The 42,429-nt window shown below is 67.1% G+C and carries 38 protein-coding genes and 1 pseudogene; 20 read left to right on the top strand and 19 right to left on the bottom strand.

Annotated features, from left to right (window positions below):
• Positions 1–482 precede the first annotated feature (482 nt).
• Entirely contained in the window at positions 483–1,220 is a 738-nt protein-coding gene (locus NA10_RS30310) for a DUF6928 family protein (protein ID WP_067574045.1), read from the top strand.
• Positions 1,221–1,223: 3 nt separating this feature from the next.
• Here NA10_RS30310 and NA10_RS30305 read toward each other — a convergent pair whose 3' ends face one another.
• Positions 1,224–1,514 (bottom strand): DUF2537 domain-containing protein, encoded by a 291-nt coding sequence (locus NA10_RS30305; protein ID WP_067574043.1) that lies wholly within the window; start codon positions 1,512–1,514, stop codon positions 1,224–1,226.
• Between the two features lie 46 nt (positions 1,515–1,560).
• Positions 1,561–2,364 carry a TrmH family RNA methyltransferase gene (locus tag NA10_RS30300; RefSeq protein WP_067574041.1) on the bottom strand — a complete coding sequence of 268 codons (804 nt, stop codon included), beginning with the start codon at positions 2,362–2,364 and terminating at the stop codon, positions 1,561–1,563.
• A 91-nt stretch (positions 2,365–2,455) separates the two neighbouring features.
• Between NA10_RS30300 and NA10_RS30295 the strand changes: the two genes are divergently transcribed.
• Complete coding sequence (locus NA10_RS30295) at positions 2,456–2,818, top strand: FKBP-type peptidyl-prolyl cis-trans isomerase (RefSeq protein WP_067574039.1); 363 nt, start codon at positions 2,456–2,458, stop codon at positions 2,816–2,818.
• A gap of 450 nt (positions 2,819–3,268) precedes the next feature.
• Here the strand turns inward: NA10_RS30295 and NA10_RS30290 are convergent, their stop codons facing one another.
• The 6 genes from NA10_RS30290 to NA10_RS30265 all read right to left on the bottom strand — a co-directional run bounded on the left by NA10_RS30290 (position 3,269) and on the right by NA10_RS30265 (position 9,708).
• Positions 3,269–3,553, bottom strand: a complete 285-nt coding sequence (locus tag NA10_RS30290) for a hypothetical protein (protein ID WP_174562576.1) — start codon at positions 3,551–3,553, stop codon at positions 3,269–3,271.
• A gap of 153 nt (positions 3,554–3,706) precedes the next feature.
• Positions 3,707–4,864 (bottom strand): YhgE/Pip domain-containing protein, encoded by a 1,158-nt coding sequence (locus tag NA10_RS30285; protein WP_067574037.1) that lies wholly within the window; start codon positions 4,862–4,864, stop codon positions 3,707–3,709.
• Between the two features lie 29 nt (positions 4,865–4,893).
• Complete coding sequence (locus NA10_RS30280) at positions 4,894–6,264, bottom strand: sensor histidine kinase (RefSeq protein ID WP_245678032.1); 1,371 nt, start codon at positions 6,262–6,264, stop codon at positions 4,894–4,896.
• A 4-nt stretch (positions 6,265–6,268) separates the two neighbouring features.
• Positions 6,269–6,961 (bottom strand): response regulator transcription factor, encoded by a 693-nt coding sequence (locus tag NA10_RS30275; RefSeq protein WP_157556841.1) that lies wholly within the window; start codon positions 6,959–6,961, stop codon positions 6,269–6,271.
• Positions 6,962–7,123: 162 nt separating this feature from the next.
• Entirely contained in the window at positions 7,124–7,510 is a 387-nt protein-coding gene (locus NA10_RS30270) for a hemophore-related protein (RefSeq protein ID WP_067574034.1), read from the bottom strand.
• An 80-nt stretch (positions 7,511–7,590) separates the two neighbouring features.
• Entirely contained in the window at positions 7,591–9,708 is a 2,118-nt protein-coding gene (locus NA10_RS30265; RefSeq protein WP_084515467.1) for an AMP-binding protein, read from the bottom strand.
• A gap of 337 nt (positions 9,709–10,045) precedes the next feature.
• Here NA10_RS30265 and NA10_RS30260 point away from each other — a divergent pair, with 337 nt between their 5' ends.
• The 7 genes from NA10_RS30260 (at position 10,046) to NA10_RS30230 (ending at position 18,829) form a co-directional block, all read left to right on the top strand.
• On the top strand, positions 10,046–14,323 hold the full coding sequence (locus NA10_RS30260; protein WP_084515465.1) for a HAMP domain-containing sensor histidine kinase: 4,278 nt from the start codon (positions 10,046–10,048) through the stop codon (positions 14,321–14,323).
• Entirely contained in the window at positions 14,320–14,733 is a 414-nt protein-coding gene (locus NA10_RS30255) for a roadblock/LC7 domain-containing protein (RefSeq protein ID WP_029930951.1), read from the top strand. The genes NA10_RS30260 and NA10_RS30255 overlap by 4 nt, the downstream gene beginning before the upstream one ends.
• A 7-nt stretch (positions 14,734–14,740) precedes the next feature.
• Positions 14,741–15,115 (top strand): DUF742 domain-containing protein, encoded by a 375-nt coding sequence (locus NA10_RS30250; protein ID WP_067531005.1) that lies wholly within the window; start codon positions 14,741–14,743, stop codon positions 15,113–15,115.
• Positions 15,096–15,698 carry a GTP-binding protein gene (locus NA10_RS30245; RefSeq protein ID WP_174562575.1) on the top strand — a complete coding sequence of 201 codons (603 nt, stop codon included), beginning with the start codon at positions 15,096–15,098 and terminating at the stop codon, positions 15,696–15,698. The genes NA10_RS30250 and NA10_RS30245 overlap by 20 nt, the downstream gene beginning before the upstream one ends.
• Before the next feature lie 140 nt (positions 15,699–15,838).
• A complete protein-coding gene (locus tag NA10_RS30240) occupies positions 15,839–17,386 on the top strand; it encodes a carboxyl transferase domain-containing protein (RefSeq protein ID WP_373862453.1) in 1,548 nt (515 codons plus the stop codon).
• Between the two features lie 137 nt (positions 17,387–17,523).
• Complete coding sequence (locus NA10_RS30235; RefSeq protein WP_157556840.1) at positions 17,524–17,847, top strand: hypothetical protein; 324 nt, start codon at positions 17,524–17,526, stop codon at positions 17,845–17,847.
• A 121-nt stretch (positions 17,848–17,968) separates the two neighbouring features.
• Positions 17,969–18,829: an aldo/keto reductase gene (locus tag NA10_RS30230; protein ID WP_067574027.1), complete on the top strand. Its 861-nt coding sequence runs from the start codon at positions 17,969–17,971 to the stop codon at positions 18,827–18,829.
• Positions 18,830–18,890: 61 nt separating this feature from the next.
• Here the strand turns inward: NA10_RS30230 and NA10_RS30225 are convergent, their stop codons facing one another.
• A complete protein-coding gene (locus tag NA10_RS30225; protein WP_067574055.1) occupies positions 18,891–20,090 on the bottom strand; it encodes an FAD-dependent oxidoreductase in 1,200 nt (399 codons plus the stop codon).
• A 34-nt stretch (positions 20,091–20,124) separates the two neighbouring features.
• On the opposite strand from NA10_RS30225, the gene NA10_RS30220 reads away from it, so the two are divergent.
• The 4 genes from NA10_RS30220 (at position 20,125) to NA10_RS30205 (ending at position 24,782) form a co-directional block, all read left to right on the top strand.
• Positions 20,125–20,850, top strand: coding sequence for an enoyl-CoA hydratase (locus NA10_RS30220; protein ID WP_067574024.1), 726 nt, complete (start codon positions 20,125–20,127; stop codon positions 20,848–20,850).
• Between the two features lie 41 nt (positions 20,851–20,891).
• Complete coding sequence (locus NA10_RS30215) at positions 20,892–22,013, top strand: MBL fold metallo-hydrolase (RefSeq protein ID WP_245678030.1); 1,122 nt, start codon at positions 20,892–20,894, stop codon at positions 22,011–22,013.
• Positions 22,014–22,052: 39 nt separating this feature from the next.
• On the top strand, positions 22,053–22,367 hold the full coding sequence (locus NA10_RS39650) for an antitoxin (RefSeq protein WP_067574022.1): 315 nt from the start codon (positions 22,053–22,055) through the stop codon (positions 22,365–22,367).
• 129 nt (positions 22,368–22,496) lie between these two features.
• Positions 22,497–24,782 carry an ATP-dependent DNA ligase gene (locus NA10_RS30205; RefSeq protein ID WP_067574020.1) on the top strand — a complete coding sequence of 762 codons (2,286 nt, stop codon included), beginning with the start codon at positions 22,497–22,499 and terminating at the stop codon, positions 24,780–24,782.
• On the opposite strand, the gene yczE is transcribed toward NA10_RS30205, so the two are convergent.
• Entirely contained in the window at positions 24,721–25,392 is a 672-nt protein-coding gene (gene yczE, locus NA10_RS30200; protein ID WP_084515464.1) for a membrane protein YczE, read from the bottom strand. The genes NA10_RS30205 and yczE overlap by 62 nt on opposite strands.
• A 77-nt stretch (positions 25,393–25,469) precedes the next feature.
• Entirely contained in the window at positions 25,470–26,384 is a 915-nt protein-coding gene (locus NA10_RS30195) for a cation diffusion facilitator family transporter (RefSeq protein WP_067574019.1), read from the bottom strand.
• Positions 26,385–26,514: 130 nt separating this feature from the next.
• Here NA10_RS30195 and NA10_RS30190 point away from each other — a divergent pair, with 130 nt between their 5' ends.
• The 3 genes from NA10_RS30190 (at position 26,515) to NA10_RS30180 (ending at position 30,152) form a co-directional block, all read left to right on the top strand.
• Positions 26,515–28,590: an ATP-binding cassette domain-containing protein gene (locus tag NA10_RS30190; RefSeq protein WP_067574017.1), complete on the top strand. Its 2,076-nt coding sequence runs from the start codon at positions 26,515–26,517 to the stop codon at positions 28,588–28,590.
• Positions 28,587–29,351, top strand: a complete 765-nt coding sequence (locus tag NA10_RS30185; RefSeq protein WP_067574015.1) for a CbiQ family ECF transporter T component — start codon at positions 28,587–28,589, stop codon at positions 29,349–29,351. Before NA10_RS30190 ends, NA10_RS30185 begins: the two co-directional genes overlap by 4 nt.
• A gap of 168 nt (positions 29,352–29,519) precedes the next feature.
• Positions 29,520–30,152 (top strand): DUF8020 domain-containing protein, encoded by a 633-nt coding sequence (locus NA10_RS30180; protein ID WP_067574013.1) that lies wholly within the window; start codon positions 29,520–29,522, stop codon positions 30,150–30,152.
• A 45-nt stretch (positions 30,153–30,197) separates the two neighbouring features.
• Here NA10_RS30180 and NA10_RS30175 read toward each other — a convergent pair whose 3' ends face one another.
• From NA10_RS30175 to NA10_RS30165, 3 genes are all read right to left on the bottom strand, one after another.
• Positions 30,198–31,475 carry a lipase family protein gene (locus NA10_RS30175; RefSeq protein WP_169812674.1) on the bottom strand — a complete coding sequence of 426 codons (1,278 nt, stop codon included), beginning with the start codon at positions 31,473–31,475 and terminating at the stop codon, positions 30,198–30,200.
• A gap of 403 nt (positions 31,476–31,878) precedes the next feature.
• Positions 31,879–33,330, bottom strand: a complete 1,452-nt coding sequence (locus NA10_RS30170) for a flavin-containing monooxygenase (protein WP_067574011.1) — start codon at positions 33,328–33,330, stop codon at positions 31,879–31,881.
• 98 nt (positions 33,331–33,428) lie between these two features.
• Positions 33,429–34,127, bottom strand: coding sequence for a Uma2 family endonuclease (locus tag NA10_RS30165; RefSeq protein WP_245678028.1), 699 nt, complete (start codon positions 34,125–34,127; stop codon positions 33,429–33,431).
• Positions 34,128–34,153: 26 nt separating this feature from the next.
• Between NA10_RS30165 and NA10_RS30160 the strand changes: the two genes are divergently transcribed.
• A complete protein-coding gene (locus tag NA10_RS30160; RefSeq protein WP_067574006.1) occupies positions 34,154–35,221 on the top strand; it encodes an AraC family transcriptional regulator in 1,068 nt (355 codons plus the stop codon).
• On the opposite strand, the gene NA10_RS30155 is transcribed toward NA10_RS30160, so the two are convergent.
• The 4 genes from NA10_RS30155 to NA10_RS30140 all read right to left on the bottom strand — a co-directional run bounded on the left by NA10_RS30155 (position 35,202) and on the right by NA10_RS30140 (position 39,156).
• Complete coding sequence (locus NA10_RS30155; RefSeq protein ID WP_067574005.1) at positions 35,202–35,981, bottom strand: metallophosphoesterase; 780 nt, start codon at positions 35,979–35,981, stop codon at positions 35,202–35,204. The genes NA10_RS30160 and NA10_RS30155 overlap by 20 nt on opposite strands.
• A 132-nt stretch (positions 35,982–36,113) precedes the next feature.
• Complete coding sequence (locus NA10_RS30150; RefSeq protein ID WP_067574049.1) at positions 36,114–36,902, bottom strand: RluA family pseudouridine synthase; 789 nt, start codon at positions 36,900–36,902, stop codon at positions 36,114–36,116.
• Between the two features lie 39 nt (positions 36,903–36,941).
• A complete protein-coding gene (locus tag NA10_RS30145; protein WP_067574003.1) occupies positions 36,942–38,297 on the bottom strand; it encodes a WS/DGAT/MGAT family O-acyltransferase in 1,356 nt (451 codons plus the stop codon).
• Between the two features lie 112 nt (positions 38,298–38,409).
• Complete coding sequence (locus NA10_RS30140) at positions 38,410–39,156, bottom strand: HalD/BesD family halogenase (protein WP_067574001.1); 747 nt, start codon at positions 39,154–39,156, stop codon at positions 38,410–38,412.
• A 151-nt stretch (positions 39,157–39,307) separates the two neighbouring features.
• Here NA10_RS30140 and NA10_RS30135 point away from each other — a divergent pair, with 151 nt between their 5' ends.
• Complete coding sequence (locus tag NA10_RS30135) at positions 39,308–40,159, top strand: LLM class flavin-dependent oxidoreductase (RefSeq protein WP_067573999.1); 852 nt, start codon at positions 39,308–39,310, stop codon at positions 40,157–40,159.
• Here the strand turns inward: NA10_RS30135 and NA10_RS30130 are convergent, their stop codons facing one another.
• The gene (locus NA10_RS30130; protein WP_157556838.1) at positions 40,160–40,558 is read right to left on the bottom strand and encodes a hypothetical protein; all 399 of its coding nucleotides are present in this window, start codon (positions 40,556–40,558) and stop codon (positions 40,160–40,162) included.
• Between the two features lie 115 nt (positions 40,559–40,673).
• Here NA10_RS30130 and NA10_RS30125 point away from each other — a divergent pair, with 115 nt between their 5' ends.
• Both NA10_RS30125 and NA10_RS36130 read left to right on the top strand, forming a co-directional pair.
• Positions 40,674–42,080 carry a DUF1254 domain-containing protein gene (locus NA10_RS30125; protein ID WP_245678026.1) on the top strand — a complete coding sequence of 469 codons (1,407 nt, stop codon included), beginning with the start codon at positions 40,674–40,676 and terminating at the stop codon, positions 42,078–42,080.
• Between the two features lie 117 nt (positions 42,081–42,197).
• Positions 42,198–42,429: pseudogene (locus tag NA10_RS36130) on the top strand (cytochrome ubiquinol oxidase subunit I); the annotation flags it as partial.

The following is a 42,429-nucleotide window of genomic DNA, read 5'->3' as shown; positions in this document are numbered from 1 at the left end:
CGGCTGCCCCCGCGCCCGCTGCTCCGGCGGCGAAGCCCGCGCAGAAGCCCGCCCGGGCCAAGCGCGGCGGTAAGGCCCCTATGCCGTCCTGGGAAGACGTTCTCCTAGGCGTGCGCAGCTCGGGTCACTGATCTTCCATAAGCATTCTTGATGCTGAAAGGTTGCTAGAGCGCTGAATTGTTTGCGGCGGGATTGCCGATAGCGCTCATTACCGGTGTGGGTTGCCCGATAGGTGCCGATGGCGGCCGATGTCCGCCGCAGGATATGCCCAATGCCTGGATTGTCCGAAGGTTCCCAGGCGGCGGCGAGTTCGCCGCGCCGGGGGAGGCTCGCGCAACAGCGACATTTCGGCCGCGGTGCGGGTAGATTTTGTAGTGGTGGCGGTGATTGCCGGGGTTACCCGCGCCTGCGTAATCCCACCACCGTTTAATGTTGCTCAAGATTTGCCAACCTTGGGGCGCTGGAAATTCGGGAGGTGCGAAGTGCCATCCACAGTCTCGTCCCTCTGGTACGTCGACGCCTCCGATCCGGTCGGGGTGCTGCGAGCGCACCCGGGACCGGATCCGGAAGCCGCCTGGGCGCTGGCCAGACAGCTGCATCCCGACCGCGATGTGGTGCCCGCCGCCTCCGGCACCATGAAGGTGTGGGCCGGGCCGGGCCCCGAATCCATCTATATCGGCTGCTATCCCGGTGTCACCGTCGTCTGCTCCACCCAGGCCGCGCTGCCGCGGCCCACCAAACTGCCCGAGCTGCTGGTCCGTCCGCTCGCCTCCGAGCACACGTACCTGGTCTCCTACGATCTCTCCCTGGGCTGGGGCGCGTTCGCCGAATGGGAGCGCGGGGAATTCCGCAGATCATTCAGCGCCAGCCGGGTCAATATTCTCGAGGACGAGGGCATGCCCCGGGTGTGGGAGCGGCCGTATTGGGCGGGGGAGCACCCGATCGAATTGGAGCCGGGTGAAATGGCCGACCCGCAGTTATTGCCTTTCGACCCGCCGGATTTCGCCGATGCCGCCAATCAGGAATGGCTCGGCTTCCGGTATCGCGGAAAATTCTCCGAGGACGCGCTCACCCCGGATCACATCGAGGTGTGCGGATTCTCGCTGTTTACCAAGGGACAGGCCCCCGCGCTCGACGCGCCCGCCCCGGCGGTGACCGCCGAACGCAATGGCAGGCGCGGATTATTCGGCTGGCTGCGCGGCCGGGACCGGGTCTCCTGAGTTTCAGGCCAGCAGGGCGATCCAGCCGAACAGGACACCCACGCCCAGCCCGGCCAGCACCCACCGCGTCACCGGCTGGAAACGCCAGCGCCACGCGGTCGGCGCGACACCGCCCACGGCAATGAGATTCACCGCCACCGACAGCAGCGGATGAATGCGCGCCAGCGCCTCACCGAAGGCGTAGACCCCGGCTCCGCTCAGCAGTGCCACGAACGCGATGACGGCGATACCGCTCGCCCACGGCGTCGGTTCGGAGTATCCGTAGCCGTACGGGCCGTCGGGTGGATAGCTCACCGCGCCCGCACCGAATCGGCGGAGCGTGAATGGACGGGGCCTGGATTCACTGGGCACGCACTCTCTCGTAGAAGGCCATGGCGGCGGCGGTGGCCACATTAAGCGAATCGGTGCCCGGTGTCATGGGGATGCGGGCGCGAATATCGCTGGCGCGCATGGTTTCCTCGGTCAGACCGGGCCCCTCCGCGCCGAGCAGCAGGGCGACCCGCTCGCCGGTCATGGCGTGCGCGAGGGTGGCCGCGGCGGGGTCGGGGGTGAGCGCGATGATCTGGAAGCCTTTGCCGCGCAGGGTATTCAGACCGGCGGGCAGATCCGGCAGCGCGGCGAAGGGGATGCGCAGCACATGTCCCATGGAGACCCGCACCGAACGCCGGTACAGCGGATCCGAGCAGCGATCGCCGAACAGCACCGCATCCGCGCCGAGCCCGGCGGCATTGCGGAAGATCGAGCCGATGTTCTCGTGATCGTTCACGCCCTCGAGTACGGCCACCGTGCGCGCCCGCGCCAGCACCTCGTCGGCGGTGAGCTCGGGAGGTCGCCGCGCCGCGGCCAGCACGCCCCGGTTCAGATGGAATCCGACGATCTCCGCCATCACCTCGGCGGTGGCGCGGTAGTAGGGCGCCGCCACACCCGAAAGCTGTTCGGCCAGCACCTCGTATTTACGTGCCACACCCAATAGCGCCGAAGGGGTGAATCGCGAGGTCAGCATGCGCTCGACGACAACCGTGCCCTCGGCGATCACCAATCCCTTTCCGCCGGGCAGATCCGGTCGCCGGTCGGCATTGCTGAGGTCGCGGAAATCGTCGACGCGCGGGTCGGCGGGGTCGTCGATATCGATCACTTCGGCCACCGAGCCATTCTCGCGCGACGTCGTTCATGGTCGATGGCGGGCACCGCATAAGGTGATTGACGATCCGATCCCCTATCGAAGAGGACTGCCCATGAGCAAGCCGCTAATCGAATTCCAGGACGGGCCCGCGCCCGCCACGCTGGTCATCAAGGACCTCGTCGTGGGCGACGGCGCCGAGGCCAAGCCGGGCGATACCGTCGACGTGCACTATGTGGGCGTCGAGTTCGACAGTGGTGAAGAGTTCGACTCCTCCTGGAATCGTGGCCAGTCCATCACCTTCCCGCTGCGCGGTCTGATCCAGGGCTGGCAGGACGGCATCCCGGGTATGAAGGTCGGCGGCCGCCGCCAGCTCACCATCCCCCCGGAACTGGCCTACGGTCCGGTCGGCGCGGGCCACCACCTCTCGGGCAAGACCCTGGTCTTCGTCATCGACCTGCTGGACGTGCTGAGCTGAGGCTCATGCACCTCTCCGAACTCTCGCGCCCGCCTCACATTCGTGAGGCGGGCGCAGTGGTGAAAGGGATGGGGTGGCTGCGCCCGTTTCGTAGTGATGTGTGGGTGCAGTGGTGAAAGGGTTGGGGGTGGCTGCGCCCGTTTCGTAGTGATGTGTGGGTGCAGTGGTGAAAGGGATGGGGATGGCTGCGCCCGCTTCGTAGAGATGTGCGGGTGTTGTGGTGGCCGGGGGTGGGGACAGGATCACCTCGGCGGGGGTTGTGCAGTTGGCCCAAGATGTGCGGGCGTTGTGGTGGCGGGGGTGGGGACGGGTGCGCCCGCCGCACGTAAGTGAGGCGGGCGCATTGTTTTTCGTGGTTACCGGGAATGTGTGGGGTGCGGCCGTGCCCGCCCCGCGGAAGTAAGGCGGGCACCTGCCGGGCAGAGCTGCTTCGAGGAGTTCGGTGCGGCGCTAGGAGCCGACGATGCTGTTCATGATGGTGCCGGCGCTGGTGGCGGTGGCGCCGCCGAGCATGGCGTTGGCGACCATCTTGGGTGAGCCCGCTCCGCCGCCCCACTTCTCCCAGGCGAATTTGCCGCCGCCGTAGGTGATGGCGGCAATACCGGACATCTGGGTGAACCAGGTGAAGTAGCGGAACATCTTCATCATCTTGTCGGCCATGGGTGGGGTTTCGGCCGTGGGATTGCCCATCTGGGCCAGGACTGTGCCGTACATGTCGTGCGCGGCCAGCAGCATGCTCACGATCGTTTCCTCTCCGGTACCGGGGCGCTGAAAGGTTGGAGCCGTGGCGCGGGTCATGCGGGAGCGTCAAAACAGATCGATTAGAACAATTCGGTCATCATCGTAGCCTGGCAAACCGCCGAATGGTTGCCAATTGTTTGCCAACCTTTACTTGCGCACGATGTCCACCGGATCCGAGAGCGCCGACGCGATGGCCGACTGCTGCGGCACCCCGCGCTGCGGCAGCGCGTTCAGCGCCGCGGTGGCCTGATTGCCCAGCGTGGTGGTGACGCTCTGCAGCTGCGTCACCCCGGAGCTGAGCGCGTTCAAAGCGCCCAGCAGCTGGGTCTTGCCCTGATCGGCCAGCGCCGGAATGCTCGCGGCCAACTGCCCGCCCTGATTCAACTGCGCACTCGCGTCACCCAGGCGGGTCGCACCCGACCGCAGCAGCTGACCGAGCTGGGTCTCCGGGGTGACGGTGGTGCCGACCAATTCGCCCACCCCGTTGAGCTGGGTCCCGGCCTGGTTCGCGACGGTCTGCAACCCCTGCAACTGGCTGATGATGCTCGCCAACCGCGGGTCACCGGCGAACGGCAGCCCCTGCAGCAGCGGCACGATGGCATTGATGCCGGTGCTCAGCTGATTCGCGGCCTGCGAGACCTGCCCGACGGTGACCCCGGTCGAATCCAGCGCGGTGGCAAGGTCATTGGCCTGGGTGGTGGCGGCCGAGACCGTGCTGTTCAGCTCGGTGATGGCCGAAGTGATCTGTCCCGCACCGACTTTGGCCTGATCGAGGAAGGCCAGCATCTCATCGGCCCCGGAACCGAACTGCTGGGAGGCGTCGGCGGCGGCCTGCACGCCCGCGTTCAGCAGCGTGCTGGTGAATGCGACCTGCTGCATCTGCCCGCGCGCGTTGTTCATCGAGGCGAAGAGCGTGTCCATACCGGAGGCGCTGATCCGCTTGGTGACCTCGTTGACCGCGCCATTGACCGTATCGGCGTCGGCGCGATCATTGGCGGTCACGGTGACCTGCGCCTTCTTCGGTTTATCGGTACCGAGCGAGGCGATATCGGCCGAGAGGTCGGTGGGCAGGGTGATGATCACCGCGTATTCGTCGGTATCGGCCGAGTCGACCACATTCCAGTCGCGAGTTCCGCTGTCCTGCAATGCCCGGACGATTTTCGCGCCGGTCGGCCCGGTATCCCCGTTGATCAGCGCCACCCCGGTCGGCGCGGGTGAGCTGCGCAGGTAGGCGACGACGCCGGCCGCGATCGCGGCGGTCAGCAGCACGGCGAACAGGACCAGGACGCGACGTTTTCCCAACACTGTTCAGACCGTAGTGGTATCAATTGCGGTCAGCTCTGGCGTTTGTCTGAGAGTTCGGTAAAGACCGGATTATCCGGCAATTCCAGCACCAGTCGTACCCCGCCGAGCAGGCCGTCGTCGAAATAGGCTCGCCCACCGTGCAATTGGGCCTGCTGCGCCACCAATGCCAGGCCGAGTCCGGAGCCGCCCTTGGCGGCCTGACTGCCGCGCGCGAAACGTTCGAATACCGCGGCCCGTTCGGCGGCGGGAATGCCGTGCCCATTGTCGTCGACCGAAATGACTATGTGCCCGTAGGGATCTCGATGCGCGGAGACCAGCGCCTCGGTCGCGCCACCGTGCCGCGCGGAATTGGCGAGGGCATTGTCGATGGCCAGTCGCATACCGGTCGGCAGCCCGCGGGTGACGAGTTCGGCATCGGTGTCGATGCGCACGGTGAGATTCGGGAAATGCCGATTGGCGTCATGCGCCGCGGCATCGACCAATTCGGCCACATCGGTTTCCACATGATCGCGGGCATTGGTGAGATCGCCCGCCGCGAGTCGCTCCAGCGCGGCCAGCGTGGACTCCACTCGATTCTGCCCGCGGTGCAGATCGGTCAGGATCTCCGCGCGCTGTGCCTCGTCCAGGTCCAGGGTGCGCAGCACTTCCAGATCGGTGCGCATGGCGGTGAGAGGGGTGCGCAGTTCATGGGCGGAGACGGCGGCGAAATCGCGTGCGGTCTCCAGTGCGGCGGCGGTCTCGGCCTGCGCCCGGTCGATGCGCTCCAGCATGGTGTTGACCGCGTCGGCGAGCTGTTCGGATTCGCGCACGCCGTGCCCGTCGACCGGCAGCGGTCCGCCGGGTTCGCCGTGCCGGTCCAGCTGCCGGGTCAGATTCTCGATGGGCCGGACCGCGCGCCCGCCGAAGAGCCAGCCGAGTCCGGCGGCCGCGGCGACGGCGATCAGCGCCGCCCACAGCACCCAGCGGCGCTGAGCCGCCGTGGTCTTCTCGTTCTCGGTGGTCGGAATGCCCAGGGAGACAACGCGTCCCGACGGCTGATTCTGAGTGGTGGTGAGCACCCGATAGGTATGGCCGGCCACCGTCACGGTGTGATTGCCGACCGGCAGAGCCGGCAGTTGCACCGAGGTGCTGGCCAGCGATCCGTCCGCATTGCGCACGGTGAGCGCCATATCGTTGGTGGGACCGAGCACCCCGAGCACGGTCACCGCGAGCACCGGTTCGATGAGCACCACCCGCGAGGTGACGGCCAACTGCTGATCGGCCTGCGCGAGATTATTGCGCTCGATGGCGTAGACGGTGAACCAACTCAGCGCTGCCACAATGATTGTCGCGCCGAGCGCCGCGGCGCCCGCGACTCGCGCTCGCAGTGAGTACGAGCGGCGGCGGGGTCGGCGATTCACGGCGTCATTTCGGTGCGCGCAGGACGAAGCCGACGCCGCGAATGGTGTGCAGCAGTCGGGGCGTGCCGTCGATCTCCATCTTGCGCCGCAGATAACCGACGAAGACATCGACGACATTGGTATCGGCGGCGAAGTCGTAGCCCCACACCAACTCCAGCAGTCGCTCCCGGCTCAACACCACTCCGGCACTGCGGGCCAGGGTGGAGAGCAGTTCGAATTCCCTTTTGGTGAGCTCGATTTCCTCGCCGTGCAGCAGTGCGCGATATCCGGCGACATCGACTTCCAAGGGCCCCACCGTGATCGCGCCCGGCACCGAGGGGGCGGGGACATCGCTGCGCCGCCGCAGCAGCGCCTTGATCCGCGCCACGAGTTCGGCCAGCACGAACGGCTTCACCAGATAGTCGTCGGCCCCGGATTCGAGTCCGGCAATGCGATCGTCGACGGAGTTGCGCGCGGACAGCACGCAGATGGGCACCTCATTGCCCATGGCCCGCAGCGCGGTGACCACACCGGCGCCGTCCAGGATGGGCATATTCATATCGAGCACCACGGCATCGGGCGCGGTCTCGTTCACCGCGCGCAGCGCCTGCGCCCCGTCCCGGGCGATGACGACCCGGAAGCCGGAGAGCCGGAGCCCGCGTTCGACCGAGACGAGCACGTCCTCATCGTCGTCGACGACCAGGACAGTCGGGATCACTGTGTCCAATTTGCCTCCGCTGCGCTCCGGGCGGGTTCGCGGCCCGGGAGTCTCGATTCTTCCCTCCCTCCGCTCCTCCGCTACGCTCCCCCGCTCCGCTCAGTCCAGAACCGAGACGGCCGCGAACCGGGGGACGCGCACCCTCAGTATGTCCGGCGATCGTCAGTAGTTGTGGCAGGTGTCGGCGACGGTCTGGATGGTGGCGGCGATACCACCGGCGCGCGGGTCGTTCGCGGCATTGGCGGCGGCGTCCGGGTTGTCCCGGAGGTAGGCGTCGAATTCGGCCTGGCGCTGGGCGGGGGACTGGTTGAACTTGGCCTCGAGTTCGGCCTTCTGCGTGGGGTTCTGGTCCAGCAGCGAGGCCAGGGCCGGGGCCTTGTCGTGCAGGGCGGCGTCGACCTGGGCGAAGCTGCACGTCGAATTGAGTAGGGGTGCGGCCAGATCCAGCGGGCTCGCTGAGGCGGTGGCCGGCGCCAGTGCGATCGCCACCGTGGCGAGGGCACCGGCGCCGAGGGCTGCGGCGAACCGGGGATTACGGACGAGACTCATTCCACGGACGCTAGGCCATGGGCATGGGAGTCATGTGAACGATCTCTGAGAAAACCTTGAGGGTGCGGTATTCGCCCCGGTCAACTCGTGGGTGCGGCATCTCCGGCGGGGGCGGTCGGCGTATTGGGGTCGATCCGCCGGAAGGGGGTGGTGGCGGCGGCATCGGCGGCGGCGATGCTCTCCTTGTCCTCCATGAGGGTCACCGCATCGCGGATCTGCTTCTCCAGGGTGGGCAGCATGGCGACATCCTCGATGGTGGGCGGCACCTCGTAGTTCTCGCCCGCCGCGATCTGGCGCATGGTGCGGCGCAGGATCTTGCCGGACCGGGTCTTGGGCAGGGCGGTCACGGCCACCACGTCGTAGAGGGTGGCGATGGCGCCCACGCGCTCGCGCACCCGCTCGATGATCTGCGCGCGCAGCTGTTCGGCATCGATATCGACCCCGGCCTTGAGCACCACGTATCCGATGGGCCGCTGGCCCTTGAGCTCATCGGGCACCCCGACCACCGCGGTCTCGGCGACCAGCGGATGTCCGGCGATGGCGGCCTCGATCCCGCCCGCGGACAGGCGATGCCCGGCCATATTGATCACATCGTCGCTGCGACCCAGGACGAACAGATAGCCGTCCTCGTCGAAGAATCCGGAGTCGCCGGTCAGATAGTGCCCGGGATACGCGGAGAGATAGGAGCGCTCGAAGCGCGCGTCATCGCGCCACAGCGTGGTCAGCGTGCCCGGGGGCAGCGGCAGCCCGATGACGATATTGCCCTCGGTATTCGGCGGCACCGCATTGCCTTCGGAGTCCAGCACTCGCAGCCGATAGCCGGGTACCGGCACCGAGGCCGAGCCCGCCTTGATCGGAAGCTGTTGCAATCCGAGCGGATTGGCGCAGATCGGCCAGCCGGTCTCGGTCTGCCACCAGTGGTCGACCACCGGGCAGTCGGGGCGATCCGCCAGCAGTGTGTCCACCGACCATTCGTAGGTGGCCGGATCCAGCCGCTCACCCGCGCAGAAGAGCGCGCGCAGCGAGGACAGATCGTGCTGTTTCGCCAGTGCGGCCTCGGGATCGGCGCGGCGGATGGCCCGCAGCGCCGTGGGCGCGGTGAACATCACATGCACGTTGTATTCGTCGATGAGCCGCCAGAAGGTGCCCGCGTCGGGGGTTCCGATGGGCTTGCCCTCGTAGAGAATCGTGGTCGCGCCGACCAGCAACGGCGCGTAGACGATGTAGGAGTGCCCGACCACCCAGCCGATATCGGAGGTGGTGAGCATGACCTGTCCGGCATCGACGTCGTAGATATTGCGCATGGACCAGGCCAGTGAGACCGCGTGCCCGCCGTTGTCGCGCACCACGCCCTTGGGCTTTCCGGTGGTCCCGGAGGTGTAGAGGATGTAGAGCGGATCGGTCGCGGCGAGCGAAACCGGTGCGGCCGGTTCGGCATCGCGCACGGCGTCATCCCAGTCCAGCCAGTGCGCGGCCACCGTCTGCGAGGAGTCCGGCAGATGTTCGGTGGCGGCCTGTACGGCCGGAAAACGCAGTTCGGGAAAGCCGTCACGCTGTTTGACCAGCACATTGCGGGGCGCGGTGGTTTCCGCGATATCCAGGGCCTGCAACACGATCGGCGGATATTCGATGCGCCGGCCGGGCTCGAGCCCGCCGGAGGCTGTGATGATCAGCACAGGTTCGGCATCGTCGATGCGGGCGGCCAATTCGTGGGCGGCGAAGCCGCCGAAGACCACCGAATGCACCGCGCCGATCCGGGCGCAGGCGAGCATTGCGATGACGGCCTCGGGAATCATCGGCATATATATGACGACTCGGTCACCGGTGCGCACACCGAGTCGCACCATGGATCCGGCAAATCGGGCGACTTCCTCCAGGAGTTGCGCGTATGTGTAAACACGCCTGGTGCCCGTCATAGCGGAGTCGTATATTAGGGCGGGCTGATCAGCGCGACCCCCCTCTTGACCGCCGGAAGTGCCCTCCGAGGGTGTGATCTCGCGCACATGCCGATCGAGAGCATTGTAGGAGGTGTTGAGGCGAGCATCCGGAAACCAGCGGGCCGTCGGGCGCGCATTCGAGTCGAGAATCTGGGTGGGCGGCACATCCCAGCTGATGGATTCGGCCGCGGTGCGCCAGAAGTCCGAGGGGTCGACCAGGCTCAATTGATACGCCGGTCGGTACTCCTGCTTCGCGTTCAACCCGGTGACTCCCTAGCTCCGCAGCGCGCATGTGAAGGGCATGGATGCCCGCCTCGATAGATCAGCCTGATTGTGGCAGACTTCACGCGACGTCCGGGCGGACGCCGCGACCTTTGATTTTGCCTGCAAACGGCTGGTCAGAGACCGGTGGTTGCCAAGAGGTCACACAAGAAGTTATTGATCCGTTAGAATCGCATGTCACATATTTCGGCCGTCATGGACGCAATTTCTCGGCCAGCCGCAGTTCTCGGCCAGTTCCGTCTGTCGAGCCCAGCGTGCGATCGCGGAGGCTCGCCGATGGCGCGTGGCTTGGGCCAGTTTGGAAAGTGAGTGGGAGATGCGTGACCCCGCAAGGTCCGGCAGCAATAAGCGCTGGGCGCTGAGCAACTGGGACCTGCGATGGAAGGTGACGGCGGTCCTCGCCGTCCCGCTTTTGGTCGCTGTCGTGCTCGGCGCCTCCAGGATCTCGGCCGAGTTCGCGGATGCGAGCCGGCAGTCGACCGCCGTCGATCACGTCGGGGTCATTCCGGCGATCACGGGTCTGAGCGCCGCCGCCGGTCAGGTCGCTTCCGGCCAGGCCATCATGATCTCTCCGACGCAGTCCATGACCTCGGATCCCGAGCTCGCCAAGTTGGACACCGCGATTCAGTTCGCCGAGAAGGCCGCACCGCGGCTGAGTGATATTCCGACCGCGCGGGCCGCGCTGGACGAGATGATCGTGGGCGCCAAGGCCATTCGCGCCAATGGCCTGAACCCGACCAAAACCGTCGCCGACGCCACCAATGCCACCGAGAAGATCCGCGGTAACAGCGTCCGGACCGTGGAGAGCATTGTCGCCTCGGTCGCCGACAAGAATGTCGACCAGTCCAAACTGCGCCTGGTCGATTCGCTCAATACCCGCGCCATCATGGTCGGTGAGATCGCCGGTATCGCCGAGGCGCTACGCGGCAATGCCAAGGACGGCATGCGTGACTTCACCGTCAGCGCCAATACCGAGCGGCAGATGCTCGCCGTGCTCGGCCACCGCTTCGCCGACGGCGATGCCAGCATCGCGGATCTGAACCGACTGGTCGACACCCGTCTGCAGCTCACCACCGGTGCGCAGGCGAGTGCGGGTTCCCTGCCGATCGCGGAGCTGAAGGACTCGCTCGAGCAGAGCATCAACCTGTACCAAACGATCGTGAACAACTCCACCAAGGACATTGTGTCCCGGGTGGATACGCTGGCGAGCACCGCGCGCACCGATGCCATCCGCTACTCGGTGATCGTCATCGCCACCATCCTCGGCGCGCTCGCGCTGGCCGTGCTGATCGCGCGCGCGATGATCGTCCCGCTGCGCCGACTGCGCCTGGCCGCGCTCCGAGTCGCCGAATACGACCTGGCGCAGGAGGTCTCGCAACTGCGCGAGGGCGCCGATCCGGAAGACGTGCCGCTCGAGCCGATGCCGGTGCACACCGATGAGGAAATCGGCCAGCTGGCTCGCGCCGTCGACGATATCCACGGGCAGGCGCTGCGCCTGGCCGCCGACCAGGCCGCCATGCGTACCCAGGTCAACGATATGTTCGAGACCCTGGCGCGGCGCTCGAAGTCGCTTGTCGATCATCAGCTCTCGCTCATCGAGGCGATGGAGTACGACGAGAAGGACCCGCGCCTGCTCGAAAACCTCTTCCGCCTGGACCATCTCGCCGCGCGTATGCGCCGTAACGGCGACAACCTGCTGATTCTGGCCGGTACCAAACAGCGTCGCACCAAATCGGCTCCGGTCGAGATCGCCGATGTGCTGCGCGCCGCCATCTCCGAGGTCGAGGACTACGAGCGCGTCAAGCTCGGTGCGACACCGCGCGGTTCGCTCACCGAACCGGCCGCGTCCGATATGGCGCATCTGTTCGCCGAGCTGCTCGACAACGCCCTGCGCGCCTCGCCGCCGGAAACGGATGTGAAGTTCACCTTCGCGCAGGCGCACGATCAGGGTCTGCTCATCGAGGTCGCGGACCGCGGTATCGGTATGCCCCCGGCCGAAATGGCCGAGATCAACCGGCGTTTGGAGTCCACGGCCGAGGTCGGCCCGGATACCGCGCGTCATATGGGTCTGTTCGTGGTGGGCCGCCTGGCCGAGCGCCACGGCCTCAGCGTGCGACTGCGCCCGACCTTCGATACCGCTCGCGATCCCGGCGTCACCGTGACGGTGCATGTGCCCAAGCCGCTCATCGTGGCGGCGGGCGGGGCCATTTCGGTGCCGCCGCAGGGCAATCCGCAGCAGCCGGGTCCGGCCCAGCAGCAGGGCGCGGGCAATCAGGCCGGTGCGCCGTCTTCCATGCAGATGCGCGCGGTCACCCGCACCGCGACCGGCAATGTCATGGTCACGGTGGATCCCGGTGTGAGCGGGCCGATTCCGGCGGGAGCGCCCGGCGCGCCCGCTCCGGCCGCCGCCGTTGCCTCGACCGGTCTGCCGCAGCGCCAGCCCGGTACCGCCGTTCCGGGACTGCCCGGCAGCGGTGGCGGACTCAATGGTGGTGGGCTCGGTGGCGGTCTGCCGCAGCGCCAGCCGGGTGTGAACGGTCCGACCGTCAAGCACACCGTGGCCACGCCGTCGGTGGACAGACCCGGTGGCCTACCCCAGCGCGAACCCGGTGCGAACAGCCCCCTGGGGCCGGGTGCGCAGCCGGGCGCGAATCTTCCGCAGCGTCAGCCGGGCGAGGGTCCGGCGCGGCCGGGCGGCGGTCTCGCCGCCAATATGCTTCGCCGCCAAGGCGGTCCGGGTGCACCGGGCGGGCTGCCCCAGCGTCCGGGTGGTCCCGGCGCACCGGGTGGTCCCGGCGCACCGGGTGGTCTGGGCGCACCGGGTGGTCTGGGTAACGGTGGTCCGGGTGGTCCCGGCAAGTCCGGGCTCGGTGGACCCGGCGGGCTTGCAGGTGGTCCGGGCGATTCCGGGCTGGCGCAGCGCGGTCCGGTTCCGCCGCAGCAGGGGCGGGGAGCAGGCCCAGCGGACGGGCTGGCTCCGCGTGATCCGTCGACCGGTCTGCCGCAGCGCGGTGGCCAGGACGCTGCCAACGGCTCCGCCTCCGGTGGTTTGCCGCAGCGGGATCCGGCCAAGGGTTCGGCGTCGGGTGGCCTGCCCACCCGTCAGCCCGGCGCCAATGGCGCTCCGGGTCGTGAGCCCAGCGTCGGTCTGCCGCCGCAGCGTTCGGCTCCGGGCGGTCTGCCCACTCGTGAGCCGGGTGCCAATGGCGCGCCGTCGCGTGATGGTTTGCCGCAGCGCGGCGAGGCCGCGGGAGGACTGCCGCAGCGGGATTCGGGTCCGACCAACCGTCCGCAGCACGACGCCGCCCTCGGTGGTCTCCCGCAGCGTGAGAGCGCCTCGGGTGGTCAGGCGCTGGGAGGCGGAGCGGCGCAGCGGGATTCCGGTCCCGCGAACCGGCCGCCGCAGCGTCCGGGCGCCGATCCGCTCTCGGGTGGTCTGACACAGCGTGATCCGGCCGGCGGTGGCTTGCCCCAGCGCGCGCCGGGTGGCGCGGCGGATGCGGGCTCGAACGGTCTCCCGCAGCGTGATTCGGGTGCCACGAACCGTCCGCAACCGCGGGTGGGCGGCGCGGATCCTCTTCTCGGCGGTTTGCCGCAGCGGGATCCGGCCGTGGGTGGTCAAGCGCTGGGAGGTGGCCTGCCGCAGCGGGATCAGTCGGGTGGTCTGCCGCGGCAGCGCGGTGGCCCGGATTCGGCGTCGACCGGTCTGCCGCAGCGAGACACCGGCCGGCACGGCCTGCCGCAGCGCGATTCGGGTCTGCCGCAGCGGGATTCCGCCGCCGGTGGTCTGCCGACTCGTGAGCCGGGTTCGCACGGTCTGCCGCAGCGCGGTGGCGGCAATGGTCTGCCGCAGCGCGGTGGTGCCGATCAGTCCGGTGGCCTGCCGCGTCGTGCGCCCGGTGGCAATGGCGCACCGCAGCCGGGGGCCGCGTTCGGTGGTCTCCCGCAGCGGGGCCCCGGTGGTCTCCCGCAACGGGATTCGGCCCCCGGTCTGCCGCAGCGTGACGGTGGTTTGCCGCAGCACGATGCGGGCGCCCCCGGTCTGCCGCAGCGTGGCCCCAACGGTCTGCCGCAGCGTGATCCGGGTGCGGGTCTGCCGCAGCGTCCGGCCCCGTTGCCGGGTCTTGGTCTGCCGCAGGGTGATTCGGGTGATCCGAAGGACCGCGGCCGGCACAGCTTCCGTCCCAATCCGCAGAAGGCGGCCTCGTTCTTCCAGACTCGGTTGCAACCCGCCGGTGAGTCCGAGCCGTCGACGGGTACGCCCATCTTCGCTGAGATGATGTCGGCGTGGCTGTCCGATCCGAGTGCGGAACGATCCCATGTGGCCTCGTCCTTCGAGTCACCGGGTGATGAGGGTTGGCAGGCCGCGCAACGTGCCGTCGAGGCGGAACCGCAGCGGCGCACCGCCGTGGGTCTGCCGCAACGTGATCCGGGTAACCGACTCGTGCCGGGCGGTGTGAACGGAAACGCTGACAAGGCGGCCCATCGCGACCCAGAATCCATCAGGTCGAGTTTGAGCAGGCATCAGCAAGGTGTCCGGGATGGCCGCGCGATGAAAGAAATGAACCTAACCGGAGATAAAGGAGACCGATGAACCCCGATCTAGGTGGTACGAAGCGTCAGCTGGATTGGCTGGTTTCGAATTTCGCCAATGAGGTTCCGGGCGTTGCGCATGCGGTTCTAGTTTCAGCCGATGGCCTACTGATGGCCGCGAGCGCGCAGCTGCCCGTGGATCGCGCCGAGCAGCTGTCGGCTGTGACCGCGGGCCTCGCGAGCCTGTCGGTGGGTGTGTCGAACCTGTTCGAGGGTGGCACCGTCTTGCAGTCGGTGGTCGAGATGGAGCACGGCTACTTGCTCCTGATGGCCGTCGGCGATGGTTCCTACCTCGCGGTGCTCACGAATACCTCGTGCGACATCGGCCAGGTTGGATACGAAATGGCGTTGTTGGTCGAGCGAGTGGGCCAGACAGTCCAGGCCACACCTCGCGTCACGATGGGTTCCTGATGGCGGGATGGACATAGACAACGAACGCGTCGGTAGCGCCGAGCCGAGCCTCGTTCGCCCGTATTCCCTGACCGCCGGTCGTACCCGGCCGAAGGTGGAATTGGCGTTGGAGGCGCTCGTCGCATCGCATCCGGTCGCCCTCGAGCGGCAGTTCGAACTCACCAACATCGAGACGTCAATCGTGGAGTTGTGCAGAGAATCGCCGTCTGTCGCCGAGGTCGCCGCGCGCCTGGGCATCCCCATCGGGGTTGCCCGGGTGCTGGTCGCTGATCTGATCGAAGCCGGCCATGTACGGGTTTCGGCGACATTGAAAGACGATTCCAGCGACGATGAACGTCGCGAGCTGATCGAAAGGGTTCTCAGTGGACTCCGGCGTATTTGATTCGACGACACAGGTCGATACGCGCACCAGCAAGCCCACGTCGGCCAAGATCGTGGTGGCCGGTGGCTTCGGTGTGGGTAAGACGACCCTGGTAGGTGCCGTCTCGGAGATTGTTCCGCTGCGCACCGAAGCTCTGGTGACCAATGCCAGTGTCGGCGTGGACTCCCTCACGGGCGTCCCGTCGAAGGCCACCACCACGGTGGCCATGGACTTCGGCCGTATCAGTCTGGCCGATGATCTGGTGCTGTACCTGTTCGGCACGCCCGGCCAGTACCGCTTCTGGTTCATGTGGGACGACCTGATCCGCGGCGCCATCGGCGCGGTGGTTCTGGTCGACACGCGCCGCCTGGAGGACAGTTTCGCCGCCGTCGATTACTTCGAGGCGCGGAACCTACCCTTCCTGGTGGCGATCAACGAATTCGATGACGCCCCACGGTATCCGGTGGAGGACATTCGTCAGGCCCTCGCGGTGCCCGCCGATGTCCCGATCCTGTCGATGGACGCTCGTCGCCGGGAACCGGTGAAGCAGGCGCTGGTCGCCGTGACGGAGTACGCACTTCGCAAGGTTGTGCAGGGCTACTGAGTTCGCGGCCCGGCTCGGATCTGGACCGACCGAAGGGTGCGACGCAGGAGCGCCCGTAGGGAGGGAAGATTCGGGCCTTCAGGGGCCGCGAACCGCGTCGCCGAAGGCGACGCGAGTTGGGCACGGCTATGCTCGCGCGCGTGAAGACTTCGGCGCGCGAATTGCTCGGCGAATTGCTCGATCCCGGTTCCTTCGAGAGCTGGGATCGACCGCCGGTCGCTGTGGCGACCTCCGCTGCGTATCGGGCGGAGCTGGACGCGGCCGAGCTGGTGTCGGGGACCGATGAATCGGTACTGACCGGTGTGGGGCTGCTGCGTGGGCGGCGGGTGGCCGTGATCGCGTGTGAATTCTCTTTTCTCGCAGGGTCTGTCGGGGTGGCGGCGGCCGAGCGCATTGTGTGCGCGGTGGAGCGGGCGACCGAACTGGGCCTGCCGCTGCTCGCCTCGCCGACCTCGGGTGGCACCCGAATGCAAGAGGGCACAGTGGCTTTCACGCAGATGGTGAAGATCGCGGGTGCGATCGCGGTGCACCGGTCCGCCGGGTTTCCATATCTGGTGTATCTCCGCAATCCGACCATGGGTGGCGTCTTCGCCTCGTGGGGATCGTTGGGGCACATGACATTCGCCGAACCTGGCGCACTGATCGGATTCCTGGGACCGCGCGTCTACAGGGCACTGTACGGGCGCAGCTTTCCGGAAGGGGTGCAGACCGCGGAAAATCTGTACCGCAACGGGGTAATCGACGGTGTGGTGCCCGTGTCGGTGTTTCGCCGGATCGCGCATCGAACCTTGAACGTGCTCTGCGACGATCCGCAGCCGCTGCCCGAATCGTCTGGTGACGCACGCGATTTCGACAATGGGGTGGGGATCCTCCAGGCCGGGCACGAACTGCGCGGCCCGGCGCTCCAGGTCGGGAACGATATACCCGCCTGGCAGTCGGTGCTCATCTCCCGGCGTGGCGACCGGCCCGGCATTCGGGAGTTGCTGCGCCATGCCACGGATCGAGTTCCGTTGTCCGGCACCGGACAGGGCGAAGCGGACCGCACCGTCGTGCACGCGCTGTCCCGGCTGCGCGGTCAGCCCTGCGTACTGTTCGGTCATGACCGCGCGGGACAGTCGCCGGAGCAGACGATGGGTCCGGCCGCGTTGCGAGAGGCCCGCCGCGCCATGCACCTGGCAGCCGAACTGCGCGTCCCGCTGGTCCTGGTGATCGACACCATCGGCGCATCGCTCTCCCGCGAGGCCGAGGAGCGGGGTCTGGCGGCCGAAATCGCGCGCTGCATAGCCGATCTCGTCACCCTGGATACCCCGACGGTCTCGGTGCTGCTGGGTCAGGGCAGCGGGGGCGGCGCCCTCGCCCTGCTGCCCGCCGATCGGGTGCTGTGCGCCGCCAACGGCTGGCTGGCCCCGCTGCCGCCCGAGGGTGCGAGCGCCATCGTCTACCGTGACACCCTGTACGCCCCGAGAATGGCTGCCACACAGGGTATTCGCGCCACCGAACTGAAGTCGAACGGCATAGTGGACAGCATCGTCCCCGAATATCCGGACGCCGCCGACGAACCCGTGGACTTCGCGCTGCGCATGGTCGCGGCCATTGCCGCCGAGCTGGCCGAACTCACCGCCGAGCCGCTGGACGCGCTGCGATCGGCCCGCCATCGGCGCTATCGCCGCCTGGGTCTGCCCGAGTGACACCCGGCGATCCTGCTGCCGCAGACTTTGGGGTCTCACCGGAATTCCCGCCCACAACTAGCGTACCGAAGCGAAATATATGAAAATGCTTGCGGCGTAATGCTATTGCCTCGCGAGTTATTGATCGTGGAGTATTCATGCGTCGCACTGCTCGTCTCGTCATGATCGGAGCGGTCGCGGCCGCGGCGTTGACCACCGGCGCCGCGGCCGCCTCGGCGGCTACCGGTTCGGCCGATTCCGGTTCGGCCGATTCCGGTTCGATCGGGACGCTTTCGGCGAATACCGGATCGAGCCCGGGGCTGGGTCTGAGCCTGCTGACGGCGGGTTCGTCGGGGACGGGTTCGTCGATCGGCGGCAATTCGCTGCCGTACCTGATCGAGCAGTTGCTGATCAACAGCGGTTCGTTCACGCGCTGCCAGCTCAGCCTCACCGACGACCCGTCCTGCCTGTTCCCGCACTGAGCCCTGTTCCAGCACCGAGCCGCGCCCGCTGCTGGAAGTTAGCCCGCTCACATATCGGTTTCCCGGGCTGACACGCGCGGGCGCGTGGTTGACGCCCAGGTGCGGCGCTTCTACGGTCGGAATGGTGACTTACCGGAGCGAGACCAGCGCAGTCCCCTCGATCGTCCTCAACGACGGCCATGTGATGCCCAAGCTCGGCTTCGGCGTGTTCAAGGTCGAGGCGGGCAGCACGGTGGACACCGTCGCCACCGCGCTGCAGGTCGGGTACCGGAGCATCGATACCGCGGCCATCTACGGCAATGAGGCGGAGGTGGGCCGGGCCATCGCCGAATCCGGTCTGCCGCGCGACGAACTCTTCATCACCACCAAGCTGTGGAATCGCAACCAGGGCTACGACTCCACCCTGCGCGCCTTCGACGAGAGCATGAAGCGGCTGGAGCTGGATGTTCTGGATCTCTATTTGATTCACTGGCCGATTGCCGACTCCGGTTTGTATGTCGACACCTTCCGGGCGCTACAGGCGCTCAAGGCGCAGGGTCGGATCACCTCGATCGGCGTCTCGAATTTCACTCGGTCGCATCTCGAACGGGTCATCGAGGAGACCGGTGAGACGCCGACGGTGAATCAGATCGAGCTGCATCCGTATCTTGCGCAGACCGAATTGCGGGCCTTCCATGCCGAGCACGGGATCATCACCGAGGCGTGGAGCCCGTTGGGGCGCGGTGCGGAGCTCGAGGATCCGACCATTGTCGCGGTGGCCGAGGAGACCTCGCGCACGCCCGCCCAGGTGATCCTGCGCTGGCATATGCAGCTGGGCAATGTGGCCATTCCGAAGTCGGTGACGCCGAACCGGATCGCCGAGAACTTCGAGGTCTTCGATTTCGAGCTGAATCAGGACCAGATCGCGCGTATCTCCGCGCTGGACAACGGCACCCGCATCGGCCCGAACCCGGACGAGTTCCAGGCCGACGCGCCGGAGTAGCCCGGCGCGCGGCAAGCCCGCCACCCCATCACCCCGTGCGGCGATAGCCTGACTCGAACGGTCAATTAGTGTGCAGCCCAAGATATTCGGTGAGCTCCACCGCCGCCGCCCGCCCCGCGCGATTCGCCCCGATGGTGCTGGCCGACGGCCCGTACCCGATCAGGTGAATGCGCGGATCCGCGGCCACCTGGGTCGCGAGCTGCCCGGTCATGGTGATCCCGCCACCCGGACCGCGCAGCCGCAGCGGCGCGAGGTGGTCCAGCGAGCTCCGGAATCCGGTGGCCCACAGCATCACATCGGCTCGCTGAAAGCTGCCGTCGGCCCAGCGAATCCCCTCGGGTTCGATGTGATCGAACATGGGATGCCGGTCCAGCACCCCGCGCGCACGCGCGGCCCGCACCCGGTCGTCTTCGGGCAGCCCTGTCACCGAGACCACCGATCCGGGCGGGAGGCCGCGCCGCACCCGGTCCTCCACCATGGCCACGGCGGCCCGTCCGGCCTCGGGGCCGAATTGGGCGCTGCGGAACACCGGTTCGCGCCGGGTGACCCAGGTGGTGTCGGCGACCCGCGAAATCTCGTCCAGCAGTTGGATTGCGGTGATTCCACCGCCGACCACGACCACGTGCTTACCCGCGAATTCGCCGGCGGTCCGGTAGTCGTGCGCGTGCAGCTGCCGTCCCGCGAACCGATCCGCTCCGCGATAGAACGGAATGAACGGTTTATCCCAGGTCCCGGTGGCATTGATGAGCCCCCGGGTGCGAATCCCGCTCGCCACGACCGGTTCGACGACCGGCGGGTCCTCGTATTCCAGCCCCCTCGGCCGCACCTCCGCGTGCAGCAACCCGTCCACTTCGGCATCGGGACAGGTGGCCGCCGTCGCCCGATCGCAGACCACACTCACCGAGACCGGGCGATGCACCCGCAGATCGAACCGCTTCTCGTACAACTCGAAGTAGTGCGGCACCGCCGTGGCGGCCTGCGCGTTCTCCGACCCGTCCGGCAGTGTCTCCTCGAAGGACATTCCGGGCAGGTCATGCACCCGGTTCACCGTGCTCAATGTCAAAGAGGGCCAGCGGAACTGCCACGCGCCGCCCGCCGCGGGTGCGTGGTCGACAACCAGAAAGTCCTGCTCGGGCCGTAATCCGAGCCTGCGCAGGTGGTACCCGACCGATAATCCGGCCTGGCCCGCCCCGATCACCAGGATCTCGACATCGGGTGTTGCTGTCACGGACCCGACGGTACGCCCGCTTACAGTGAACATGTCCATGGGTACGCAGCACAGTGGGGAAGGACAAATGCTCGGAGTCAGCCGAGATGGGGACGTCGTCACCATCGAATTGCAGCGTCCACAACGGCGGAACGCGCTCAACGAGGAACTCGTGGGGCTGTTGCGCGACGCTATCGAGGCGGCCGCGGGGTCGGCTCGGGTGATCGTGCTGACCGGGCAGGGCCCGTTGTTCAGTGCGGGCGCGGATCTGGACGGGGTGTATTCGGACAGTTTCCTGAGCGCGTTGCTCGCCATGCTGCGCAGCATCGAGACCGCGCCGGTGCCGGTCATCTCCGCCATCAACGGCGGTGCCCTGGGCGCGGGTGTGCAATTGGCCATCGCCTCGGATCTGCGGGTGATGACCCCGGATTCGTTCATCGCCATTCCGGCGGCGAAACTCGGTATCTCCGTGGATCGTTGGACGGTGCGGCGACTATCGACGCTGATCGGGCCGGGTCCGGCGCGGACCATTCTGCTGGGTGCGGAACGGGTCTCGGCGCAGGACGCGTACAACTTCGGTTTCGCCAATAAGATCGGCACGCTCGCGGACGCGCAGATGTGGGCCAAGCAGATCGCCGAGCTGGCGCCGCTCTCGCTGCGGCATATGAAACTTGTCTTCAATGATGACGGCACGCGGGGCCAGGACACCGCCGAGCAGAGCGCCGCGCTGGCCGCGGCCTGGGCCAGCGCCGATGCCCAGGAGGCACGGGCGGCTCGACTGGAGAAACGCGTCGCGAGGTTCGTAGGACGATGAACGGGGAGCGCATGGCCGCGAAGGCGCGGAGACTGGCTGGTATGGCAGCGGGTGCTTTCGGAATCTCCTGGGTGGTGCGAGCGGCATGGGGTATCCCCGATGCCATGGGTGCGCCGATCAATGCGATCGCGCCGACCGCCACCGGGGCGACCACCTATCGGAACAAGCAATTCCACAACACCGAACCGAGTTCGCAGCTCACCGGTTCCGGCCTGGAATTGCTGTATCAGCTTCTGACACAACGTAATACGGGCAGGGCGCCGGGGCGGATCCCGCTGGAGACGCCGGTGGTGCCCGAACAGGCCGCCGATCTCGCGGTCACCTGGTACGGGCATGCCAGCTGTCTGGTCGAGGTGGACGGCTATCGGGTGCTCACCGATCCGGTCTGGAGTGAACGGGTGTCCCCGTCCGCGCTGGTGGGTCCGGCCCGGATGCATCCGGTGCCGACGCCGCTGGAGGCGCTGCCGCCGGTGGACGCGGTGCTCATCTCACACGACCACTACGACCATCTGGACCGCGATACCGTCGATGCCCTGGTCAAGACCCAGGACGCGGTGTTCATCGTGCCGATCGGCATCGGCGCGCATCTGCGGCACTGGGATGTGCCGACCGCGCGGATCGTCGAATTGGATTGGGGCTCTTCGGTTTCGCTCTCCGAGCTGGAGCGGGCGCATGCCGACGGCACCGATCTGGTCATCACCTGCGCCGAGGCCAGGCATTTCTCCGGTCGCGGGCTGGTGCGCAACACCACGCTGTGGGCGTCCTGGTCCATCGCCGGTCCGACCCGCCGGGTCTACTTCGGCGGCGATACCGGGTATACCAAGGCGTTCGCGGAGGCGGGCGCACGGCTGGGCCCGTTCGATCTGACTCTCCTTCCCATCGGCGCGTACGACCGGCACTGGCCGGACGTGCACATGAATCCCGAGGAGGCGGTGCGCGCACACGCCGATCTGTGTGTCGGCGATCCCGGATACGGGGTTCTGGTCCCCATCCACTGGGCCACCTTCAATCTGGCCTTCCACGGCTGGTCGGAGCCGGTTCGCCGGATGGTCAAGGCCGCGCGAGAGGCCGGAACGGCGGTCGCCGTGCCCAAGCCTGGACAGCGGATCGACCCGATTGGCCTCCCATCAGGGGATACGTGGTGGGAAGATGTGCGCGAATGACCGAAGACCGAGAGTGAAGGAGCAGGGACTGTGAGTCTGATGGACACGCTCAAGGGACTGGTCGGCAAGGGCAAGGAAGTGGCGGCCCAGAACGCCGAGAAGATCGAGAACGCGGTCGACAAGGCCGGCGGTGTGATCAATGACAAGACCGGGGGCAAGTACTCGTCGCAGATCGACAAGGGTACGGCCGCGGTGAAGAACGCCATTCCGGCCGATGCCTCGGCGGAGGCGGCGCCCGCGCCCGCCGAGCCCGCACCGGCCGAAGCCGCCGCTGAACCCACACCGGAGCCCGCTCCGGAACCGGCGCCCGCGCCTGCTCCGGAACCCGCGCCGGGTGATCAGCCGCCCGCGTAGTTCCGACCGGTCGATGCGGGCCGTTCGGTCCCGGTGCACGCGCTCCGGGTGACCCGAACGGCCCGTTGGCTTTTGGCTGCGCCCCCCGGGGTGCCGGAGATTGTCGGGGTCCGGCTCTAGACTGCTGTCATGGGGTCCCGGCGGGATTTCGGGGGTATCGAGGTTGGGCTCACCAACCTCGACAAGGTGCTGTATCCGGCAACGGGTACCACCAAGGGGCAGGTCATCGACTATTTCACCGCCATCGCCCCGGCGCTGCTACCGCATATCGCGCTGCGTCCGGTGACGCGTAAGCGCTGGCCCAATGGTGTCGAGGCGGGTTCGTTCTTCGAGAAGAATCTGGCCGAGCACGTGCCGAAATGGCTGGCGCGGCGCACGGTCGAACATTCGGACCGCCCGGTTGTCTATCCGCTCATCGATTCGGTGGCGGGTATGGCCTGGCTCGGGCAGCAGGCGGCGCTGGAATTGCATGTGCCGCAATGGCGTTTCGACGGGGCCGAGCGCGGGCCGATCACCCGGCTGGTCTTCGATCTGGATCCCGGACCGGGGGCGGGGTTGTCCCAGTGCGCCGAGGTGGCGCTGATTCTGCACGATGTGGTGCGCGAGGTCGGGTTGGACGCCTACCCGGTGACCAGTGGTTCCAAGGGAATTCACGTCTACGTGCCGCTCGATCGGAAGATCGGGCCGACCGGCGCGTCCGCTATCGCCAAACAGGTGGCGACCAATCTGCAACAGCTGCGGCCGAAATTGGTGACCGCGAATATGGCCAAGTCCGAGCGCGAGGGGAAGGTGCTGCTGGACTGGAGCCAGAACAATATGGCCAAGACCACGATCGCGCCGTACTCGCTGCGCGGGCGCGCCGAGCCGTGGGTGGCCGCACCGCGCAGCTGGGAGGAGATCGAGAACCGGAAGAAGTTGCGGCACTTGCGCTTCGAAGAGGTGCTCAAGCGCTGGCGGCGCGATGGTGATCTGCTCGCCGGGCTGGACGAACCCGCGCCCGAACCGTCCGCCGAACCGGATCGGTTGCGGACCTATCGATCCAAGCGGGACGCGGAGCGCACACCGGAGCCGGTCCCCGCCGCCGCGCCCGCGCCGAGCACCGGGAATCGCTATGTGATTCAACAGCATCGGGCGCGGCGATTGCACTGGGACGTGCGGCTCGAACGCGAGGGCGTGCTGGTGTCGTGGGCGGTGCCCAAGGGTCCGCCGGTCGATACCCATGAGAATCGGCTGGCGGTGCACACCGAGGATCATCCGCTGGAGTACCTGGACTTTCACGGCGCGATTCCCCGGGGGGAGTACGGGGCCGGGGAGATGACCATCTGGGATTCCGGGACGTACGAGACCGAGAAGTGGCGTGCGGACGAGGTCATCGTGCGCCTGCGCGGTGAGCGGTTGGACGGTCGTTACGCGCTGATCCAGACCAATGGGAACCAATGGCTCATGCACCTGATGAAGGATCCGGCCGGGGCGGCGGGTGCTGGTGTGGAAAGCGCTGGCGCACAGCGGGTTTCCACTCCTCGTGAGCCCGTGCCGCTGCCGCATGGGATTACCCCCATGCTGGCCACCCAGGGCGATGTCGCGACGCTCGACGCCGAGCACTGGGTCTTCGAAACCAAATGGGACGGCTTCCGGCTACTGGCCGAGATCGATGACGGCACGGTGGTTTTGCGCAGTCGCACCGGGCATGTGGTCACCCAGCGCTACCCCGGATTGGCCGTACTCGCCGATGAACTGTCCGGCCACCGTGTGCTGTTGGACGGTGAGGCCGTGGTCTTCGACGACCGCGGCATCGCCAATCTCGGTCTGCTGCGCTCGGATCCGGGTCGGGCGGTGTTCGTGGCCTTCGACGTCCTGCATATGGACGGCACCTCGCTGCTGCGTAAACGCTATGCGGATCGTCGCCTGGTGCTGGAGGCGCTGGCGAAACAGGTTCCGTCCCTGCTGGTTCCGCCGCCGCTTGACGGTCCGGGTGCGCGGGCGCTGCGCGCCAGTCGGGATCAGGGCATGGAGGGCGTGGTCGCCAAGCGCCGCGATTCGGTCTACCTGCCCGGTAAGCGCGGGCACTCCTGGATCAAGACACGCAATTGGCGCACGCTGCCGGTGGTGATCGGCGGCTTCCGGCGTTCGGAGAACCGGCAATTCGCCTCGCTGCTGGTCGGGGTGTGGCACGAGGGCGAGCTGCACTACCTCGGCCGGGTCGGCACCGGATTCGGCGAGCGGGAGCTGAGCGAGCTGTCCACCCAGCTCAATCGCCTGGAGCGCAAGACCAGTCCGTTCGTCAATGAGCTCAGTGCCGAGGAACGTAAGGAGGCCGCCTGGGTGACCCCGAAACTCACCGGCACCGTGCGCTTCATGAACTGGACAGAGGCCGGGCGACTATGGCATCCGGCGTGGATTCCGGCGTCGGAGTGAGCGTTTCGGGTCCGTGCACATCCTGGAATCCCGGCAGGTGCCGATCGACGTAGGGGATGAGCAGGTGAATGAGCGGCCCGATCCCGAAGGCGTACACCAGGGTTCCGACCCCCACACTGCCCCCGAGTATCCAGCCGATCGCCAACACGCTGACCTCCAACGAGGTACGCACCATCCAGACCGGTCGCCCCGTTCGCCGGACCAGTCCAGTCATCAGGCCATCCCGCGGCCCCGGCCCCATTCCGGCCCCGATGTACAGCACACTGGCCACCGCATTGAGCAGCACCGCCGCCACCATGGCCCCGATCCGCACCGGCAACGAGTCCAGCTGCGGCAGCACATTCAGCCCGACGTCGACGGCGACGCTGATGACCACCACATTGCTGATCGTCCCCAGCCCCGGCTTCTGCCGCAGCGGAATCCAGGCCAGCAGTACCGCGACCCCGGTAATGGCCACCACCGTCCCGAAGCTCAACGGCACATTCCGGGCGACCCCCTGGTGAAAGACATCCCAGGGATCCAACCCGAGCGCCGCCCGCAGCATGACCGCCATCGACCACCCGTACAACCACAACCCGACATAGAGGGCGACCAGCCTGCGAACCAACATGGCTCAATAGTCCAGTCCACTGGCCCGCGAATACATATCCAGTCACGGGATGCTGGACCCTTATCTGGCGGGCCAGGCTACCAAGACAATTCGGTGCAGCGGCGGGCTGAGTCCTCGCCTTCCACTTGGAGGGTGGCGTGTTCTATGTGGAAATCGCGGGATAGGAGTTGTTGGGAGGCTTGGAGAACGGCGTCGCTGGAGTGGCCGGTGGTCACCGTGATGTGGGCGGAGGCTACTTCCATGCCGGAGGTGAGGGTCCAGACGTGGAGGTCGTGGACGTTGGCTACGCCCGGGACCGCCTGTAAGGCTCCGGCGATCTGTTCTACGTCCAGGTCTTCGGGGCTGTGCTGGAACAGGATTCGCAGCGAGCGTTTGGCCAGGACGTAGGTGCGGGGTAGGACCCAGAAGCCGATGGCTACGCCGATGATCATGTCGGCGTACCGCCAACCCGTGGTGAGGGTGATCAGGGCGGAGAACAGGACGCCTATCGAGCCGATCATGTCGGCGAAGACTTCCAGGTAGGCGCCGCGGACGTTCAGGCTCTCCTGGGCTCCGGAGCGGAGCAGCAGGAACGAGACGATATTGGCGATCAGGCCGAGGGCGCCGACGACCAGGACCGGAACGCCCGGGACTTCCGGCGGCTCGCCGAATCGGCTGATCGCCTCGTACAGGACGTAGATGGCCACGCCGAAGAGCAGCAGGGCGTTGGCCAGGGCCGCCAAAACCTCGGCGCGGTAGTAGCCGAAGGTGCGGGTGCAGGTGGGGCGGCTGCGTTTGGCGAGCAGGATCGCCGAGAGGGCCATGGCGATGCCGACCACATCGGTGAGCATGTGCGCGGCGTCGGAGAGCAGGGCCAGTGAGGAGGTCGCGAAGGCGACGATGAACTCCACCAGCATGAAGACCAGTGCGATGGCGAGCGCCAGGATCAGACGGCCCAGGTATTTGCCCGAGGCGGACTCGGGTGCGACGCCGTGCGAATGATCATGCCCCATAGCGCCCCAATATATGCGTAGTTGCGCATGTATGCAGAAATTGTGTGGATATGACGCGGGTTCGCCTGGGCACTCCCAGGTAGAAGGCAGACTGGTGAGCGTGACCGATTCGTCCCAGACTCGCCGCGCCATGCCGGACCGGCCGCGCGAGTCCGCTCTCCCGCACGGTCCGCTGCGTCCCATCGAGCTCGCCACCGGCGCGGTCCTGGGCGGCGCGACCGTCGGACTCGTGACCGTCGGCTCGCTGGTGCCGTTCGCCGCCGCCCTGCAATTGGTGGCCGCCGTACCCATCGGTCTGCTGGCCCACCGCTATCGACTGCGCGCCATCTTCACCGCGACCATCGCCGGAACGCTGGTGACCTTCGTCGCCGCCGGACTGGTGCCCGCGACCAATCTGATCGGCGTGGCGGTGGTGGGCGGAATCATCGGAATCGTCAAGCGGCGACACGGCGGCCTCCCCGCGGTGCTGGGACTGTCCTCGCTGGCCGGACTGGTTTTCGCATCGTTCTCCGTCGGAATGCTGCTGCTGTTCTCCCGGACACGCCACCTGTTGTTCGACAGTATCCGCAACACCGCCGACGGCGTGGAAAATCTGGCGGCGCGCCAAGCACTACTGGAACCGCTGGGCCGGCATATCGCCGGCTACACCGAATCGATCCTGCATTGGTGGTGGGCCTGGATCGGCGGCGGCATCATCGCCGCCATGCTCGTCAGCGGCATCGTCTCCTGGTTCGTGCTCGGCGCCGTCCTGGATCGACTCGCCTGGCTGCCCGGCCGCGACGACCTGTTCGACGCACCGGCCGACGACCGTCCGGTGGCCCCGCTGCCGGTCACCTTGCGGCAGGTCACCTTCCGCTATCCGGACACCCACACCGATGCGCTCCAGGGCATCGACCTCACCGTCGACATCGGCGAATTCGTCGCCGTGGTCGGCCACAACGGCTCCGGAAAGTCCACGCTCACCAGGATTCTCGCGGGCCGGCCGCCCACCGGCGGCACCGTCACCCGCCCCGGCTCGGCCGGACTCGGCGTAAGCGGCGGCACCGCAATGGTTTTGCAGCGCCCCGAGAGCCAAACCCTGGGCGTGCTCGTCGCCGATGACGTGGTGTGGGGCCTGCCCACCGAGACCGCGGCCGCGGTCGATATCGACGCACTGCTCGGCGAGGTCGGCCTCGCGGGGATGGGCAGACGCGAAACCGCGACCCTTTCGGGCGGACAGCAGCAAAGACTAGCGGTGGCAGCGGCTTTGGCGCGCAAACCCACCCTGTTGCTCGCCGACGAGGCCACCTCCATGATCGATCCGGAAGGGCGGCGCGACCTGGTCGCGCTCCTTTCGGTCCTCCCGCGCCGGCATCCGATGGCGGTCGTTCTGGTGACCCATCACGAGGCCGACGCGGCCGCCGCCGACCGCGTGGTGCATCTGCAACGCGGGCGCGCGGTCCAGCAGCTGCCCGCCTGGCCGCGACCCGTCCGCGATCAGCGCCGCAGACCCATGGGTGACACCGTGCTCGAACTGAAGGACGTCCGGCACACCTACAATCGCGGAACCCCTTGGGAGGCACCGGCTCTGCACGGGATCGACCTGGCGGTGCGCCGCGGTGAGGCGCTGCTGGTCGTGGGCGGGAACGGTTCGGGCAAGTCCACCCTGGCCTGGATCATGGCAGGACTCACCATCCCCAGCGGCGGCAGCTGCGAACTACGGGAATACACCGGCGCGAAACCGTCGCACAAGCGAATCGGCGGGGTGCAGTTGGCATTTCAGCACTCCCGGCTGCAATTACAGCGGCAGACCGTCGGCGCGGAGATAGAGGATTGGGGCGGCCGGGGCACCGCCGCCGTCGCCCGCGCCCTGGACGCGGTCGGCCTGGATCGCGCCCTGGCCTCGCGCTCCATCGAATCGCTCAGCGGCGGACAGGCCAAGCGCGTGGTGCTCGCCGCCATCGTCGCCAGCCGTCCGCAGGTGGTGGTGCTGGACGAACCGCTCGCCGGACTCGATCCGGAGGGCCGCGCCGGTGTGGTCGAATTGCTTGCGCGACTGCGTGATTCGGGCCTGACGCTGATCATCATCTCGCACGATGTCGCCGATACCGCCGCCGTCTGCGATCGCATCGTGCACCTGCGGGAGGGCAGACTCGTCGAAAACGACTCTCCCCCAGGATATTTCGCCGCACAACCGGCACAGGATCGAATCGGGGGCAGGCGATGAGCAGTGTGATTCTGCGTGAGGTGCCGGTCGACAGCCCGGTGCATCGGCTCTGGGCGGGCACCAAGATGATCTGGGTCTTCGTCTACAGCGTCCTGCTCATGTTCACCCCCTCCTGGGCACTGCTCGGCCTGGGCGCCGCGGTGCTGATCGGTATCGGACTGGCCGCCCGGCTACCTCTGGGCGCACTCCCGCGCTTCCCGTGGTGGATCTGGATCGGCCTGCTGATCGGCGGCGCCATCAACGCACCCGTCGGCATGGACGCGGTGCTGCGGTACACCCAGATCGCGCTCTTCGGCTTCCTGTTGCTGGGCGCGACCTTCATGGTCGCCTGGACGACTCCCATGGGTGAGGTCGCACCCGCCCTCGCGAAACTCGGTGCGCCGCTGCGCCGTATCGGCTGGACCCGCGACGGCGTGCGGCACCGCATTCCGGTGGACGAGTGGGCGGTGGTGGTCGCGCTGACCCTGCGCGGCCTGCCGCTACTGCTCGAGGAACTCCGGATTCTGCGCGCCGCGCGCAAATTGCGGCCCAAGGACTCGCTGCTGCATCAGGCCGCGCAGAACCCGCTGGTCGATATTCTGACCGCCAGTATGGCCGTATCCAGTCGCCGGGCAGGCGAACTCGGCGAGGCCATCACCACGCGCGGCGGGACCGGCGAACTGACAGCGCGTCCCGGGTCGCCGGGGCGGGCGGATGCGGTCGCAATGATTTTGTTGGCAGTTGTGTGCGCGCTGGGTATCGTGAGCGATCTGCTGTTTTGACCGACGCTCGAACCGAAAATGATTCGGCGTGTCGGTGGGGCGAGCTACCGTAATCGGTAGCAGTGGGCAGCGCAAACGCACGGGGGCTCAACACGTTTCCGATGGGAAGGGAATCGTTCGTGTTGGGCGTGCGTTGCCCCGAATCACCTGATGAAGATTGGACAATCAATGAAGCTGCGCAAGATCACGGCAGTTGCCGCGCCCATCGCCACCGCCGTCGCCATCGCGAGTTCCGGGGTGGCGCACGCCGATCCGGCTGTTCCCCAGATCGGCTACTCCGCCGATCTGGTCGGCAACAATGTGGTCACCACCCTCACCAACGGCGCCTTCGAGCTGTCCGGGCAGAGCGTGAACATCAAGGATGTCGCCGGTAATACGGTCGTCAGCCTGCCGCTCACCTTCCAGCAGGACGGTGTCGAGTACTCGATGCCCGCCAGCCTGGCGGACAGCGCGCACACCCTCACCATCACGGCGGTCAAGGATGCGGCCTCGGCCCGTCCGGTCGCGGTGCAGCCGGTGGCCTCGCCCTCGGAGAACGCGCTGGCCATGCAGACCTTCAGCAGCCAGTTCGGTATCGCCACGGCCATCGGCGCCTTCATCGGCACCGCGCTCGGCGCGCTCGTCGGTCTCAGCGGCATTGTCGCCGGACCCACGGTCATCGCCAGCGTTATCGCCGGTGCCGCGGTCGGCGGCATTATCGGCACCCTGGTGGTCGGCGGTCCCGCGCTGCTGGTCGCCGGTCTGGATCTGATCGGCACGCTCACCGCGGCGCCCGGCACCACGAAGTACAACGAGAAGTAAACCGGTTCGGAATCCGTTGGGGCGCGGCCCGCGCCCCAACCGGTTTCAGCCCGCGCAACCGGTGGTCGCCGGAATTCCCGCGAATCGATCACCGAGATAGTTCATGGCGCCGAGGGATTCGATGGCGGCCGCCGGATTGTGGCCCGGAATTCCCGAGTGCACGACGGTGATATCCGCGCCCAATGCGCAATAGCGATTCACCAGGGCGGTGAAACCCTCCACGGGGATCACGTCATCGGCATTGCTGTGATACAGGTACAGCGGTACGTCCGGGGCCACCGCGCCCAACTCCTGCCGATTCGCGGCAGCCTGGAACTGCGTGTGCCACAGCAGATTCGGGGTATCGGAGTACTCGTCCAGATGCCGGTTGAGATGCCGCAGCACCAGATCCGCGCCGCAGGCGGCGGACTCCCGCACCAGCAGTTCCCGGCCCCGATCGTTGAGGTCGTCCGCCAACCCCGAATCCGGGTCGATGCGCGTGAAGGCCACGATCATGAGCACCGCCAGTCCGGCTTGGATGCCGCCGTCCACCTTGCGGGAGATGGCCGCGATATCGGCGGGCACACCACCGGCCGCGACACCCGAGAACCACAGCTCCGGGGCGTAGGTCGCCCGCTGCTGCATGGCCCAGAGGGTGGCGAAGGCGCCGCCGGAGTAACCCCACGCGCCGATCGGACTGTCGGTGGTAATACCCACCGGCGCAAATGATCTGGCCGCGCGCACGCCATCGAGCACCCCGCGCCCGGAGTTCACCCCGTCGAAGAATCGCGAGTGCGGCCCCTCGTAATCGGAGACCACCACCGCCCAGCCGCGCAGCAGCATGGCGGTGAGGAATGGAATGTCCAGCGCGGTATTGACGATCGAGAAATCGCGCCCGCCCCGCAGTGCGAACGAGGGCGCGCATCGCGTCCCGAGACTGTCCTCGGCCACCTGATACGACAGCAGCGGCCGACCACCACCGCCCAGCCAGGGCAGTAGCGGGGTCATCACGGTGGCCACCTCCGCGACGGCCGCGCCCGTGGAATCCGTACTCCGATACTGCAATTGCCATCCGGCCACCGGCAGCGCCAACCCGAGCGCCGAGATCGGGCGGGAATTCAATACCGCGCCATTGGCGTTGGCTTCGATGCCCGCCGGGGCGGTGTAGAAAGGATCCTCATCCGGCACCGGGACGACCTCCGCCCACGCCCCCGGCATGACCAGTGCGGCGAGCAAAACCCCGACCAACCCGGCCAATCCGAGGTGTACTCGCGCGGATAGTCGCCGCCGAATCGCATTCGCTCGCGAGGATTCTCCCTGCCCGGCCGCGTCATTCCGCGCCATTGCTGCCTCCAGCGTCAAATCACCGACGCTCCCGGCCCGAAGGCTTTGCACACCACACCGACCTGCACTCCGGCGCATCGGAACTCTCAAGTTACTGCTGCGCAACCCAGCAGGTCAACGCTGTCCGCGTGTCGTGACAGCTCCGCGACGGCCGCGCAGGCCGACAGAGGCGTGGAAGGCGAGGACGTGGCTCGGTGCTTACCGAATTGTCTTGGTGGAAGAAGCATCGAGTCCGCATCTCGTACGTCGCGTCCGGTGGGATGATCCACCGTGCATAGGTTTCCAGCGGCTCGACGGTGATCAGATCGGCAACCTGCATCAGTGCGAGTCGGCACGCCGCTCATCCGGTTGCGGCGGCTCCGGGTATCGCGGTTGAGTTATCGCGGCTGATCAAGGGGCTCGTCTAGCCGACGCGGGTGAGGTTGTAGTCGTAGCGGTGCAGCTTGCTGGTGCGGCGGCGGTAGCTGCGGGTGGTGCCGGGCCAGTTGTTGGTGATGCGGCCGGATGCGGTGCGGTACCAGCTGGTGCAGAAGTTCCAGGGGGTGCGCTTCAGGCGGTGTTGGAGGGCGCTGTTGTAGGCGTATTCGTTATCGGACTTCACTTCCAGGGTGTGGCCGGGGTTTTCGGCGAGGAGTTGGATGGCCTGGCGGATGTAGCGGGCTTGGGATTCGATCATGTAGATGATGGAGCCGACGCCGAGGTTCGTGTTCGGGCCGTAGACGAGGAACATGTTGGGGAATTCGGGGACCGTGATGCCGAGGAAGGCGTGCGCGCCCTCGGACCAGACGTCGGAGAGGGTGCGGCCGCGGCGGCCGCGAATCTTCATGGGCCACAGGAACTCCGTCCCCTTGAACCCGGTGCCGTAGATGATCACATCGGCGGGGTGGACCACGCCGTCGGCGGTGCGGATGCCCTCGGGTATCACAGCGCTGATCGGGGTCGTCTCGACACGTACATTGGGTTGGGTGAGCGCCGGGTAGTAGTCGTTGGAGAACAGTCCCCGCTTACAGCCGATCGGATAGTCGGGGGTCAGCTTGGCCAGTAGTTCCGGGTCGGTGACCTGTTCTTCGAGGTGGTGCTGCGCGATGCGGGAGACCCCGCGCACGATGCCGGGGAACTCGACCAGGCCCAGCGCCACGAACTCGCCGATGGTCCACCAGTAGAAGCGTTCCGCCACAGGCAATCCCGGTACATGCAACAGCACCCGCTGATGCACCGGCTTGTAGTCGGTGTCGAACTTGGGCAGCACCCAGGCGGCGCTGCGCTGAAACAGCGTCAGCTCGCCCACCTCCGGCTGGATCTCCGGAATGTATTGAATGGCACTGGCTCCGGTTCCGATGCAGGCCACCCGTTTCCCCGCCAGCTTCACCTCGTGATCCCACTGCGCCGAATGGAAGGACTCACCCTCGAAGCTCGCGATCCCCGGAATATCGGGCATGGCGGGCCGCGACAGCTGCCCCACCGCCGACACCAGCACCTCCGCGGTCCGCACCGTCCCGTCGGCGGTAATCACCGTCCACCGCCCACTCGCCTCGTCGAACGCGGCTTCGGTCACCTCGGCCCCGAACACGATCGACTCCAGCAGCCCATGCCGCTCCGCCACCCCGCGCGCATACGCGAGAATGTCCTCCCGCCCCGAATACCGTTGCCGCCACTTGGGTTTGGGCTCTGAAGCGTACGAGTACAACGGCGAGGGCACATCACACGCGGCCCCCGGATAGGTATTCTCCCGCCACACCCCACCCAAATCCCCGGCCCGCTCCAGAATGGTCACCTCCCGAAACCCATTCCGTCGCAGCTCCAAGGCCATCCCCAGCCCCCCGAACCCGGCACCGATCACAATCACCGAAGGCATAAGCCCTCCTCAATCGAAGACCCTCCCACTGTAGGAGTCACCTCGGCGCGCTGTAGCGGACTTGATTGGGAGTTCCGGCCAACATGGGCAGTCCGGGGTCAGGCTTGATGTAGCGCCTCGAACGTGATGGCCAGCTTCACAGGCGTATCGAGCACCGATTCGTCTCGATGCACCTTATGCGGCATGTACCGCACCCCGGACCAGTCGAGTCGATACTCCTCGATCCGATCGATAGTTTCCCAGCTCTTATCGAAGTGCACGATCAGATAGACCGAAATCTCCGCTCGTGCGTACAGCAGACGCTTGATCCCGGTGTCGGTGTCCGCCGTCTCCTTTGATACGACTTCCGCGACCAGCAGAATATGGTCCCGGACAGTATTGACGTCGTACGGTTCGCAGTCACTGACGAAGATATCGGGGTATCGAACGTTGAGTCGTCGCTCCGGCCGCTTGCTCTCGGCGTCCGGAAATCGCACTGCGACATCAGATTCCACTCGAACGCAGATCCCAGCGGACCCGCGCGCACCCTCCAAAGCCGCTGCCAGGCGACGAGTCACTCTACTGTGGGCGCGGCTCTGCGCCTTCATTCGGACGATCCGGCCATCCTCGATCTCGACATCGCCGAATGCGTCCGGCTCCGCATCGAGGAACTCCTCGGCTGTCAGCCGCTCCGCACCACCGGCATGCGTCGAAGTCATCGTCGGTTTCCTCCGGAAGACATCGTGTGCAGCACTGAGCCTACCGTCGCCGGTCGTCCAGGCTCTATGATCGGCGACTGCCCGCCGGGGCTGGTTCAATCGAGAATTTCGGCCATAATCTGGGGATGAGTACGGTGGCGGAGGCGGGGGTCAAGGATTGGGATTTTCCGCGGGGGGTGGCGAGTGTTGCCCTGATGGTGGGGTTCGCGCGGGAGCAGGGGGTGGCGGCGGCGCGGATGCTGCAGGGGAGTGGGCTCGCCGAGAAGACGCTGAACGATCCCGACGCGCAGATCGATGCGCATACCGAGTTGGCGGTGATCAGGAATCTGGTTCGGGAGTTGGGGGATCGGCCCGCTCTGGGGATCGAGGTGGGGCGGCGGTATCGGATCACCACCTTCGGGATTTTCGGGTTCGCGTGCGTCAGTTCGCCGACGCTGGGGGAGGCGATCGCGTTCGCGCTGCGGTATCTGGAGTTGAGTTTCACCTTCTGTATCCCGGCGACGCGGTGGCAGCCGGGGGAGTTTGTGGCCCGGATTCACGATGAGCGGGTGCCCGCGGATGTGCGGCGGTTCCTGGTGGAGCGGGATGTGACCGCCATGCATCAGATGCTCTGCGATCTGCTCGGACGTCAGGTGGAACTGGTGCGGGCGGAGTTCGACTTCCCGGCACCGGCCGATACTACGCCGTACCTCGAAACCTTCGGGCTGCTACCGGGTTTCGACAAGCCGTACACCCTGTTCACCATGGATCCGGCGGTGCTGGAGCGCCCGCTGCCGCAGGCCAATGAGCACACCCTCGCCATGTGCCTGGCGCAGTGCCGGGAGTTGGTGTCGCGCAGACGGGCCCGCACCGGTATCGCGGCGGATGTGCGAGAGCTGCTGGTCCCGCGCGGCGGTGCCGACGGGTTCGCCGCACCGCCCGGAATCGACGCGGTGGCAAGGGATCTCAATATGAGTACGCGGACCCTCCGGAGGCATCTGGACACCGCGGGCACCGGTTACCGTCAGCTGCTCGATGAAGTCCGCCGCGCGCTCGCGGAGGAGATGCTCACCGCCACACCGCTTTCGGTGAGCGATGTGGCGATCCGGCTCGGCTACGCGGAGGCCTCGACCTTCATCCACGCGTTCAAAAGGTGGACGGGCACAACGCCTTCCGCGTATCGCAGGGGGGCGGTCAGTCCAGCGGTTCGCTGAGCCAGCCGCCCATGGCGATGGGCCGGAACATGGTCAGCAGGCGGCCGTCCCGAATGGAGTGGAACAGCAGCGTCGGGTCCGGTGCGAAGTCGATCGGCACCCGACCGGGTGCGGTCACCTCCCATTCACAGCCGATGGTGGAGGAGACGCTCGGCGCGATGATCAGCGGTTTGCCCGCGAACGAGGTGATCAGCCCGGCATGCACATGCCCGGTCAGCAACCCCAGAATGCGGTCGTCACCGGCGACGATCTCGGCCAGCCGATCCGGATTGGTGAGCCGAATGGGATCGCAGACCGTGCTCTGCACCGGCACCGGCGGATGGTGCATGGCGATCAGCACGCGTTCGTCGGCGGGCGCGGCGGCGAGCAGATCGGTCAGGAAGTCGAAGGTCGAATCCTCCAGCAGTCCTTCGGGCTTACCGGGAATGCTGGAGTCGAGCAGCGCCAGGGTGAGACCGTCAACGCTGAACGACTGATTGATCGGCGCATAGTCCGCGTCGCCGCCGAAGAGCACGGTGCGCATATTGCCGCGGTCATCGTGATTGCCGGGCAGCAGGAACACCGGCACATCGGCGATCAGCGCCGCGCGCGCCTGCTGATACTCCTCGATATCGCCCTCATCGGCGATATCTCCGGTCACGATGATGACGTCGGGGCGCTGCGGCAGCTCGGCCAGAAAGGCCATCACCCGTTCGGCGCGTTCATTGTTCCGGGCGCCCATGTTGAAGTGGGTGTCACTGAGCTGAGCCAGCAGAACCATCGGCGTTCGCTTTCTGTGAAGGGCAGCACCATTGCGCCCGCAGCGCCGCGGCGACGCGACACTCAATCAGGCTAGATGAGCAGCCACTATGCGGTCTCGGTGAGACTCGCCACCGAATATAGCGATCTCACATCAATCATTGTGCGTGGTGGTCTGACTCATGGCTTTTCGCGCGCCATTCAACAGCGCGATCGGATCACTCGTGATAACCGCACCGCCGATGCGCCAGAAGTCCGCGCCGGGATCGGCCTCCAGTTCCAACCGCGGGGGAGTGCGCCAGGACGCGTCCAAGCCCAATCGCCACGAATGCAGGTACGTCCGCTCGTGCGCGCCGGACCGGTCGAACAACGGATCGCCGACGATCGCGTGCCCGATCCACGCCAGATGCACCCGAATCTGATGCCGCCGCCCGGTGATCGGCCGCAGCGCCAGCACCGTATGCGTCCCGGTGGCGGTAAGCGTCGCGAATTCGGTGATCGAGGGATAGTTCTTGCCCGCCAGCACATCTCGCTCGTCCACCACCCAGGTATCGCCGTTGCGGCGAATGCTCTCGCGCGGCGCGGCGATGCGCACCCTGTTCTTGCGACCGACACCCAGGGGCAGGTCGATGACACCGCGCGCGGGCAGCCCGGTGGACTCCACCACCGCCAGATACGCCTTGGCGGCGGTGCGCTTGTTGAATTGCCGCGTCAATTCACCGTGCGCGGGCAGTTCCTTGGCGAGCAGCACCAGCCCGGAGGTCACCTTGTCGATGCGATGCACCGGGTACAGCGTCTCACCGGCCGCGGCGGCGAGTTCGACGATGTCGGTGTCGTGCCGCTCGCCGGTGACCGAGATCCCGGCGGGCTTGTTGAGTGCGAGAACATGCTCGTCCTCATCGATCAGGCACTGTTGCCGCAGTTCCGGCCAACGCGTATCCACCGTGCCCAGAGTAGAGATCGGGCCGGTGCGCCCGTCCACTCAGGCCACGGCCCGTTCCAACTCGGCCAGTCCGGCCTCCATATGCGCGGGCATTCGGTCCAGATCGGGCACGGTGCGCCGGCAGCCGACGAATCCGAAATCGAGATTGTCGCCATTGGTGGTGAGCGTGATGTTCATGGCCTGCGATTCGAACGGAATCGACAGCGGATAGTTGCTGTCCAGTCGCGCACCCTGCATATAGACGGGTTTACGCGGTCCGGGCACATTGGAGATGACGAGATTGAACGGCATCCGCGGCAATGCCTCGAACCCGGGCAGCAGCGAAACCCCGAGCGGCGTCATCAGCAATGCCGACAATGCCATCGCCTCCAATTTCGGCAGCTGTGTGAAGACCTGTTTGGCCTCGCGCATGGAGGTGCTGATCGTGCGCAACCGCTCCAGCGGATCATCCAGGTGGGTGGCCAGATTCGCCAGGCAGGCGGCGACCATATTGCCCTCGGCGGCATCGGCCTCGGCGGCGCTGCGAATATTCACCGGCACCATGGCGATCAATGGTTCGCCGGGCAGCCCGTCGTGTTCGATGAGATAGGTCCGCAGGGCGGCCGAACTCATGGCCAGCACCACATCATTGACGGTGGCGCCGGTGGCGAGCCGGATCGCGTTGATGCGCTCCAGCGGCCAGGTCCGCACCGCGATCCGGCGCGCCCCGCCGATGGCCACATTGAACATGGTGCGCGGCGCGGTCATCGGCATGGTGAGCCGCCCGTCGATGGCCCCGCGCAGCGGCGCGCCGATATAGGCGGTGCTTCTGATCATGCGCGGCAAGGCTTTTCGCAATTGCGACCAGGCGCTCTCGGGTTCGACGGCATCCTTGATGACCGGTGCGGTGCCCCACGGCACCCGCATGCGCGAGTCGAAGGGATCGTCGGTGAGCGTGCGCTGCAGTAGCCGCATGGCGGATACGCCGTCGATCAGCGCGTGATGCATCTTCACGTAGACGGCGAATCGCCCGTCGTCGAGACCCTCGATGACGCGCGCCTCCCAGAGCGGCCGATGCCGGTCCAGCAGCTGGCCGTGTAGTCGCTCGGTGAGGTCGATCAGATCGTCCATGCCGCCCGGTGCGGGCAGGGCGCTGCGCCGCAGGTGGTAGCCGAGATCCACGTTCTCGGCGTGTGACCAGGTCAGGCTGGAGAAGCCGCCGAGCATGCGGCCGGGTTTGCGCCGGAAGCGCGGGCGCACATCGGTGGCGCTCGCCATGGCCGCGAAGGCGTCCTGGACGAATTCGGGTCCGGCGTCGGCGGGCGGTTCGAACAGTTGCAGACCGCCCACGTGCATGGGGTGTTCTCGGGACTCGATCGCGAGGAAGATCGCGTCGAGCGGGTTCAAAAGGTCCATCGGTTTCGCCTAACCGGTGGGGCAGCGTCCATCGAGGGAGGCACGCACAGACTGCCCGGGGAGTTACGGTCGGCGACGCTGCCCCCCGCTGCGTTGACGGGGAATCACGTTATCACTGTGCTTGATTCGTCATAGCCCGAACTTCGGATCGCAAACCACCGGGCGTGTTGCCGGTCGATTGCTCGCGCTCCAGGTCGTCCACCGAGGCGAAATGCAGACCGACCACGGTGCGGCGTCCGTGCGTGAAGGGGTGTACACGGTGCAGGGTGATATCGGTGCGCATGAGATAGAGGTCGCCCGCCTGTAATTCCCAGGAGTGAATCGGATTGCGGGTCAGGGTCCGATGGATATCGCGGTAGCGCCGCTCATGTCTGGTGTGCGCGACGGTCTGCACGAAGCCGCCTTCCTCCAGGGGCGGGCATTCGACCACCAGGACCAGCGCGAAAGCGTAATCGTCCCAGTGCCATCGGCCCGCGGCGTCATCGTGATGCCGCCGCCGTACCGTGAACCGATGCGGTGCCGGACACGGTAGCACCGGTTCGCCGGCCACCTCGGTGAGCTTGTGCCGCAAGGGTTCACAGTCGTACAGCTGCGGAATGCATTGGCTGCGCGCGATCACCTCGCGCGTACCTATGTCGATGGTGTGCCGGGCCGCGGGCTCGGGCCCCTCCCAGTCCAGGTGGTGATCGACCAGTGCCAGCGCCTCGGTGGCCAGCGCGCGTTTGACCCGATGCGGCAGCAGGAAGCCCAGGCGCGCTATTCCGGTCTCCGCCAGGCGGTCTCGCGCATGTCGCAGGGCGGAGGAGTCCACCGCGCCCAAATGTTTCCGGGCCAAGTCCACGGTGCTGTGTTGCTGCACCTGCTCGATTGTAATCCGTTGCCCTCCAACGCATATGGAATCGGATCGGCATAGGATCACGATCGGGCGGCGATCCGTGACCCGAACGACTCGCCGGGATGACGGGGTGCTGATCCCGGGCCGGGCCGGCGGGGGTAGCTTGGAGTTCGCTATGGCTGACTACGGGCATGAGCTGAGGTTCGGGATATTCGTTCCGCCCGAGGCGGCGCGCGGACAGGCGCTGCTGCGGCTCATTCGCCGCGCCGACGATTCGGGGCTGGAAGTGCTGGCGGTGCAGGATCATCCGTATCAGCCCGCGTTCCTGGACACCTGGACGCTGCTCTCCTATGCCGCCGCCATCACCCGCACCCTCACCCTCATGCCCGCCGTGGCGAATCTGCCGCTGCGCCCGCCCGCCGTACTGGCCCGCAGTGCCGCCAGCCTGGACCTGCTCAGCGGCGGCCGGCTCGAGCTCGGCCTCGGCGCGGGCGCGTTCTGGGATGCCATCGAGGCCATGGGCGGCGCGCGCCGCACCCCCGGACAGGCGCTGACCGCACTGCGCGAAGCGGTGGGCGTCATTCGCGCGCTCTGGGGCACGGACGGCCGCCCGGGCCTGAACGGTGAGTTCTATTCGCTCCACGGTGCGAAACCCGGTCCCGCACAGGCGCATCGGATCGGCATCTGGTTCGGCGTCTACGGCCCCCGCGCGCTGCGCCTGACCGGTGAACTCGCCGACGGCTGGCTGGGCGGCTTCTCCTACGCCCCGCCCGATCGGCTCCCGGCCCTGATGGCCGCCATCGACACCGGCGCCCGTGCGGCGGGCCGGGTCCCCGCCCTCATCCGCCGCGCCTACATCATGGATCCGTCCATGCCGGTGGCTCAGCTCACCGATGTGGCGCTGGCGCACGGCATCAGCGAGTTCCTGCTCCCGGTCGATCCCGAAGGGGAGAGGGAGACAGGGCATTTCGCCGAGGAGATCGCCCCGGCGGTGCGCGCCGCGGTGGCCGCCGCCCGGGTCGCCTGATTACTGCCCGAAGAAGGTGCTGTTCAGGATCTGCCGCAGCGGGGAGAGCGCGCCGTCGTAGGTGACCCGATCCGAGCGGACCGTATGCAGCGAGCTGTCGCCGCGCTGGGGGTCCTCGCAGAGCACGCGAATGTGCTTGCCGTTCGGGCGGAGCTGGCCGAGGGTGAGATCGGCCGCGCCGGTCTTGTCGACCACGGCCCAGGGTCCGGCGAGATTCTTGCCCGCGATCTGGCAGCGGTTGCCCGACTTCTCACCGGTGACGTGCGCGGTGACGGCGGTGCGGCCCTGGATGACGGCTTTGGGTTCGCTGTTGGCGGTGGCGGCGCCCGCGGCGAGCAGGGTGCCGAGGGTGCCGATCACGGCGGCGGTGACAACGCGGTGGCGGAGCGATCGAGACATGGTCCAGATAGTGAAGCGCGTCCTGTGAGGTTTCTGTGAAGGCTGTGGGTGAATTGACGATGAACTTCGCGCCAAAACCCCTTCCACCTGGTCGGTTTGATACGTTTTGTTGATCATGGATCGCGCCTTCAGTCGTCGCGCCATGCTCGGAGTGGCCGCGGCCGCCGGGCTCTCCATTGCCGCGTGCAGCCGTTCCGAGGAATCTTCCGGTACATCCACCACCTCGACAGTATCGAACACCGATGCCGTCGCAATCGCCACCGACGCATACATTTTCGGATACCCCCTGGTCCTCATGCACGCGACGGCGGATTCCAGCGGTCCGGTGAACCGTTTCCGGCATGCGCGGGGCCTGCCCACCGCCGCCGATCGCATCCTGGCCCGCACCAATCTGGACACCCTCTATTCGACCGCCTGGCTGGATCTCTCCGGTGAGCCGATGGTGTTGCAGGTTCCGGCCATCGCACACGGCCGTTTCTGGCTCATGCAACTGCTGGATGCCTGGTCCAATACCGTGCACGATCCCAGCAGCATGCGCCCGCGCGGCCGCCCGGATCCGCCGTTCACATATCTGATCACCGGTCCGGGCTGGACCGGTCGGGTGCCGGACGGTCTCACGCATTTGCCGATGCCCACCAACACCGTCTGGCTGCTCGGCCGCGTACAGGTCGACGGCGTCGACGATCTGCCCGCCGTGCGTGCCATCCAGGACCAATTACGACTGGCCCCGCTCCCGGCCTGGCTGGCCGATCACGGTGCGCCAACGCCCGGAGCGCCGATCACGCGGGGCCAGGGCTTTCACACCTCGCCCGTGGCCGACGTCGCGGCCCTGGACGGCCGCCGCTTCTTCGACCGGCTTTGTGGACTCATGGCCGCCGACGCCCCCGCACGGGCGGACGCCCCGGCCCTGAAACGCTTCGCGGGCATCGGCATCGAACCCGGCGGCAGTGCGGACGCGCTGCGATTGGCGGATCTGAACGCCGCCGCGGCGGACGCCCGCAAGACCATCGCGAACTATGTCGATCCCGGCGCGCACACCGAGAACGGCTGGCTCTTCCATGACAATCTGGGCAGCTACGGCACCGACTACCGGCTCCGCGCCGCCACCGCGCTGGGCGGGCTGGGCGCGCAGCCTCGCGGGGACGCGGTGTATCCGACCATCGAGGCGCCGGCCGCCGACAACGATGGCGTCCCGCGCACCTTCCGGCTGCGCTTCGAGCCGGGGCAACTGCCGCCCGCGGACGCCTTCTGGTCCCTGACCGCGTACGACTCGGATAATTTCCTGGTCGCCAATCCGGCGGGCATCTACACCGTGGGCCATCAGGCGCCGCCGGTCGCGGGTCCGGACGGCGCGTTCGAGGTCCTGGTGCAGAACGCCGACCCGGGACCGGCCGTGCCGCACGGCAATTGGCTGCCCATTCCGGCGACCGGCACCTTCTCGCTGACTCTGCGGTTGTACGCACCGCGCCCCGAGGCCACCGACGGCAGTTGGAAGCCGCCGCGACTCAATCCGGTGTCCTGACTGTCCGGCCGGAGTGTTCTCTGCCAGAATCGAATTGCTGTGAGTACGCTGAGCGCCGTTCATCGTGGGTTCCGGAGCCGATAGAGCCAGCTGCGGACCGACCTCGAGGAGGATGTGGTGACTGCCGTAGCTCCCCAACCGGAGGCGGGATTGACGGCCGAGCGGCCTTATCCGGCACGGTTGGGCCCCAAGGGTTCTTTCCTCTACAAGGCGGTGACGACGACCGACCCCAAGGTGCTCGGTGTCATGTACCTGACCACCGCCATCTCGTTCTTCCTCATCGGCGGTCTACTGGCGCTGCTCATGCGCGGCGAATTGGCCCGGCCGGGTATGCAGTTCCTGTCGACCG

It is taken from the genome of Nocardia acidivorans NBRC 108247 (assembly GCF_001625085.1).
Taxonomy (GTDB): Bacteria; Actinomycetota; Actinomycetes; order Mycobacteriales; family Mycobacteriaceae; genus Nocardia; species Nocardia acidivorans.
Note: the sequence above shows the minus strand (reverse complement) of the source record. Positions and strands in the feature narration are given on the sequence as shown.

Bases quoted from the DNA above. Each gene is read 5' to 3' on its own strand.
- NA10_RS30295 (WP_067574039.1), top strand. From the start codon at position 2,456: ATGAGCAAGCCGCTAATCGAATTCCAGGACGGGCCCGCGCCCGCCACG.
- NA10_RS30290 (WP_174562576.1), bottom strand. From the start codon at position 3,553: ATGCTGCTGGCCGCGCACGACATGTACGGCACAGTCCTGGCCCAGATG.
- NA10_RS30270 (WP_067574034.1), bottom strand. From the start codon at position 7,510: ATGAGTCTCGTCCGTAATCCCCGGTTCGCCGCAGCCCTCGGCGCCGGT.
- NA10_RS30260 (WP_084515465.1), top strand. From the start codon at position 10,046: ATGCGTGACCCCGCAAGGTCCGGCAGCAATAAGCGCTGGGCGCTGAGC.
- NA10_RS30255 (WP_029930951.1), top strand. From the start codon at position 14,320: ATGAACCCCGATCTAGGTGGTACGAAGCGTCAGCTGGATTGGCTGGTT.
- NA10_RS30250 (WP_067531005.1), top strand. From the start codon at position 14,741: ATGGACATAGACAACGAACGCGTCGGTAGCGCCGAGCCGAGCCTCGTT.
- NA10_RS30235 (WP_157556840.1), top strand. From the start codon at position 17,524: ATGCGTCGCACTGCTCGTCTCGTCATGATCGGAGCGGTCGCGGCCGCG.
- NA10_RS30230 (WP_067574027.1), top strand. From the start codon at position 17,969: ATGGTGACTTACCGGAGCGAGACCAGCGCAGTCCCCTCGATCGTCCTC.
- NA10_RS30225 (WP_067574055.1), bottom strand. From the start codon at position 20,090: ATGTTCACTGTAAGCGGGCGTACCGTCGGGTCCGTGACAGCAACACCC.
- NA10_RS30220 (WP_067574024.1), top strand. From the start codon at position 20,125: ATGCTCGGAGTCAGCCGAGATGGGGACGTCGTCACCATCGAATTGCAG.
- NA10_RS30215 (WP_245678030.1), top strand. From the start codon at position 20,892: ATGGCAGCGGGTGCTTTCGGAATCTCCTGGGTGGTGCGAGCGGCATGG.
- NA10_RS39650 (WP_067574022.1), top strand. From the start codon at position 22,053: ATGGACACGCTCAAGGGACTGGTCGGCAAGGGCAAGGAAGTGGCGGCC.
- NA10_RS30205 (WP_067574020.1), top strand. From the start codon at position 22,497: ATGGGGTCCCGGCGGGATTTCGGGGGTATCGAGGTTGGGCTCACCAAC.
- yczE (WP_084515464.1), bottom strand. From the start codon at position 25,392: ATGTTGGTTCGCAGGCTGGTCGCCCTCTATGTCGGGTTGTGGTTGTAC.
- NA10_RS30195 (WP_067574019.1), bottom strand. From the start codon at position 26,384: ATGGGGCATGATCATTCGCACGGCGTCGCACCCGAGTCCGCCTCGGGC.
- NA10_RS30190 (WP_067574017.1), top strand. From the start codon at position 26,515: ATGCCGGACCGGCCGCGCGAGTCCGCTCTCCCGCACGGTCCGCTGCGT.
- NA10_RS30185 (WP_067574015.1), top strand. From the start codon at position 28,587: ATGAGCAGTGTGATTCTGCGTGAGGTGCCGGTCGACAGCCCGGTGCAT.
- NA10_RS30180 (WP_067574013.1), top strand. From the start codon at position 29,520: ATGAAGCTGCGCAAGATCACGGCAGTTGCCGCGCCCATCGCCACCGCC.
- NA10_RS30175 (WP_169812674.1), bottom strand. From the start codon at position 31,475: ATGGCGCGGAATGACGCGGCCGGGCAGGGAGAATCCTCGCGAGCGAAT.
- NA10_RS30170 (WP_067574011.1), bottom strand. From the start codon at position 33,330: ATGCCTTCGGTGATTGTGATCGGTGCCGGGTTCGGGGGGCTGGGGATG.
- NA10_RS30160 (WP_067574006.1), top strand. From the start codon at position 34,154: ATGAGTACGGTGGCGGAGGCGGGGGTCAAGGATTGGGATTTTCCGCGG.
- NA10_RS30155 (WP_067574005.1), bottom strand. From the start codon at position 35,981: ATGGTTCTGCTGGCTCAGCTCAGTGACACCCACTTCAACATGGGCGCC.
- NA10_RS30145 (WP_067574003.1), bottom strand. From the start codon at position 38,297: ATGGACCTTTTGAACCCGCTCGACGCGATCTTCCTCGCGATCGAGTCC.
- NA10_RS30135 (WP_067573999.1), top strand. From the start codon at position 39,308: ATGGCTGACTACGGGCATGAGCTGAGGTTCGGGATATTCGTTCCGCCC.
- NA10_RS30130 (WP_157556838.1), bottom strand. From the start codon at position 40,558: ATGTCTCGATCGCTCCGCCACCGCGTTGTCACCGCCGCCGTGATCGGC.
- NA10_RS30125 (WP_245678026.1), top strand. From the start codon at position 40,674: ATGGATCGCGCCTTCAGTCGTCGCGCCATGCTCGGAGTGGCCGCGGCC.